Below are 55597 nucleotides of genomic sequence, written 5' to 3'. Positions count from 1 at the left end.
ACTCTACGAAGCCGGGAAGGCATCGCCGCTAGAAGCGACCCGCGCGGCGCTGGAACGTATCGAACGCTTTAACGACACCGTCAAAGCCTATGTGTATGTCGATCGCGAAGGCGCCGAGAAGGCGGCCCGCGCGTCCGCTCGGCGCTGGGGGCAGGGCAAGCCGCTGAGCCCCATCGATGGGGTGCCGGTCTCGCTCAAGGATCTGACCGAGGTTGCCGGGATGCCGGCCCGCGAAGGTTCGCTGACCGCATCCGGGGCCCTGTGCGAGGATGACGCGCCGCCGGCGCGCATGCTGCGTGAAGCGGGCGCCGTAATACTGGGCAAGACCAATACGCCGGAATTCGGCTGGAAGGGAGTGACCGACAACCGGGTCTTCGGCGCCACCTGCAACCCATGGGACACCCGGCTGACGTCGGGTGGTTCGTCCGGGGGCGCCGCGGTGGCCGCGGCACTCAATATGGGCGTCCTGCACCAGGGGGGCGATTCCGGTGGGTCGATCCGCATCCCGGCGGGGTTCTGCGGTGTCTTCGGCTTCAAGCCGACCTTCGGCTGGACCCCGCAGTGGCCGCCGGCCAAGGAGCCGACGTTGTCGCATATCGGCCCGCTGACGCGCACGGTCCGCGATGCGGCGAGCATGCTCAACGTGATCGGTCGCTACGATTACCGAGACCCTTATGCGGTGCGCGGCCAGCCCGAGGACTGGGCCGTGGATCTGGACTGCGACCTGCGCGGGCTGCGCATCGCCTACTCGCCGGATCTCGGTTATGCCGAAGTCGCCCCCGAGATTGCTGCACGGGTCCGCGAGGCGGCACAAAAGCTGGAATCGCTGGGTGCCGAGGTCGAGGAGGTCCATCCCGGTTTCACCTCGCCCATCGACACTTATCGGAAGCACTGGTTTACCGCATCGCTGGAAGTCTGGTCGCAGTGTGACGAGCGTCAGCGTCAGTTGCTTGACCCCGGGCTGGTGGCCAACGCGCGTCATGCCGAGAACTGGAGTGCGCTGGCGTTGTTTCGCGCCCAGGCCGACCGGGCGCGTCTTGCCGAACGCCTCGAGCACTTCAACCAGAGCTACCATCTGCTGATGACCCCGACGCTGCCCATCGAGCCCTTCGAGATCAACCATGAGGTGCCGCCGGGCAGTGGCATGAGGGACTGGGAAGAGTGGGCGCCGTTTTCCTATCCATTCAATCTCAGTCAGCAGCCGGCGGCTTCGGTGCCCTGCGGCTTCACCGATTCGGGCTTGCCCGTGGGCTTCCAACTGGCGGGAGGCAAGTACGATGACATCCGCGTACTGCGTGCCTGCCATGCTTTCCTGGAGGCGTATCCGGCACGCTTTCCGACGGTGCCCGATCCGGCTCAGTACAGTTGAGCCCTTCATCGCGGGTTGGCGCACTCGTTCCCGGGACGCGGGGTGCCACCGTAACGTCATCGTCCCGGTCACCCACGCAAGGAGCACAGTATGATTGTTCGCGATCACCAGGATGCCGAGAACAGCCAGGTCGATGAAGAGAAGTTCATCAGCCGGCGGTACACGCTGCGGGCCGACGGCATGGGGCACTCGGTGCACGAAACCGTCATCAAGCCCGGCCAGTCGCTGCACATGTGGTACAAGAACCACCGGGAGTCGGTGATCTGCATCGAGGGTGAAGGCGAGATCGAGGACCTGACCGAGGGCGGCAAGTGGCAGCTCAAGCCGGGTGTTCTGTATGCGCTGGACAAGCACCAGAAGCATATCCTGAGCAGTGAGAAGGGCATGACGGTGCTGTGCGTCTTTACCCCGTCCTTGGTGGGGCCCGAGGATCACGACGAGCAGGGCAGTTACCCGCTCTACGACGATGACGGCACGCTGCTCAAGCACTGACGAGGCACGCCGGCTTGAAATGCGCCCTACGGCGACTACGCTGAAAACGTGATCAGGGATCAGGACGATTCCGCAGCACGGAAGCTGAAGGCCATGGAGGCTCACCGATCGGCAGGGATGGCGAGCGACGAAGCTTTGTCGCGAAAGTGCCGCAAGCCGATGATCGATATCTTCCAGCGCCCCGCTTCCATGCGGGGCGCTTTTCGTCGCCGCTTCCGTTTTCGGCGGCCTGATCTGCCTGGACAGACCTATCTGGCATCGACCCTCCGGGCATGGCACCCGCATGTCGTGATCAGGGAATCGCCGGAAGGTAGCTTCGGCTGCCGAGTCTGACGATCATCCCTGCTTGTTTGCCCCGTACCCCCTACGGGGCGCTTTTTTGCCTGGATAATGCCGTTTTTTCATTTCTCATAACCTGAGTTAAATACGTGTCCCGCCCTCTTTGAGACCGTAGGCGGCGTCGAGCCAGGAAGGCTCGCACCAGGGAAGGCCGAGCGACGGATAGCTCAAGTGCCAAGGATGTGCGAGCAGGATGCTCGCTGTAGCGGCAAGGAAATGCAGCGCTAGGAAAGCCCGACCACTCGGTCGGGCTTTTTTTGTGAACGCAGGAAGGAGGGAAGCCGGCTCGACGGTCGAGCCGTCATCCTGGGGCGATATGCATTTGTTCTGGAGCGCTGGTGGAACTACGCTTTTCGGAACTCTGCCGTGGGCGGAAAGCCGACGAGGACGCTGCCGCGCTATTTCCTCGCCAAGCGTGGAGTGGCCGATTGCGTGAAAGCCGCTTTGGAGAGGCTCGGCAGGTTACCTGTATCTTTCCGCAAACCTATATTTCAACCTCAAGAGTGCGGCCAGGAAGGCCCCTCGATGTGGTTCGCAGCTATGGTGTGAACGCTCACACAAGGATGTTTCCATGGATACGGAAGAGGGCTGCATCAAGAGAAACCTTCGCCAGCACATCGAGCTTGGCGAGGACGATCTACAACTGCTGGAAGAGCTCGAGCAAGCGCCCAGGGAGGTCGCCCGGCGCAGTCAGTTGTGGAAGGCGGGCGATGTACCTGAGGTCTTGTACACCCTGAAACGAGGCTGGGCCTACTCCTTTCACTGCAGCAAGGGAGGGGGCCGCCAGGTTCTCGAAATATTCCTGCCCGGCGACCTGGTCGGCATTCGTGAGGTGACGTTCAACGCCCATTACACCGGGGTCGAGATGCTCACGGACGGCATCGTCTGTCCGTTTCCCGCGCAAGGTCTACGCGAGGCGTGCCAGCGCTCCAGCACGCTGGGGCTGGCGATGCACGCCTCGGCGTCGCATCAGCAGGCGGTCATCACCGAGCGCCTGGTCAATGTGCTGAGTCACGACGCCAAGTCGCGCATTGCGCACTTCGCGCTGGAGATCTATTACCGGCTGGAGCGTATCCACGCGACCGATGGGAGCAGTTTCACGCTCCCCCTGACACAACGCCTGTTCAGCCTGATGCTCGGGCTCACCGAGGTGCATGTCAGCCGTACATTGACCGACCTGGCCGAGGATGGATTGATTCACAAGCGGCGCAACGCTATCCGGATACTCGATTTCGAGCGACTCTCGGCGCTGGCGGGTTTCGTCCCCGAGCACTGCAGTGAAGCGATCAATCCGCTGTTGCGTGGCTAATTTCAGTGCGGCCAGCTGTAACAGGCAGATGACGCTCGTGACCACCCGGCGGGGCTCGTCTCGCGCTGCTATAGTGTCGTTCGTCCACACTTGGGCATCATCGGCGTGCTAATGTAGCGCGCCGTCGGCCATTTGAGGCGAGACAAAATTATGGCATCTTTTGCACGCGCGTTGCCGAACAGCGCACTTTCGACAGGGCCGCACAAGGAGACCGCAAGCGTGACGACAGAGCTTGAAACCGAGGAGGCGCGGCTCGCCCTCAATGATGCCGAGGCCTATCTCCGTCTGGCCAAGGCCATGAAGGAAGCGGGGATGTCGAGTGTCTCGGCCGACTATCTGCGTAACCTTGCCAGGCAGTTGCGTCAGGAAAACGAGTAATCGCCCGGCCGGCTACGAGAACGATTGTGAAACCCGGGCCAAGGCATCTTCCTGGCCCGGCTCGCAGTCACGCCAGTCAGCGGGCTCAACCGCCGCTGTAGCCATCGGGCTGCATCATGGCGTCGGAGCCACTCTCCTGGTCGAGGCTCCCCTCGTCGGTATCGTGGCTCAATGAAGAATCCTGGCCTTTCTGCGCCTCCTGCGGCTTGACCTTGCCTTCGGGCCGCTTTTGTTGCTCTTCGGCCTGGGAGGCATGCTGCCGGGCCTCGCCCGGGCTCTGGCCGGCTTCGTCGGACGCCTGCCGGGCGGCCTCTTCTTCAGCAAATGCCGGTGCAGCCAGGCCGATCATCAGTACGGCCAGAAAAGGACGGATCCGTTGGGCTGTCGTCATTGACATGGTCTTGCTCCCTTGTCGTTTCGGATGGCATGTCTAAAGCTTTAGAAGCTGGCGGCAGACTTGACAAGCATCAACCGAGGAGCTTGCCTGGCCTATCGGCTAATGGGTAAGATTTTCCATGAGCCGGCGTAGCTCAGTTGGCAGAGCAACGCATTCGTAATGCGTAGGTCGGTGGTTCGAATCCACTCGCCGGCACCAATATAAAATCCTTTATAATCAGTATCTTGAAAGGGATAGAGGCCGCTATTGAGGGCGGCTTTTTTGTGCCTGTAAATCGCTGGGTATATGCCGGGTATAGGAAATGGCCCAACCAAAAAGTAAGGAAGCCATAGCGTTTTCACAGCTGCACGAATTCCGCGGTTCTGCGACCCCGTATTCCGGGTGGGCCTGCCAGGAGGACCCAAGCGAATCCGTGGTCGAGAGTTGCATGGTCTAGTCTGGCCAGCAGAGTCGTATCCTCGGCCAGGATCTCCATGAAGCTGCAGGCCGACACTGAGCGATCAGCAGCCCCTATATACCCATTACCGTTGGAGAGCCTCATAGCGGCTGAACCTCTGTCGGTAGCTCGTGGAATTGCAGCATGCCCCAGCGCGATTTGGGTGGCCCACCTTCAGGGCCTGGGCGAGGTGAAGTCGGGTTGCTGTGGTTTCGTCGTGTCCTTCGTGTCTTTGTGTCCTAGTTATCGTAAGCAACTGATTTATTGGTAATTTTATATTTGACACAAAAAGCTATCGCGCTTGACACGATTGACGAAGACACAAGTTGTGTCCGAGAAAACGGCATGGTCTATCGAACGCCAAGCTATTGAGAAAAATCGCGACACGACACGAAATTGAGCACCAGTGTTTTACAGCCCTCACGCTGTGACTCGGCTTTATATCGCTGGGCGCTGGGGTTATTCCTTGAGCAGCGGTTCGTATCTGGCCTTCCATCGTCCGAGATGCTAATTTGATCTCGTAGCCCGCTAGAAGCGGCGGGGGTACCAGCCCCGTTACCAACGTGGTCCTTGCAGTTCCGCCTAGCGGCGAGGTAACTGGCCTCGAAACCAAAACAGTATTCAACGGCCCCCGTGCCCGCTCCGTCTCACCCTTCTCAGGGATCGCGGATGACCTGACTGCCGTTGCTGCCCTTGAGCAGGCGACAGCACTATGTCCGACGTTTGCCCGCGACCTGCGGCCACAACCCGGTGCATTCCTCCCCTCCGCCCTGGGCGGATACTCCAGTTCCACGCCTCACGGCGATGAACCGATGCCATTGCGTGCACTGCCTCCGCATGCCTGGGCGCTTTTGCGCTTCCGGCACGTCACCGTCAGATCACCGCCAATGCCGGGCGCAGTTGCGTCCAGTCCATGCCACCCAGTGCATGCGATGGCATCCCCCACCCGCGTCTCCTCGTTCCGAGGAGACGCGGGGTCCCACTGGCCAGCCAGCCGCTAAACCACGCGGATTTCTGGCCATCCATCGTCGGACGAAAACCGACGAATGCTCTACCACGGCGCAATGCCGCTCCTCGAAACGACGCCCTGGGCGTCGATACGTGACAGCGACTCGGGCAGCCCCTCGCTAGGGCTGGGCCTTGGCCTAAGCCGGAGCTGGCAGCGATCGCTGCCGGCGTGCGTGAGCCCCACGCCATAGCACCCGCATGAGTCACCGTCACATCACAAGCGATCCAGTCCGCAGTAGGGAAATGTCTGCGATAAAACAACGCCTCCTCCAGGTCTGCGCGCACCTCAGATGCGCGTATCACTTACCGCCAAGACAGGGGCAACGGGGGATCACCAGCAACACATCGAGGAAAGAACATGGCCAAGGCGAACAACTACGGGTTACGCACGCGGGATCTCGGCAAGGCAGGCAGGTTCGCCGTCAACGCCGTGGCCCGGGAGGGACAGATGGGATATGCCACGGCGGCAGCCGTGGGGCAGCGCTGGCAGGCGTTCGCAGCATTTGCCAAGGCAGAGGGCGTCAAGCGTCTGGAGTACGTCACGGCGCAGCTGGTGGCCAGCTATGGCCAGGCGATCGCCACCAGGGTGGCCGCCGGGGAACTGTCCGCGGCTTACGGTCAGAACCTGGTCAGTGCCATCAATACCGTCATGGGCCACGCCACGCGAGGGGAATGGCAGTCCGTGAGCCCGACAAAGGATGCCGGCATCGCCCATCGGGTAAACGTGCGGACAGCCATCCCCGATGGGCTCGACCGGCAGGCTGTGACCGTGGTGAGTGATGATCTGCGCAGTGCCGGGATGGCCAACGGGGCGGCAATCGTTGAACTGGCCCGGGATCTGGGGCTCAGGGCAAAGGAAGCCTCCCTGCTCAATGCCCATAAGGCCCTCCAGGAGGCACGCGATACCGGGCGCGTGACGATCGCTCACGGCACCAAGGGCGGCAGAATCCGGACACTGCCCATCACATCAGAGCGTCAGTTGGCGACCCTTGCCTATGCGAGCCGCGTCCAAGGCAGTGCCCGCAGTCTGGTACCGACCGGGCAGACCTGGGCGAAGTGGGAGGACGGCGGCTTACGGCAGACAAGGGAAATGCTCCAGGAGCATGGCATCAGCCGGATTCATGAACTCCGCTCGGCTTATGCCATGGAGCGTTACCAAGCTATCACCGGGCACCTACCCCCAATGATGGGCGGGGCCGCTTCGCGGTCCGCCGATCGGGCTGCTCGGCTGGCCGTGGCGCAGGAACTGGGCCATTCCCGCATTGCCATCGTTGTGAACTATATCGGTGGTGCTAGATGATTCCGCCGGACATTCGCCATGCCCTCCATCTCCATAGCGCTAAAGGCGGGAAGACCCATCGCCGGCGACAGCTGCGCAGAATCGAAGAGTTCGTTCGGTGGTGCGGCTGCCCACCAGCTCAGATTGGCAAGCGTCACGTCTACCAGTTCCTAGAAGCGAAGCGATATAGCCCTATCACTGCTAGAGATTACTGGTATGCAATCAGCCTTCTGTGGCGATTTTCAGGGCGGCAAGGGAAACCGCCCAAGCCTGACTATATACTGTAACTTGCTTTTAGGCTTGGCACTTAGGCGAGAGCTCTTTGGAGTTGGCCATCTCCAGGTCGCATATGGTATAGGCAGGAAAATGTTTTCTATTCTTAAAAGAGCGGTTTATTTTATTTGGGAGGCATGATGTTTTCTAGTGATAGGCTTGATAGGGGTGAGGCTATAAGTGGTGACTTCGGGTTCTATCCAAGGCTACTTGATGTTAGGGGTGACAGGTTTGAAATTGAAACATTAGATGATCATGCTTCTGTTGTGTCTCAAGTCGTTAACAGTTCAAATGTTTATAACGGATGGTATTATCCGGAGGCTGAACAACAGTTCGATATTGCAACTGGGAGTGTTCGCGATCTTCCTTATGCGCCACGGGTTTTTGGTCTACCAAAAACTCACATGATGACTGTTTTTGGTGATAAAGATAAAAGTGCAATTGAGTTTGCAGTTTGGAGTTTTTCGTTCTTTTCAGGCATGAGGATGACGACTACAGAAGCCGGCTACTTAGATGCTACTCCAGTTAAGCCTGGAACGATGGTTGATTTTGTGCTTACTCAGCATGATTTAGCTAAAGCCATTGATCTTTCATTAGCTTATCTGGATCGTAAGCGTAGTAATCCGCGCTCGCTTAAAAGAGTGGCGTCTGTGATCCATGCGCTATTCTTAGCCCAATATCCGAGGAGTCTCCCTTTTGAAAGATTTAATTATCTTTATATAGCCTTAGATACTTGCTATAGAATTTTTATTAGCGAAGGGGCAAAAAATCCTGCTCGTTCTCATGCTAGTCGTGTGCAGTGGATGTGTGAAACGGTTGGCATAGAGACCCCTGAGTGGGCTAAATATGATAATGGCTCTAATCCCGAGCTAGCTGAAGTTAGAAACAATACTTTTCATGAAGGACTGTTTTTTGATGAGCCCCTGGGGTTCTCAATCTATGGGGGAAATAATAGGGGGGTTGATGCGCCTCATGTGGAGTTACAGATGGAAGGTCTGGTTTGTCGTCTACTTGTAGCCATTCTGGGTGCTAGTGAGGCTGAGTACGTAAGAACACCTATTGATACACGCCATAAGTTTGGGCTTGATTTCTAAGGCTGACTGAGGGGTAAATATTTGGCGTTATTTGTTGCGGAAAAGAAAGCCCTGCAGCGATGCAGGGCTTGTTATGTGTAAGTGTTGCGCTCATTGGACTAAGCGTAGGTCCGGCTTTTTATGGGGTGACGGAATTTCGAAGCCGGTTAATTCTTGGATAAATTTAGGCTTTACAAAAAGCTCGGAAGCAATGCCGTTGAGGTCAATTCCTTTATATTCCAAAAGGACACTTAGAGATTTGTCAAGGATCTCTGGAGGCTCTTTGGAGATAAGATAGTCATCTTTTTCTCCGTGAGCCTCTCCGTGCTTCCTTAATGTAATTACGCCTCTTTTATATTGTGCTTCTGTAATAAGGTCAAGCTGCTTGGCTCTGTATAATATAGCCGCCTTGCTTACCTTCCATGTTTGCTTGAATTCTCTCATGCCTTTCCAATCCAGCCTTTCCCCGTTTGGTCTGGGGAATAGCTTGACCATCATGGTTCTTGGCAGCAGTAGTGCACTTGCAAACCGGTTAGCTTGGCTTTCTGTTACACGGTCCCCAGTTATAACACCTTCATGCATGACCAAATGGCCAAGCTCGTGGGCAATGTCAAACCGTTGCCTGCAAACACTTTCTTTTGCTGTGTTTCTTACGATGAAAGGTCTTTCAACAGCTACAGAAAGTGCGTCGATCTCTTTTGAGATGCCATTGAAATTAGTGACAACTGTGCCGAGACTCTCAGCGAGACGAGTCATGTTACCAATAGGTGAAGATCCTAGTCCCCATTCTTTCCGGCAGGCCTCAGCGACACGTTCAATGCTGTCATAGCTTTGGATGTCGGAGATGCTTGGTATATTGACCCTTGGCAGCTTAAGTTTTCTATCTAACAGACAGATTAAAGCGTTAACCATCTCGCCGCGAGCAATGGCAACCTGTCTTATGGTAGCTTTTGTGGTAAAAAGCTTCCTAAAATGGAATTGATCTTCGTTGAGTCGGCCACTTTTGGGTTTAAAAAATTCTACCTCCACATTTAATGAGTCGGCCAGATTAACCATTAATTGCTCTGTGGGCTTGCTCTGGCCCGATTCAAGCTTATGTAAATACTGGCGAGTTTTTCCTACTCGCGCTGAAACTTCTTCGAGAGAAAGCCCGCTATATACGCGGGCTAGCCTCATAGATGATCCATCGAAAACGAATTCCATTTTTGGTTCACTCGTTCTGAGTATCGCTGAGCTTTGGAGAATCGCGATCTTGGAAGTTCTCTTCCTGCTCCTCATCCTCTCGAACTCCGACTTCTGGTGACGGTAGTTCTGCAGTAGGCGGAATTTCATTGTCAACAGAGTGGAGGATGGGCCCAGAAGGACCATATGACCACTGACAAACTTTCTCTTGGTAGACATTGTGACCTATAAAGAAAGCGCGATCCTCATCTTCTTCAGTCATCGCTTTCTCAATAACGAACCTCCACATGACTGGTTCGCTATCTTCTTCTGAAAAAAGGTCATCGACTTGGTTCCTGCGAAAGAAGCCCCGCTTTTCGGGAGATTCAGGATCGTCTCTGAAAAAACGGCAGGGCACATTGCCAATACGGAAAGTGACATCCATCCCAGGAGAGGCTAACTTTAGCCAGTCATGCTTATCGCTTTGACAGAGCTCAACTAGAGCATTCCTTGTCCGGCCAAATACTGTGCATTCCCGCGTATATGAGTCATCGTGCGGGGAATTCATTTCTTGCATCGTATTGAAGCGAACGTCAAGCAATAGCTCAGCAACAGTTGCCAACCGTTTTTCGCTAAGCTCTGAGAAAAAATCTGATGGATGCTTTGTTTTCATGAGGCTTCCTGGCAGATACGAGGATTTGTCAACCATAAAATATGGCTTATCCGTGTATCTGTCAACCAGCATCGGCATTATCGAGTCGCCATCCGCCCCTGGCTTCCTCAAGCCTCTCAACCACCTGCATAAGGATATCGTGCGCCGCCTCCAGCTGAGCCTGCTCATGCAGGCTCAGCCCACCTGTTGTCTGTCGGTATCGGATGGGCTCCAACAGGAGCGTGGCGCGCTCGACGTTGTCGAGGGACTCGCACATGATCAGCTGGTCATCGTTCTGGGGTTTCATGCGGCTTCCTCCTGCTCGTCGTTGGCGGCGTTCCGCGCTTGGTACAGCGATTCGTCGGTGAACACGTAATAGCGGGCAGACCCGCCCTTAATACCGGGCACCTTGATTGACGTCTTGCCCTCGTGATCGAGCTTCAGCACGTCCCGAGCCTTGAGTACCTTGTTGGCCTGACGGACTGAGGGCATACCCGGTTTCCCCCAGACCTCTTTGCTCCAGGTAGCAGGGGGGATGAAGTAGGTAGTGACGACTCGGAGGCTCGCACCGCTGCCGAAAGTCTCCGTGCGACGGTAACCCAGCTTGTTGAGGGTGCGGGGCGCGTGCTGGTCAAACTGGTAGTCCGCGTTCAACCGGGTGAAGCGTGCCTCTCCGTGTGTTTCGATCAGATGGCTCAGCGCTTCGAGTACTTTGCTCTCTTCCTGGTCGCCGGCACCGCCACGCTCGGAAAGCCATGCCACGAAGCAGGCCTTAGCGGCGCTCCATGCGGTATAGGGCTGCCAGCCGGTGACCCCCCAACTCGTCGCCATCTCGCCAGCCATGGCCACCAGGGTGAAGCGAGCGGCGGCCCGGTGGGCCTGGCCGCTGGCGTTGGGTGGCAGGGTCTCCTTCTCGAAGTTGGCCAAGGCGCTCGGGTAACCCTTCACCAGACGCGCTAAGTTGTCGCGTTGGGTGAGCTGTTCCAGTAGGTGGACCAGGGGCGTGCCGTAGTATTTGGCGACACTGGCCTTGAGATGATCGGAGAGGTCGGCGGGGCCAGCGAAACCATGAAGCTCCTGGAACAATCCCATGCCTCCCCCGGCATCCGCTGGAACTCCCAGCATGCGCACATCCATGCCGGCGCGATGCATCTGGCCAGCCTCGTCCATGTGCTGCTCCAGCGTCTTCTCACCGGTGGAAACGAACAGCAGGCGCCAGCGCCGAACCGGCTTGCCGTTGCCTCGGTCGTTGGCGCGGGCCTTGCCGGCGCCATTGCCCAGCATGTACACGGTTTCGCCGATGATGCGGGGACTGCACATGCCGATTTCGTCTAGTGCCAGCAGGCCGTCCGAGTGGGCGGCGGCGATGGACTCCAGGGCATTGTCCGTCGAGCGCCAGCTACGCACGAGCTTGGGGGAGCCGTAGACCGAAACAGCGGCTTGCAGGTGTGTCGTTTTGCCGCCGGAACTCTCGCCATACAGGTGGAAGCCTCCCGACTCCAAGCCCAGCAATTGGAGCAGCGGGCCGGCCAAGGCTACGCAGACACACAGCGTGAGCCGATCATTGCCGGGGCACAGGGCGCCGATATGAGTTTGCCAGTCCTTGAGGGTGCCGGCTTCCTCGATGCTCGGCAGCTCCGCCCCATGGTTGGTGAACTCCAGCACCTCGGGAGTCTTGCCGATCGCGCCGGCCGGCAGCAGATAGGCGTCACCGTGCCAGCCAAGGCGATCCACCAGGCGGGCGCGTTCCTTTCCGGCGAAGCCCTGCAAGTAGCTGATCAAGTCGTTTTTCGTGTTGCGGGCCGGGCGCTTGGGGTCCAGCTTCAGCCCCATGGATAGCAACGGTGAAATGGCGTCCTTGGCTCCCTCGCTGATCAGCGTCTCGGCAGGAATGTTCCAGCGCTTCGCCACACCATCAGGGTCCTTGAACTCCAACAGCAGGCCCCAGTTGTGGCCGCGTTCGTCGCGAGTCTGAGCGATGATATCGAGGCGATCGCAAACCCGGCGCGGATCGCCATCTTCGGGAATGGCGTAAACGCCACCGTCCTTCACCGTGAAACCGGGTGTGTGCTGGGCGCCTGGCTGTCGCTTCCCGGCCTTGCTGCCCTTATCAGCCTTTCCCTTTGGTGGAGCCGGTGGGTCGCGAAACAGCCCACCCTCACTGGCCAGGGCAGTCAGGTGCAGTGGCGTCCAGGCTCGCCCCAGAAGATCGGCGGCATCATCCTTCTCGTGCCACTCGCCACCCTCGCGGAAGGCGGGCTTATCACCATCCCAGTCGGCCACGCGGTCGAAGGGCGAAAGATTCACCAGACGGACGGAGGCCACCCCAAGGGCGTGCAGATCCCCGGCGAGCTTCTCCATGCACTGAATGCCAGCCGCGTCGTTATCAGGCCACAGCACTACATGGCGTCCCTTAAGGGGTGACCAGTCGGCTTTGCTGGCGGAGTTGGTGCCGTTGGGCCAGCAGGTAGCCACATGCTCGGGCATCAACTCGGCGGCAGCATCAGCGCTCTTCTCACCTTCACAGACCACTACGGGCGCTTTAGGGTCGGCGGCCAGCTTGTCCAGGTTCAGCAAGGGGCGTGGCTCGGGTAGCCCCTTGCGCTGCCATTTGCCATCGCCGCTGCCGGCATGACGCCACCAGGTCAGCGGTGAGAACACCTTGCGCTGTTTTGTTTCTCCCGGCTGTTTGGGAAGGTTGTAGCGCTCCACGGCCATCATCAGGTGCCCATCGGCATCGCGATAGTTCCAACGCTTCCAGGGCTGGCCATGCTTGGGGTGCGCCGCCGGCATTGCAGCCAGAGCATTCTCCGGGATCGGCGTTACTGGAGCCCAGTTATCCACTTTGGCTGGCTTGATGGAACGAGTCGGTGGCGGGGCGACGTGCGCTGCACCGGGGCCGGCACGCTCGGGGTCGATCCCTAGGAAGCTCTCCAGGTGCTTCAACGCTTCCAACTGCTCGCAGCCCTCCAAGTAAGCGATCAGAGCCACCAGATCGCCACCCTTATCGCCGGTGGCGAAGTCATACCAGCCACCGCGATCCAGGTTCACGGAGAATGATCCCGCATGTGCGTCCTGGCGGGTGGGGTTCTTGACTACATATTCGCGCTTTTGTGTCTTGCCGCCGGGTAGCCAGTGCGCCAACACCCGATCGATGGCGGCAAGCGCGGCACGGTTGCCCTCTTCGAAGCGAGTGGTGAGGTCGGCATAGGTGCGTTCGTTACGACTCATGTGGCGCTCCCTTGGGCTGGGCGTACCGCCTGTACGGTTCGCATTGAGGGACGGCGAGCTTCGCCGAGTTGCACCATCTCATCGGTCAGGCTGGACACGCGGTCGCTCAGCTCGCGAATCGCTGTCATCAACTGGCAGGTGCTGCCGGGGGTGAGGAAGGGTGTTTCGTCGTCGCTATCGCGGCGCCACAGGTCCTCTTCCACGAGCTTGGCGATTGTCTCGATCGAGTTGGAGGATTCCCGCACGTGGCGGCCAAGGAGCTCGAAACCTGAAACGGCGTGGTTCATGACGCCACCTCCTGCCCATTGCAGCGGGCTTCCAGGCGGCGAGCCTTGGTCATATGGGCGTTGTAGCGCTTCAGACGAACGGCGGTGCTTGAGTTGGAGAACAGCGCGGCACGGGCCATGGCCCGATGAGCGGCGGCACGAGCAGACGGATCGCGGGTAGGGAACAGGCGTAGTGATGCCATGGGTATGACTCCTTGGATATTGGAGTCGCCCGCATCGCTGTCAATCAATGGGGGCGACTGTACGCGGGTTGACAGACCGGTATCCAAGGAACCCGGCAGGCCGAAGCCTCCCACGCACAGCCGCCATAACGGCATGAAAAAAGCGCCGTGCTGAATGGCGGCGCTTGTGCGCCTCGGATAGTTCGGGCTGTCAATCCCGGCCGCTGAATTGGCAGCGGCAGAGCTACGATAGCCGCCCAACAGCCGGACTGCAAGAGGCAGCACTTGCGAGAGAGCGGGGGTTGGCATAAGGTAAATTCCGAAGTTAGCGCAAGTTTGTCTAAACCCCTTCGGCGTTGCCCCGCCGAAGGGGTTTTGTGTTTCTGAATAGAGGCGCCTTAATACTTGATACCGGTCTGGCTCAGTGCCCGGTGTTCGGGATGCTTCAACAGGTGCTTGAGCTCGATCGTGATGCTTAAGGGCTCAAAAGGAGAGTTGGCAGGCTGTCGGCTTTCTCCGAAATGAACGGCTTGGTTGTACTGCTTGCGTATCGAGTTAATTGCTTCCACCAACTCTCGGATGTCCCTGCTAGCTAGAATCGCCACCAGTCGCTGTTCCTGGCTTTCCAAGTCGGCGGAAAACACCTCCCGAGCGATGTCGGCATGCATTTGACCCAGTTCTTCGAGGCGCTCGGCGAGTGAAGCACGCTTACGCTGCAACCCTCTTCGGGCGGCCTCCTGCCGGCCGGCTTGTGCCTTGGCCTTTTCAACCTGAGCTTGGGCTTTCTTCAGTGCGGTACTAGCTGCCGCCTGTTCATTGTCGTCCGTATCGCCAAGCGCGGCGGCGGCTTCCAGCTCATCGACTCGTGTCTGTGCGTTTTGAACGTCGGTCCGGGCGCTCTCCAGAAGGCTCGACTCGTCGCCCATGGTTTCCAAGGCTTGGTCCACACGCTCTAGGGATGTTTCAAGCGCTTGGATTTCTCCGTCGAAGGCTTCTAGGGCACCGTGCCCAGCCTTGGGTGGGGCCTGCTCCAGCTCGTCCAGCGCTTCCTGAAGCTGCTCTTTCCGTTCCAGTAGCTTGGTATATCGATCGTTGGCAGCATCGACGTCCTTGACGAGCACCTTTAACTCGTCCAAAGCGCGCCGGACCTCAGAAATATTCCAAGAGAAGCGACGGCCCTCTCTGCGAAAGGTCTCGTTTTGGCGAAGGCCATGCTCGACTCTGGCGATGGTTGCTGTCGGCGATGGGATTTCCGTTGGCTGGGTGCTGTCGACGGGAAAATCAGTAAGCCTTAGTACCGGGAATTTTCCCCAGTGGGCGTGACCTTTGGCCTTGTCGAGATCCTGTTTGGCAGCCTGCCTTTTCACCACGACATCTGTTAGCGCCTCTCGCTGCTTCTGGCGTTTGGCTATCCAGTCCTGCCAATCCTTTTCAGCCTTGCTCTTTCCAAATCCCAGCATGTTGGCTCTCTCCTCGTTATCGAAACAATTAGTCGCTATCAGCGGCGACGGAAGTGATCGGTGATAGCAGTCACCGTGGCGGGTTGGCGGGGTGACTCACTCGCGTCGTGTTGGGTGGTGCGACTGGCTTCACTCTGCCAGCGCCCGCTGATGGCACAGACAGCGCTATCGCGCTGTTCCTTCTCTTGCCGGGCCTGGAATAATTCGAGCCCGAGCGCTTCCACGCTCATGCCGCTATCGATCGCCTGAATGGCAATGTCACGGTGGTCTTTTCCTGCCAAGTTCCAGATTTCATGGCAGCGTCGACGTTCTTGAAGGACCGCGGCTTGGCTAGCCTGGCTGTAGGCTTGGGCACGTTCGGTATCCACATCCACTTGTGTAGCTACCTTAATTTTTCGAGGGTCGACGCCAGCAGCAATGGCGGCTTGAAACTCATCAGTCGTGCGAACGGTGGTCATGCTAATAGTCCTATGCTGAGTGTTTGTTGATGAGGAATTGCCGGCTAGTTCGGCAATGAGAGATTCCAAAGAGCCCAGGCGATCGGCCATGCCGGCTTTCACTGCCAGCGCACCGGTGGCGATACCGCCTTGGCGGAACCGATCATTGACCTGGTCGCGTGGAATGCCGCGATTGCGAGCCACCTTGTCGAGAAATACGCTGGCCAGTTCGTCGGTACGTGCCTGCAACTGGGCGCGGCCGGCTTCGGTCTCGGGATCGGGCCGCTTGTTCGGCGCGTTGCTGGAGACAATCTCGAAGGTCTTTTCGCCGGGCATGTCATCGCGCTTGCGCAGGCTAAGCACAACTCCGACGCTGCCCAGCTGTGCGGTGTCGTCGGCGATCACCTCGTCTGCGGCACTACCGATCCAGTACAGGGCGCTGGCCATCTGGCCACCGACATAGGCTTTGATGGGCTTACGGCCGCGAGCGTTATAGATCAGGTCGCTCAGCTCATTGATGCCGGTGGCTTCGCCGCCAGGGCTGTCGATGTTAAGCACGATCGACGAGATGCTCGGGTCGTCGAGCGCAGCTTGAATGTCCTTGACCAGCATCTCGGTGCTGACCGCACCGCTGATCTCGGTGAACAGGTTCGCGTAGCGAAAGATCGGCCCGGTAATCGGCACCACGGCCACGCCGTCTCGCACGCTGACGCTACGCGTATTGTCCAAGGGGCGGCCCAACCGTGCTTCGAGTGCCTTCACGTCGCCTTGGCGATCGGCTACGGCCATTATGGTGTCGAGGCCATCGGTGGTGATTAGCCAGTTACGGCTCGCCAGCAAGTTAAGCGCTGATTGCGGCATGCAGTTCTCCCTTACTGATTCGGCTGGGTAGGGCATCCAACCAGGCCATGCCGGCATGACACTCCCGGATGAAGGTCGCGACGGCGGGTAGTCGCTGGAGCGTGGTTGTCGTATGCATACGGTTCGTGGCCAGCAGCGCACCCATCAGGTGGCTGGCGGGGGCCAATACACGCCAACGGGTATGGCCTGCTTCGCTGATCAATTCAGACCCGGAGGGGAGGATCAGTTGGCCAGAGTCGGCAATATCAGCAGCTGCCAAGCTATTCAGCAGGCGCAGCAGGTGGGGCGGGCCACTGGGATCCACTGGGAGGAGGTGGCGCTGGTATCCACCAAGCTCTGGACGATAATCGCCAGCCATAAGGCGCAGTAGTTCTTCCAACCACGCATCGAAAACAGTCAGCTCCTGCCAGACCAGCCCGAGTAAGTCGGCGTCTTGCTCTAGTACCCTAACGCCGCGAGGGGTGGTGTCCTCCACCAGGTGGCAGAGCGCATGGATGGCGCCGCTAACGATGGGGCGCAACGCATCCCGAGCGTCTCGAAATTCCAGCAGGGTATCCACGTCATGGCAGGCCAGCGCGAGGGCTGGAGAGGGCTCGTTGGAAGCCAGTGACTCGAACAGGCCCGCCAAGGCGCTCACGGGCGAGAGGCCCATCATTGCCCCCCAACCGGGCACCCGGTGTGCTCGTGCATGCGTGAATACAACCAGCTATTAAGATCTTGGCGGCGATAGCGCACACGGCTACCGACCTTGACGTAAGGGAGGGCATGTCGGCCGGTGCTGCGCCAAGTGGCGAGTGTGCGAGAGGAGACCCCGAGTTGCAGAGCCGCTTCTTCAGGGGTCAGCAGATCAGCCAGGGAGGGGAGTGCTTGAGTGCTAGTAAGGTTCATTCCGGTTCTCTCCAAATGTCCTTGGGACACCTAGAGGTTCGCCGGAAATCGCTAATTTACGTTACCCACCATGTGACTTGGTGGGTCATGAGGATCGGGCATCTTTGGTTTCTGGTAGCTCGTCGTAACCGAGCTGCTTTAGCCATCCTGGCTTCTTGGCGCCATTGCCGGAGAGTGTCTTTTCAGCGGGTATTGTTGGAGCGCCTTTAGGATTCGGTCGCTTCAGTTGCTTTTCGAGCTCCTTGGGGAGGATCTCTTCAATCAGCAAGATTACCAGGCTGCGCTTAGAACGTTTTACGCCGCATTCATCGTAAGCGAGATGGCTCAAGCTGTCGGCTAAAAAGTGGAATGCCCATTCGTGCCCTCGGAGAAGCTTCTTTCCTCCTTTTGCGGAGGCTTCACGCTTCGACTCTTGGAGTAACTGAAAAGACTCTTTCTGACGCCGTGCCTCATCGAGCGAAGGATAGACGGAGGCGAGAAGCCTTGAATTATTTGCCTCGCTCAAGAATATTGATGATTGAATTGCAGTATCAATCTCGCCGCGTAAATTTTCACTCCTGAGTTCATTGATGAGAGTGGAGTAAACTTCGCGGTAATTTTCTCGTGTATCGGCTAATCGCTCACCCGCGCCTTCTAGGGTCCCGGCACCCTGCCTTTCAAATAGATCCGCCTCTACATCATGCATCCAATTTCCGAGCTCCATAAGCGTCTGTGACGCCTTAACCGCGGAGAAAAGATAGACGAGAATGTCATCAGCTAGATGGTCAATGCCTCCGATCTGGCTTCGTATGGCAGAGTGAATTGCATACCCACGCGCTTCAACCAAAAGACGGATATGGCTATTTCTGTGAATGGCGAAAAGCAGCTTTTCCAGCTCAGCGTCACTCTGCTTTGTCGTTTCTAGGGTGAGTCCTTGTTCCTCCGTTTTTACAGTGAGTCTATTTATACCTGTCAGATCTTGGAGAGGACTGACAGGAGTTTCCGGGAGCACTTCATCCCGAATCCTTGCTAATAGAGACAGCGCTTGATCGACAAGGTAGGCGTAGTCTTCATAAAGGAAGAATTCCGATAAGTGGTCCTGCACCTCCTCTAAATCATGAGTCAGAGGATAGAAGGGAGTCCCATGTATACGCATCGAGCTTGGGTAGGTCATAGTCACTTCAGGGCAATGCCCACTCTCTTATTCGACAGGCGGCCACTGTTGCGCACCGTGAAGCACACGTAGCACGTCCACAGTGCTGGTCGTGACTCGATAGATCACCAGGTAGGGCGTGCCGGTTACCACCAGCTCTCGGGTTCCATCGACCCTGCCGGCCCGTCCCCGATGGGGAGAGTCCGCCAGTCCCTCAGTACATGACTCCACTCGATCGACCATGCGCAACGCGGCACCGGGATTATCCTCGGCGATGTAGTCGGCGATTGCCTCAAGATCTCGTAGGGCGCGAGCCAGCCATCTAACGCGCATTCTTGCCCCGCTGCCCGTGGTTGCTCCTTATCCGCTGACGCACTCGCTCCATAACCGTGGCGCTGTCCACCCACTCGGCATCGGGCTGGTCGGCTTCCCCGGTCGCCTCTTCCACCCGCTGGCGAAACCAGGCGTCATGTTCGGCAGCTTCGTGGGTGCGGGCCATGCGGCTGGCAGCATCGGGACGTTTGCGGGCAGGGGCCGGCTCATAGTGTTCGGTGTCGACACTGAAATGCTCGATACCGACTCGCTTGAGATACCCTGCCAGCGTCTCGAATCGCCCGAATATTCGAGGGCTGCCGCGCTTCGATACCAGACGACCACGAGTTCCGTTCAAGTCGACTTCGACGGACCAGCCCCCAGGCTGCCCGATGATGATGGTGTTCTGCATGGACTGTTCGTCAGCGAGCCGTGCCAGAGTCCTGTGGTCTATATCGATCATGGTGCCCATCATGGCTCCCATTTAATAGATAACTGGATAACAGATAACAAGTGTAGGTGTTCTCCCCGGCCCTTGCTAGGTCACCAAAGGCAGCGGGGCAGGGCGCGGCAACTCGTAGGCTTGTGCTGGGTATCCCACCGCGTCGGAGAGAGCCGATCAACCCAGTGGAGCCGGACACGAGTTGTGTCTTGGCGATTTGTGTCAGCTCTTATTGAATTTTGTGTCCTGATGATTTTTTAATAAAATTCAGTTGGTTGTGGATGTTAAGGACACAAGACACAATGGACACGATGTTTTGCACGGGACCCGGAAAACAGCTCATCGAGTCACGATCTACTACGGTCGAAGGGGACCACTTCGCCCAGCTCTGAAAGCCCACCTGCTGCCAATAGATTATCCACCGCTCTCGTCACGCTATCTCGTACTGGGTCGATATCCAGACGAGCGTATATGGCTGTGGACTGGACGCTCTTGTGGTTGAGCGACTTCCCGATGATCGCCAGGGACGCCCCATGCCTGGCTTGCCAACTGCCCAGTGTGCGGCGGAGGTCATGGATTCTCAGGTTGGCAAGGGCGAATGACTCAGGATCGAGGCCATGGCGTTCGATCTCGACGGTGTAGCGCTGCTGAACATGGTGGGGACGGGTCAAGGCTAGTTCTGCCGCTTCATTGACCAAGCTGTCCTCCCAAGCTTCGGCGGTAGCCAGTGCCTTTACGATTCCCAGTGCCTGTGCCCTTGCCAGGATGCGCTCCCACCCTTTTCGAGGTTCCTGGTAGTGCCCGGTCTTGCCGGAACCGGGGAAGACCCAAGGGCTACTGGCAGATTGCCACCGCCCTTCGAGAACGCTCACCAACTGGCTGGCCAGGGTAACCAGCTGAGGCTCTCCGTTCTTTGTGTCAGGAATTCGCCAGACTCCTTCGCCCAGGTCGAGCTGGTCCCAGCGCATGGCCAGCACATTGGCGCGCCGGGCGCCGGTCAGCAGACAGGCCAAGAAGAAATCCCGCGCGGTGTCGGATGGTTCGGCCGCCAGAGATTGGAAGAACCGGGGGAGTTCATGATGCTGAAGAAACCGGTCCCGGCTCCTCACTTGGTTTTTCTTGATACTGGCTGCCGGATTCTGCCCGTCCCACACCCCCGCGCCGATCGCCCAGCTGAAAACGACAGAACATAGAGCGAGAACCTTGTTGGCATGCGCCGGGGCCGTTTTGCTGATCGCGCTATGCACTTGGGCAAAATCCTTCCGGGCCAGGCTGGATAGCTTCCGGCGACCCAGAGTAGGCGCCAGGTGACGGTCATAGTTGCGTTGGTCCTCTCTCCATGTCCGCTTCCTGGGTATCGAGTGTCGCTTCATGTAGTCGGCGAACAAGTCCTCGAAAGTGGGTTCCCCTCTGAGCTGCCGTTGTACCTCGGCGGGATTATTTCCATCAGCGATAGCACTGCTCACCTGGAGGGCGTGCTTTCGTGCCTGCTCTATGGTCATCCCGGGGTAGCGACCCAAGGTCACTCGCTCCGGTCGACCAGTGGCCTTGATCCATCGTTGGCAGCTGAACGTCTTGGTGCCCTTGGAGGTCACCCGCAACTCAAGCCCCTGGACCTTGTTGTCGGTGTAGGTTGCTCGCCTGCCATCGGGCGGAATAGGAAGGCTATCAATAGCCTTCTTCGTGAAGTTGATACGTGGCATGGCGGAGCCTCCGGGGCAGGGAAAGAGTGAGTGGTTCCGCTTGGGTATATGCCGGGTATAGGAATGGCAGCAAATTCGATTTATTCGCGTGGATGCCCAGCAAACTCAAGAGTCGGGAAATCCCTGAAATAATAGACGGTTATAGACCTCTAGCAAAGCCCATGGGCTAGTGTAAAATTACGGAACAAAAAATTCGTAATGCGTAGGTCGGTGGTTCGAATCCACTCGCCGGCACCAGTTAGACCTTCCCCCTGAAATCACTTCTCGTAAGCCAGGCCCGAGGGTCGTCATTCAGAGGCGTCCTGCACGGACGAGTGCGTCCCTGTAGCACCTTTTCGAGGATCCGCCAGTAACCTCAACTGGCATCCGGCTGGGCGGCGGGGGCGGCGCGCTGGAAGGCATCCAGCGTGTCGCAGTGCGCGGCGATGCGCCGGAGCGTGGGGTAGGCGCTCAGGTCGCACTCGAAGCGCCGGGCGTTGAAGACCTGCGGCACCAGGCAGGCATCGGCCAGGGTTGGCGTGTCGCCGTGGCAGAACGCGCCGGTGGCCGGGGAGTCCGCGAGCAGTGCCTCCAGCGCCTCGAAGCCCTCGCTAATCCAGTGCCGGTACCAGCCATGCTTGGCGGTCTCGTCGAGACCCAGCTCACCGGTCAGGTACTCGAGCACCCTGAGGTTGTTGAGCGGGTGGATCTCGCAGGCGATCGCCTGGGCCAGTGCGCGTACCCGGGCGCGCGCCTCGGTGTCCGCGGGCAGCAGCGGTGGCTCGGGGTGATGCTCGTCGAGGTACTCGCAGATCGCCAGCGACTGGGCCAACAGCGTGCCATTATCGGTCTCGAGCGTCGGCACCAGGCCCTGGGGGTTGCGGGCGAGGTTGTCCCCGCCGTGCTGTTCGCCGTCGACCAGGTTGACCGCGACCAGGGCGTAGTCGAGCCCCTTGAGATTGAGCGCGATGCGTACCCGGTAGGCCGCCGAGGAGCGAAAGTAACCGTAGAGTTTCATCGGGCCCTCCGCTCACTGCGCCGGGCGCTGGACGACCCGCTGGTCGATGGCGCCGAAGATGCTGTCGCCCTGGCGGTCGAACATCTCGATACGCACCCGGTCGCCGAAGCGCAGGAAGGGCGTCTTGATCTCACCATGCAGGATCTTTTCGACCATGCGTACCTCGGCCAGGCAGCTGTAGCCGACCCCGCCATCGGCGACGGGCTTGCCGGGGCCGCCGTCGGCGCCGGGATTGGAGACGGTGCCCGAGCCGATGATCGCCCCGGCGCCCAGCTGGCGCGTCCTGGCGGCGTGGGCGACCAGTTGCGGAAAGCCGAAGATCATGTCGGGGCCGGCCTCGGGCTCGCCGAATTTCTCGCCGTTGAGATGCACGGTCAGCGGCAGGTGGACCCGGCCGTCGCGCCAGGCGTCGCCCAGCTCGTCGGGGGTCACGGCGATCGGCGAGAAGCTTGATGCCGGCTTGGACTGGAAGAAGCCGAAGCCCTTGGCCAGCTCGCCGGGAATCAGCCCGCGCAGGCTGACGTCGTTGACCAGCATGACGAGCTTGATGTGCTCGGCGGCCCGCTCGGGCGAGACCGCCATCGGCACGTCGTCGACGATCACCGCGAGCTCACCCTCCAGATCGATGCCGTGCTCCTCGCTGACCGCCTCGATATCCGCGGTCGGCGCCAGGAAACGGTCGCCGCCGCCCTGGTACATCAGCGGGTCGCTCCAGAACGTCTCGGGCATCTCGGCGCCGCGCGCCTGGCGTACCAGCTGGACGTGATTCAGGTAGGCCGAACCGTCGGCCCATTGGTAGGTCCGCGGCAGCGGCGAGTGCAGCGCCGCCATGTCGAGGGCGACGGCGTCGGTGGCCTGGCCGTCGTTGAGTTCGGCATAGACCGTCTCGAGGCGCGGGGCGAGGGTTTCCCATGCCTCGATGGCCTGCTGCAGGGTGGCGGCGATCTGCGGCACGCGCACGGCGCGGGTCAGGTCGCGGGAGACCACGATCAGCTGGCCGTCGCGACCCTGGTTGAGTGTGGCGAGTTTCATTGATTCGTCCTTGTTGTAATCGGAAGATCGGTCATCAGCGCTGGTCGGGGGTGAAGTGCGAGCGCAGCCCCGCCCAGACATCGACGTAGTCGCGCTGGCGGAAGTCGGCGTCCAGGGCGGCCGGGGTCGGCTGGTACACGTAGCGGCTTTCGAACATGAAGGCCAGGGTGTCGCTCAGGCGCTGCGGGGCCAGCTCGGCGGTCGTCGCCTTCTCGAAGGTCTCCGCGTCGGGGCCGTGGGGCGACATGCTGTTGTGCAGGCTGGCCCCGCCGGGCAGGAAGCCTTCCGCCTTGGCGTCGTACTCGCCGTGGATCAGGCCCATGAACTCGCTCATCAAATTGCGATGGAAATAGGGCGGACGGAAGGTGTGCTCGGCGACCATCCAGCGCGGCGGGAAGATCACGAAGTCGATGTTGGCCATTCCCGGCGTGTCGGAGGCCGAGGTCAGCACGGTGAAGATCGACGGATCGGGATGGTCGAAGCTGACCGTGTTGATGGTGTTGAAGCGCGCCAGGTCGTACTTGTAGGGCGCGTAATTGCCGTGCCAGGCCACCACGTCCAGCGGCGAATGGTCGAGCCGGGTTGCCCACAGCCGGCCCGAGAACTTGGCGATGAGCTCGAACTCGCCGGTCACGTCCTCGTAGCGGGCCACCGGGCTCAGGAAGTCACGCGGGTTGGCCAGCCCGTTGGCGCCGATCGGCCCCAGGCCGGGCAGCTCGAAGGGGCTGGCGTAGTTCTCGCAGACATAACCGCGGGCCGCATCGGCACCGCCGGCGAGCCGGACCTGGAACTTGATCCCGCGCGGGATGACGGCGATCTCACCCGAATCCACCTCCAGCACGCCCAGCTCGGTCCGCAGGGAGAGGGTGCCCTGCTGGGGCACGATCAGCAGCTCGCCGTCGGCGTCGTAGCAGAAGCGCTCGGTCATGTCGCGGTTGAAGGCGTAGACGTGCACGCCGCAGCCGGCCTGTGCCGTGGCGTCGCCATTGACGGCGATCGTCATCAGCCCGTCGATGAAGTCGGTGGGCGCATCGGGCAACGGGCGTGGATCCCAGCGCATCTGGTTGGGATCGGCGGCCGGCTCGCGCGGTGGTGCCGTGTCCCATTGACCCGCCTCGAGCGGACGATAGGCGCTCTGCGCCACCGAGGGGCGGATGCGATACAACCAGCTGCGCAGGTTGTGACTGCGCGGTGCGGTGAACGCCGAGCCGGTGAGTTGTTCGGCATACAGCCCGTAGGGGCAGCGCTGGGGCGAGTTCTGGCCCTCCGGCAGCGCCCCGGGCAGGGCCTCGCTGGCATGATGGTTGCGGAACCCGCTTAAGTATTCCGGTTTGTTGTTCATGAGCATTCCTCGTCATCGACACGGGCAAGACACGACCACGCCATCATTTAGTTTCATTTGAAACTTCATAGTGATGCTAGGAGCTTGCCAATGACGGCGTCAAGCGTGACGCGGTGGGTCGTCGTCAGCGGCGCTGACGGCTCATACCAACAGGTCGGCGAGTTGGTGCGCGCATGCCTTCACCGCGCTGGCGGCCGCTTGTGCATCCAGGTCGTCCAGCGCGACCACGCCGATGCTGCCCTCGAAACCCGAGCGCGAGGCGCTGCCCGAGAGCGGGCAGGCCACGCTCCGGACTCTGCTACTCGTTACCCGGACACGGCCCTTTCAGCGTCGGCAGTGCGGGCCGTTCGTTTGCTAAATTCCCAGTTCGATAACGTGCGTTAAGTTTTGCGCCGCCAAGACGTGACACTGTGGTGTCGATGCAGAGCAAGGATCGCTTGCAAGGAAGAACGAGCATGGAAAGCTCGGCGGGTACCATGGATGTGCGGATAGGATATCCGCTTGGCGCGATAAGGATACCCATCGCTGGTTGAAGCCCGGCCTGCTTTTGCAGGCCGGGCTTTTACTTTTCCAGCGCAGGCGCAGTCATGGGTTCAGTCTCGCAACTCGCCGCCATCGGGCGGCGGATCGATCCAGGGGTAGATGATGATCGAGATCCTCAATATGGCCACGGCATTGGCCACCAACGTTGTCCTGCTGTTCCTGGGCGTCCAGGCGTTCCGGGTCTTTCGCCGCCAGCGGCGGCCACGGTTGATCATCAACCGGGCTTACAGCGCCGACATCGAGGCACCCTGTCTGATCAGCAACATGAGCTACGAGGCGGTCTATCTCTCGGCGGTGTTCTGCGCGCTGGAGAAAGACGGGCGGTGGCTGTCCAGTGAAGTCACCGATCTCGCTCCCGAACAACAGGGCGACGAGGAGAGCCACTTCAGTTTCCAGGGGCCGGTCCCGCCGAGGCACTTCTATCGGTTCTCGGGTTTTGACGCGCTGATCCGTCATACCCTCGCGGAGCACGGTCACTCATTCGATAGCTGGCGCAGCGTCGAGTCGGTGGAAATCCGGGCCGTGGCGATTTACGGCAATGAGAAATACCCGCTGGGCGTGTATCGGCGCTTCGCTATCGTGCCACGACAACAAAGTGCCGTGTTGATACCCGCCAGTGTGAATACCGGCCGCTTTTCGCGGCGCTGGCATCAACACCGGATCCGGAACTGGTTTGGTGAACTGGCCTGAGAACGGGGGCTTTGCCTGGCGTGCAATGCGCTAGCTGGAGGCCGTCGGTTCGTCGCCTTCTGCAACGTGGGGGCCTTTGGGCACGTAATCCGTTGAAGGCAGCCATTCGGCGGCAGATGGTTCGGTGAAGGGGACTGGCTTGTTCGTGGCCAGGATCCGTTTGTCGCAATTCAGGTAGTGGTCGTCGAAGTCGGCCATCTCGGCCAGGCGCTGCGGATCGAGGATCACCATGTGGAAATGGTGGCGTCGCACCAGCCCCTGGCAGGCCAGCGCCGAAAAGGTGCGACTGATGTGCACGGTACTCATGCCGAGTGCATCGGCGAGGTCCTGTTGCGAGAGCGGCAACTGAAAGCCGTCGACATCGTCGGGAAGGAATTCCAGCAGGCGCTCGCGGCATTCGCAGAGAAAGTGCGCCAGACTCTCGCGGGCATTGCGGCGTGCCACGCTGACCAGGCGCTCGGCGAGTATCGCCTGCTGCTGGTTGGCGATCACGAACAGCGCCGACCTAACGCGGTTCGAAGCGGCCAGCAGGGTGAATACGCTCGAATGGGGATACTCGCAGACCCGGCCATCGGTAAGCATCGACACGTCGTTGCGGCGGACGCCACTCAACAGTTCGAAGATGCCCAGAATGTCGCCGGGCAGGTAGGTGGCCAGCAACTGCCGGCTGCCGTCGCTCAGATAGCGTGCCGAGCACCCCCAGCCCTCGCTGACGACCAGCAGCGAGTCGGCGCTGTCGCCTTCATGCCACAGCCACTCGCCAGCGCTGACTTCGCGCATCTCGAAAGCCAGGCCTTCGAGCAACTCGACATCCACATCGGTCAGCGAAACCAGGGCGCTCAAGCGCTTCAACATGGGGTTGGTTGCGTTCCGCACGCATGTCTCCAACGGCAAGATCTTGAAAAGACAAAGAAACCATGGCTGGTAGAATGGTGCGATAACGTAGGTTTATTTTTATCAGAATGTCGTCATTTAATAGCTTCATCCAGGCAGGGACGACGCTGCACGAGGAGAGGGCGATATGCAGAGACGGTTCCGCAAAATGGTCGGAGTGGCCGCTGCGATAGGCGTGGCGATGGGGGCCCGGCCGGTGATGGCCGAAAGCGTCTATGGCTGGGTAGAAAAGGCCGAGATCGAGCCTTGGGGCGTCGAAGTCAAGGCCAAGCTGGATAGCGGGGCCCTGACGTCGTCGATGCACGCCGAGCACCTCGAGCGCTATCAGCAGGATGGCGAAGAGTGGGTGCGCTTCACCCTCGACGTGGTGGGCGAGGACAGTGGCGAGCGGTTTTCCCGCGAGATCGAGCGCCCGGTGTTCCGCAACCTGATCGTTCGTGGTGCCGGCGGCGAGGAGCGTCGTGCCGTGGTGCTGATGAAGCTATGCCTGGGCGATACCATCCATGAGGAGCAAGTCAGCCTCAACGACCGCAGCGACATGCTCTATCCCCTGCTGCTGGGGCGACGCACCATCCAGCACCTGGGCATGCTCGACGTTACGCGTACCTTCATCCATCAGCCGGGCTGTGGCGACGACGCCCCCTTCAAGGCCCATGACGAGCAGCGCAGTGACGAGGACATCGGCGCCTGAAGCCACTTGATCGCTAGCGAGTCGGCGTCTCGCCGGCATCGTAATCCTGGTCGTCATCCCTGGCAGAGCCGGGCTCGCGGGCCGTTTGCCGCTCGAAGTCGCGTGCCGCCTCGATGGCCTCGGGCTCGTTGTCGTGGCGCGATACCTCGACCGGGGCGTCGGGGTCGGTAACGTCGACGACACGCCAGCCGGCCAGCATCGTGGCGTCTTCCCGGTGCCGGGTGATGGGCTCTACGCGTGCGGTATGGGTCATGCTACCTCCTTGTGGCGTGTTCCTTCCCCCTGTATAGCTCAACATGCCAATAGCTCAACCCGTCGGGCCCGGGTCGGTCGGGATGAGGCATCGTGCCAGAAGGCGTATGCCTATGCCCGGGGCGGTCAATAGTGCTCAGCCCCATAATGCCCCGCCCGATCCGGCGACCAGCACGACTGCCCATACCGGCAATGGCGTCAGTTTCAGCAGGCCCCACAGCGCCACCACGGCTGCCATGTCGGCGGGGCCGGCGACGCTGGAGCTGAATACCGGGTCGTAGAGTGCCGCCAGCAGCAAACCGACGGTCGCCGCGGTCACCCAGGCCATGGCGTTGGCCAGGCGTGGTCTGTCGCGCAGGCGTGACCACAGCGGCAATACCGCCAGCAGCAGCAACCAGCCGGGCAGAAAGATCGCCGCCAGGGCCACCAGCCCATCGAGCAACGAGCCATCGAGCGCGCTGCCCAGGTAACCGGCGAAGCTGAACATCGGCCCCGGCACCGCTTGCGCCAGGCTGTAGCCGGCCAGGAAGGTCGCTTCGTCCATGCCCGTGCGGATCAGCGGTTCGGCGCCGAGCAGCGGCAGCACCACATGGCCGCCGCCGAAGACCAGCGAGCCGACCCGGTAGAAGGTGTCGAAGACCGCCATGCCGGGCGCCAGCCATACTCCCAGCCAAAGCGCTGCAAACGCGATCCAGGCCCAGCGGTGATGGCGCTGGTCGCCGGCCGGCGCCGTGCCGGTTCGCCGCCCGCCATCAGCCGACAGGGCGCCCAGCAGCGCCGCACCGAGTAGCGCCACGACCTGGGTCGCGGTGCCCGGCATCAGCCACACGGCGATCGCCGCCAGCAGCGCCAGCACCCGGCGCGCGGTATCCGGGCAGCAGCGCGACTGCAGGGTCAGCACGGCCTCGGCGACCACCGCCACGGCGAGCAGCTTCAGCCCGTGCAATGCGCTGGCCAGCATGGCGTTGTCCGGTGCATCGGTCAGCCACAACCCGGCGGCCAGCATCAACAGCGCCGAGGGCAGGGTGAAGCCGGCGAAGGCCGCCAGGCTGCCGGCCACGCCGTGCTGCCGATAGCCGATCGCCATGCTCATCTGCGAGCTGGCCGGGCCCGGCAGGAACTGGCACAGCGCCAGCAATTCGGCATAGTCGCGTTCGTCGAGCGTCGCGCGCTCGATGACATGGCGGCGGTGGAAATACCCCAGGTGGGCGATCGGCCCGCCGAAGCTGACACAGCCCAGCTTCAGGAAATCGAGAAAGATGGCAAGCGGCATGCTATTCCCCCGGTCGGACGTCTTTCCAGCCTAGTCGGTGCTTCTGTCGATCATGTTACGGTCGGCGATCGAGGTGGTTGCAAGTTATGTTAAATCTTCTAGGATACGTCTCGCCTAGCTGCATCGAAGGAGCCAGGAGACACCCCCATCGATGATGTCTCTGGACTGGACCTGAACCTGATCACGGACGTATTGGAGGTGATTGGATGTCAGTACAGACCGCATCCCGACCCAGCGCCGCCCCGGCGTCTACCCGCGACAACTACCCCACACGGCTGGCCACGCTGCCGTCCGAACCGTGGATCCGGCGCCAGGAAGCGGTGGTCAAGGGTCGCGCCGACGACGGCCCGCTGAGCGAGGCGCAGCTCGAGCGTTTCGAGCGTGACGGCTTCGTCTTCCTACCGGGGTTCATCGCCGCCGACGAGGTCGCCGAGCTGCGCGAAGAGCTCAAGGCACTGCTCGACAACGATGCCTACCGCGGCAAGGACTTCAGCATCACCGAACCCGACAGCCAGGAAATCCGCTCGCTGTTCGCGGTGCACTTTCTCTCGCGACGCTTCGCCCGGCTCGCCGACGACGAGCGCCTGACCGGCTGCGTGCGGCAGATCCTCGGCGGCGACGCCTACGTCCACCAGTCTCGGATCAACTACAAGCCGGGCTTCCACGGCAAGGGCTTCAACTGGCATTCGGATTTCGAGACTTGGCACGCCGAGGACGGCATGCCGGCGATGCACGCGGTAAGCGCCTCGCTGGTGCTTACCGACAACCATCACTTCAACGGCCCGCTGATGCTGATCCCCGGCTCGCACAAGGTGTTCGTGCCGTGTCTCGGCGAGACCCCGGATGACCATCACAAGCAATCGTTGAAGAGTCAGGCGTTCGGCGTGCCCGGTCACGACGCGCTCGAGCGGCTGGTCGAGGCCAATGGCATCGAGGCGCCCACCGGCGCGGCCGGCGGCCTGCTGCTGTTCGACTGCAACACCCTGCACGGCTCCAACGCCAACATGTCTCCCGATCCGCGCAGCAACGCGTTCTTCGTCTACAACCGCCGTGACAACGCCTGTGTCGAGCCGTACGCTGCGCGTCGTCCGCGCCCGGCATTCCTGGCCCATCGCCCGGGCGAGCATTGGCTTCCTGATTGAGGCGCGGCCTCGCGGACGCTGCGTTCGCCTGCACGGCCCCTGATTCAGGGGCCGGCTGACTGTCGGCGCTTGTTTAGTGTGCCGGCGTGGCTGGGGTAGACTCGGCGTTCCCTCAGCGAATTCACGGAGTCGCCATGTCGTTCGTCCCCCGCTTCACCAATGGCCAGGCCTTCAGCCAGGCGCTGGGCAAGATCGTCTGCGTCGGCCGCAACTACGCCGAACATGCCCGCGAGCTCGACAACCCGGTGCCCGGCGCGCCGCTTCTGTTCATCAAGCCGGCGAGTAGCGCCGTGGATATCGACGAGCCGCTAAAAGCGCAGTTCGAGCGCGGCGAGGTGCACTTCGAGGCGGAGCTGGCGCTGCTGATCGGCATGCCGCTGACCGGTGCCACGCCGCAGGCGGCGCAGCGGGCCGTCGCCGGGCTGGGGCTGGCGCTGGATCTGACCCTGCGCGACGTGCAGGCCACGCTCAAGGACAAGGGCCACCCCTGGGAGATCGCCAAGGCCTTCGACGGTGCCTGTCCGCTGACGCCGTTCGCCCCGCTCGAGGGCGAGCCCGACTGGCAGGCGCTGCACTTCACGCTGGACATCGACGACGAGCGGCGCCAGACCGGCAACAGCGCCGACATGCTGTTCGCGATCCCGGAACTGCTGGCCGAAATGAGCCGTCACTTCACGCTGATGCCCGGCGATGTGGTGCTCACCGGCACGCCGGCGGGCGTGGGCGTCCTGCCCCGGGGGGCCGAAATCAGCCTGGTGCTGGCCGCCGGTGCCAGCCACGGCGCGGTCGAGGCGATCACCCGCACCGCCGATTAGCAAACATTGCACGAAGGCCCGCGCGGACTCGGCGTCCCCGACGAATCGCTGCGTTGCGCGGTGCCGAAGCGTTAGATCGTCGGCGTCCTCGTCTATGACCCCACAGGTTGCGGCCCCTGTGCTCCGGGCGCCTTGCGGCGTGGCGACGCCCGCGTCATCCCGCTCGGCCATTCGTTCAGCGCTTCCCGGCCAGGCGGTGGGTCGAGGTCGCGTTCTCTCGGCGCTTACTCGAGATAGGTATAGCCCTCGAGTCCGGCGGCCAGATCGTCCATGAAGTGCGCCCGTTCGTCGGCGTCGAGTTGGCTGGCGGCGAGCTGGGCATCGAGTCGCTCGCGCAGCACCTCGGCATCGAAGTTGACGTAGCGCAGCACATCGGCGACACGGTCGCCGTGCTGCAGGCTCGACAGCCGCCACCGGCCGTCGGCGTCGAGCGCGGCATCGACGGAGTCGGTGTCGCCGAACAGGTTGTGCAGATCGCCGAGGATCTCCTGGTAGGCGCCGACCAGGAACAGTCCCAGCAGCTTGTCGTCGTGATCGTCCCATTCGGGCAGCGGCAGGGTGCTCTCCAGGCCCTGGCCATCGACGTAGCGATCGATGCGCCCGTCGCTGTCGCAGGTGATGTCCTGAATCACTCCGCGGCGGGTCGGCTCGCGGTCGAGCCCGGTCAGCGGCAGCACCGGAAAGACCTGCTTGATGCCCCATACGTCGGGCAGCGACTGGAACAGCGAGAAGTTGACGAACAGCTTGTCGGCGAGCTTTTCGCCCAGTTCGTCGGCGATCTCGCGGTGGGCACGGTTGCGGGTGTCGAGGCGCGAGCGCAGGCGCTGGCAGGCGGCAAAATACACCGCCTCGCCCTCGGCGCGGGCGTCGAGATCGGCCATGCCCATCACGAAACGCTCCTGCAACTCGCCGATGGCCTGGACCAGGTCGTGATACGCCTCGACCTGGCCGCGCGGCTCGCGCATGCCTGCGAGCCGGTCGTAGACGCGCCACAGTTCGTCGACCTGCGGGTCGTCCTCGGCGCGGCGACGGGCGGGCGCGCTCTCGCCGATGCGCTCCTCGTCGATGACGTTGGTGATCAGCACCGCATGATGCGCCGTCAGTGCACGGCCGGATTCCGAGATCAGGTGCGGATGGGGCAGCTCGGCGGCCTCGCAGGCCTGGCGGAACGCCCACACCACGTTGCTGGCGTACTCGCGCATCGAATAGTTGATCGAACAGAAGCTGCGCGAGCGGGTGCCCTCGTAATCGATCCCCAGGCCGCCGCCGACATCGACGGTATCCACCGGCGCGCCCATCTCGCGCAGGCTCTGGTAGAAGCGCGCGCACTCGCGCAGGCCGCGCTGGATATCGCGGATGTTGGCGATCTGCGAACCGAGGTGGAAATGCACCAGTTGCAGGCTGGCCAGGGCATCGGCGTCGCGCAGGCGCTCGACCACGCCGAGGATCTGCGTTGCGGTGAGGCCGAATTTGGACTTCTCGCCGCCTGAGTCCTGCCACTTGCCCTTGCCCACCGAGGCCAGTCGCGCGCGCAGGCCGATGCGCGGGGTCACGCCGAGGCGCTCGGCCTCCTCGAGGATCAGGTTGAGTTCGGAGAATTTCTCCACCACCAGATAGACCCGGTGGCCGAGCTTCTCGCCCATCAGCGCCAGGCGCACGTACTCGCGGTCCTTGTAGCCGTTGCAGACGATCAGCGACGAGCTGTCGGTGGACAGCGCCAGCACCGCCAGAAGCTCGGGCTTGCTGCCGGCCTCGAGGCCGACGCGACCGTGGCCGCGTTCCTGGGTGGCGAGGATCTCCTCGACCACCCGGCGCTGCTGGTTGACCTTGATCGGGTAGACCGCGGTGTAGCCGCCCTGGAAGGATTCCTCGCGCATCGCCGTGTCGAAGGCCGCGCAGAGCTGCTCCACGCGGTCGTGGAGAATATCGGTAAAGCGCACCAGCACCGGCAGGCGCAGGCCGGCCTCGCGCAGTTGGTCGACCAGCGCGTCGAGCGGCAGCGCTGGGCCTTCGACCTCGTTGCCCAGAGGCCGGACCATGGCGTGGCCATGGTCATCGACGTCGAAATAGCCGCTGCCCCACTGGTCGATATTGTAGGTGCGGCGTGCCTGTGCGGCGGATGCGGTCATGTAGCGGTCTCCCTGAAGAGCCTGAACGGGTCGCCGTGGATAGAGGCGGCGCTGGTGCGCCTGGCCCGGCGGTGGCGCATTATGCCGATACCGGGCGGGGCTGTCAGCGTGGCGAGTGGGCGTCCGACGATGTGCCGTGGAGCATAGCAGCGCTCACGACGGCAGGGGCAAGGCGCCCGCGGCGATGCGTGCCTTGAGGATGGTCCGAAAGCGCTCCGGATCGTGGGGCGTCAGTTCATGGGCCGGCGGATCGACGTAGACCACCAGCAGCCGCGACAGCCAGTAGCGAAGCGCGGTCATGCGCAGCATCATCGGCCATAGCGTGCGCTCCGCATCGCTCAGCGGACGGCGCTCCAGGTAGGCCCCGAGCAGGGCATCGTGGCGATCACGGTTGAGGCTGCCATCGGCATCGCTGGCCCAGTCGTTGACGACGATCGCCAGGTCGAACAGCAACTCGCCGCTGCAGCCGTTGTAGAAATCGATGATCCCGCCCAGGGTGTCGCCGTCGAACAGCGTGTTGTCGCGGAACAGATCGCCATGGATGGCGCCCCGGGGCAGCGCATCGGGATCCGCGAAGGCACTCTGGTAGCTGTCGATCTCGTCGCCCATCAGTGTCTGGTCCTCCGGCGTGATGTAGCCGTACACCTGATGATGACTGCTCAGCAACCAGTTCAGGTCGCGCGGGTTGGGGCGGTGGCCGTCGAAGTGCTGGCCGACCTTGTGCATGCGCCCCAGGGCATCGCCAAGCGCGCGGCACTGGGCGAGGTTGGGCGACTCGGGGTGCCGGCCGGGCAACCGCGGGAACAGCAGCGCCGGCTTGCCGGCGAGGCTCTGCAGCGCCACGCCGTGGCGGTCGTGCAGCGGCCCGGGGACCGGCAGGCGGTGCTCGTCGAGGTAGTCGAGCAGATCGACGAAGAACGGCAACTCGTCGTGCTCGCCCTGCTCGAACAGCGTCAGCACCAGCTCGCGCCGGTCGGTGGTGACGAAGAAGGTGGAATTCTCGGTGCCGCTGGCGACGCCCTCGCAGGCGATCAGCCGGCCGGCGTCGAAGCGCTCGAGAAAGCTCGCGACCTGGGCGTCGTCGAGCGGGGTGAATACGGCCATGGTGTTCTCGCCCTGGTGTCCAAGCGGGCTATTGTAGCGAGTCGATGGCCGATCTTGCAGTGGCAACCATCGGATAACGACCGGCGGCGCTGGCTCTGCCTGGCCTGTCGCGGCAGGCGTCTACCAGGCGATCAGTACCCACTGCGGCGGTACCACCCGCTCGTTGTCGCTGCGCCGGAAGTCGCCATCACCGTTGTCGTCGACCAGGTAATAGGACGGCCCTGCCTCGGGCTGGACCTCGATGGCGTAGAGCTGGCCGTTGACGCGGTACTCGCGGATCGTGCGGTCCTCCTCCTCGCGCACGGTGATGTCCGGCGACACCGATTCGTCCGGGCTCTGCTGGGCCAGCGCCGACGCCGCCAGGCCGGCCAGCAGGCCGAGCGCAAGCAGTGTGGCGGGGATCAGGCGGGACAGTTTCATGACAACCTCCAAGCTTGGGAAACGCCTCTAAGCGATACCCCTAGTGTATGCACAAGGCCCCCCGGCATGCACTGACTTTAGGGTTGCGGCGTCCATTGGCGGGGTGCCCCGGGCCGGCGCGCACCCGATTCCACCCGGATGCCTGACGCCCCGGGGCGGCTTGCGTATCATGGGCGCATCGATCGCTTTCCGCTGAGGTGCCCCACCCATGGCCGACATGCCGCCCATCGTCCTCGTCGACGGCTCCTCCTACCTGTACCGCGCCTTTCACGCGCTGCCGCCGCTGACCACCTCCATCGGCCAGCCGACCGGCGCGGTGAAGGGCGTGATCAGCATGATCAAGAGCCTGGTTCGGCAGTACCCGGACAGCCCCATGGCGGTAGTCTTCGACGCCAAGGGCAAGACCTTCCGCGACGAACTGTTCGAGCAGTACAAGGCGCAGCGCCCGCCGATGCCCGACGACCTGAAGAGCCAGGTCGAGCCGCTGCACGCCTGCATCCGCGCCCTCGGCCTGCCGCTGCTGTGCATCGAGGGGGTCGAGGCCGACGACGTGATCGGCACCCTGGCGCGCCACGCCACCGAGGCCGGCCGCGATGCGGTGATCTCGACCGGCGACAAGGACATGGCGCAGCTGGTCAACGCCCACATCACGCTGGTCAACACCATGAAGAACGAGACACTGGACGTTGCCGGCGTCGAGGCCAAGTTCGGCCTGCCGCCGGCGCGGATCATCGACTTCCTGGCGTTGATGGGCGACAAGGTCGACAACATCCCCGGTGTCCCCGGGGTCGGCGAGAAGACCGCGCTGGGCCTGCTGCAGGGTATCGAGGGTGGTCTCGACGGCGTCTATGCCAACCTCGAGGCGGTCAGGACGCTGAGCTTCCGCGGCGCCAAGACGCTGGACAAGAAGCTCGAGGCCAATCGCGAGCAGGCATTTCTGTCGTACCAGCTGGCAACCATCAAGACCGACTGCGAATTGCCGGTGGGTCTCGACGATCTGGACATCGCCCACCCCGACCGCGAGGCGCTGACCCGGCTGTATCGCGAGCTGGAGTTCAAGGCCTGGCTCGGCGAATTGCTGGAAGGCCGCGACGAGGGCGTCGACGACGTTGCGGGCGGCGTTCCGTCGGGCGGCGCTCCGTCGGGCGGCAGCGAACTCGACGAGGATGTCACCCTGGCCAAGCCGGCCCGCGAGGATTACACGCTGTTCGAGCGGGCCGATCTGGACGCCTGGCTCGAGCGTCTCGCCGCCGTCGAGGCGTTCTGCTTCGATCTCGAGACCGACAGCCTCAACTACATGGATGCCGAGATCGTCGGCATCGGCCTGGCGCTCGAGCCCGGCGAGGCGGCCTACATCCCGGTCGGCCACGACTATATCGACGCGCCCGCACAGCTCGACCGGGACACTGTGCTCGCCGCGCTCAAGCCGCTGCTCGAAGACCCCGCCAAGGGCAAGATCGGCCAGAACCTCAAGTACGACATCTCGGTGCTGGCACGTTACGGCATCCGCGTGGCCGGCACGCTGACCGACACCATGCTCGAGTCCTACGTGCTCAACTCCACCGCGACACGCCACGACATGGACTCGCTGGCGCTCAAGTACCTGGGCGAAAAGACCATCAGCTTCGAGGAGGTCGCCGGCAAGGGCGCCAAGCAGCTGACCTTCAACCAGGTCGCCCTCGAACAGGCGGTGCCCTACGCCTGCGAGGACGTCGACGTCACCCTGCGGCTGCACCATGAGCTGCGCCCGCGCATCGAGGCCGAAGGGCGCCTCGCCGAGGTGCTGGATGACCTCGAGCGGCCGATGATCCCGGTGCTCTCGCGCATGGAGCGTACCGGCGTGGCGCTCGACGTGAACCTGCTGCACGCCCAGAGCCAGACCCTCGAGACGCGTATCCGCGAGATCGAGAAGGATGCCTTCGAGATCGCCGGTCGCGAATTCAACCTTGGCTCGCCCAAGCAGCTCAGCGAGATTCTGTTCGACGAGCAGCAGATCCCGGTGCGCAAGAAGACCCCCAAGGGGGCCCCGTCCACCGCCGAGGCGGTGCTCGAGGAGCTGGCGCTGGACTACCCGCTGCCCAAGGTGATCATGCAGCATCGCGGGCTGACCAAGCTCAAGTCGACCTACACCGACAAGCTGCCGCAGCTGATCAACAAGGCCACCGGGCGCATCCATACCAGCTACCATCAGGCGGTGACCGCCACCGGGCGACTGTCGTCGTCCGATCCCAACCTGCAGAACATTCCCATCCGTACCGAGGAGGGGCGCAAGATCCGCCAGGCGTTCATCGCCCGGCCGGGCTATCGCATCGTCGCCGCCGACTACTCGCAGATCGAGCTGCGCATCATGGCGCACCTCTCCGAGGACAAGGGGCTGCTCGAGGCCTTCGCCGAGGAGCGCGACATTCATACCGCCACCGCCGCCGAGGTCTTCGGCGTGGCGCTGGACAAGGTCAGCGGCGAGCAGCGGCGCAGCGCCAAGGCGATCAACTTCGGGCTTATCTACGGCATGAGCGCCTGGGGGCTCTCCAAGCAGCTGCACATCGAGGCCAAGCAGGCCAAGGTGTACATCGAGCGCTACTTCGAGCGCTACCCCGGGGTCGCGCGCTTCATGGACGACATCCGCGCCCAGGCCGCCGACGACGGCTTCGTCGAGACGGTGTTCGGCCGCCGGCTCTACCTGCCCGAGATCAACTCGCGCCAGCATGCGCGTCGCCAGGCCGCCGAGCGCACCGCCATCAACGCGCCGATGCAGGGCACCGCCGCCGACATCATCAAGCGCGCGATGATCGACGTCGACGGCTGGCTGTCGCCGGTCGACGGCGAGAGCGCCTTCGACGCCTGGATGGTCATGCAGGTCCACGACGAACTGGTCTTCGAGGTCGAGGAGTCCCAAGTCGACGACTTCATCGGCGTCGTCAAGCAACGCATGCGCAGTGCCGCCGAGCTCAGGGTGCCGCTGATCGTCGAGGCCGAGTCCGGCGCCAACTGGGACGAGGCGCATTGAGGACTGCATGCATTCGTGGGGCCGGGCAACGGCCCCGTCCAGCAAGCCGGGCGATTGGCAATCCCGCGCCCGATGGGCAATCATGCCTCACTCCTTTGAACGACCACAGCCGCGAACCGTCCATGAATTCTCCACACGCTTCCCGCCGCCCCCTGGCCGAGCCCGAGAGCCAGGTGCAGGGGTTTCGCAAGGCCCGCGACGCGCGCCGCACGGAGTTGATCGAGGATTACGTCGAGTTGATCTCCGATCTGCTGCGCGACGGCGGCGAGGCCCGCCAGGTCGATATCGCCCGCCATCTCGGCGTGGCCCAGCCGACGGTCGCCAAGATGCTCAACCGCCTGGTCGATGAGGGGCTGATCGTCAAGCGCCGCTACCGGGGCCTGTTCCTCACCGAGTCGGGGGAGCGCCTGGCCAGCGCCAGTCGCCGTCGACACCTGATCGTCGAAGCGCTGCTGCGTCGTCTGGGGGTCACCGACGATACCGCACGCCTCGATGCCGAAGGCATCGAGCACCATGTCAGCGCCGAGACGCTGGATGCCTTCGAACGCTTCCTGGAGCGCGACGAAGACGCCAATCGCTGAGCCGGCATCCTCCGCTAGTCTGGCCCTTCCCATCTTGACTCGGGGAGGACTTTCGCTTATTGGTATAGCAAATGCTATACAAGTTAACGTTCGTAGGAAGGAGGCGTCCGATGCACGGCAGGCGGGGAATCGGCATGGCGGCACTGACGCTGGCCTGGTGTGGCGTCACGCTGGCGCAGGAGGCACCGTTGAAGGTGACGGCCACCACCGGCATGGTCGCCGATGTGGTCGAGAATGTCGGTGGCGAGTGTGTCGACGTCGCCACGCTCATGGGCCCGGGCGTCGACCCGCACCTCTATCAGGCCAGCGCCCGCGACGTGCGCACCTTTCAGGGCGCCGAGGCGATTTTCTATTCGGGCTATTCGCTGGAAGGGCGGCTGGGCGACGTGCTGGAGCGCTTCGGCGAGACCCGGCCGACCGTCGCCCTGGCGCCGGCATCGATCGACAGCGGCGATTTGATCACCGTGCAGGACGTCTACGGCATCGATCCCCACGTGTGGATGGCGGTCGATCTCTGGGCGCGGACCGTGCCCACCGTCGCCGAGGCGTTGAGCGAGCAGCGCCCCGGCTGCGCGAGCGCCGTGCATGACAACGCCGAGCGCTATGCGGCCCAGCTTGCCGCGCTGCACGATTGGATCGCCGCGAGCATCGCCAGTATTCCCGAGGATCAGCGCATCCTGGTCACCGCGCACGACGCCTTCAACTACTATGGCCGTGCCTACGCCATCGAGGTGGCGGGTGTTCAGGGGATCAGCACCGAGACCGAGACCGGCGTCGCCGATATTCGCCACATGACCGACGTGGTGGTCGAGCGCCGGGTGCCGGCGGTGTTCATCGAGAGCACCATCAATCCGCGCACCGTGCAGGCGGTGATCGATGCCGCTCGCCAGCGCGGCCAGGACGTCGCTCTCGGTGCGCAGCTCTATGCCGACGCCATGGGGGAGGCGGGTACCGCCGAAGGGACCTACATCGGCATGCTCCACGCCAACACCCGCCACATCGTCGAGGCGCTGGGCGGCGAGCCGGCGCCCCTGCCCGAGGCGCTCGCCGACTGGGCCGAGCGCTGGCGACCCGACGAAGACGCGGCGTGAGGAGAGACCCATGACGACCGCCCTGCACGAACCCGATCTGGCGCTGCACGTCGAGGACCTGACGGTCAGCTACCAGAGCAAGCCGGTGCTGTGGGACATCGACTTCGACGTTCCGCCGGGCGTGATGGCGGCGATCGTCGGCCCCAACGGCGCCGGCAAGAGCACCCTGATCAAGAGCATCCTGGGACTGGTGCCCAAGGTGGCCGGCCACGTCACCCTGCACGGCCGCACCTACCGTGCCCAGCGAAGCCGGGTCGGCTATGTGCCGCAGCGTTCCAGCGTCGACTGGGATTTTCCCACCACCGCCCTGGATGTCGTCACCATGGGGCTGTACGGCCGCCTGGGGTGGTTGCGACGCCCCGGCCGCAGCGAACGGCGCGAGGCGTTCGAGGCGCTCGAACGCGTAGGCATGGAGACCTTCGCCGATCGCCAGATCAGCCAGTTGTCGGGGGGGCAGCAGCAGCGGGTGTTCCTGGCCCGGGCGCTGGTCCAGCAGGCCGACGTCTATTTCCTCGATGAGCCGATGGCCGGGGTCGACGCCACCACCGAGCGCGCGATCGTCGATATCCTCCATCGCCTGCGCGATGCCGGCAAGACGGTGATCGTGGTCCACCACGACCTGCAGACGGTGCGCAACTACTTCGATTGGCTGCTGCTGCTCAACGTGCGAGTGATCGCCCAGGGCGCGGTGGGCGAGGTGTATACCGCCGACAACCTGCGCAAGGCCTATGGCGGGCAGATCGCGCTGCTCGACGAGCACGCCTTGCTGACCCGGGAGTCGGCCGGCGAGCCGGCCGGAGCGCGACGGTGACGTTCGTCGACTGGCTGCAGGACTATACCCTTCAGAACGTGGTGGCCGGTGCCGCGCTGCTGGGCCTGATCAGCGGCGTGCTGGGCAGTTTCGCCGTGCTGCGCAAGCAGAGCCTGCTTGGCGATACCCTCTCGCACGCGGCGCTGCCCGGCATCTGTCTGGGCTTTATCATCAGCGGTGGGCGGCATTTCGGCAGCCTGCTCGCGGGCGCGCTGGTCAGTGGCGCCCTGGCGGCCCTCACCATGCTGTTGCTGACCCGCAACAGCCGGCTCAAGACAGACGCCGCCCTGGGCATCACCCTGAGCACCTTCTTTGCCCTCGGCGTGGTGCTGCTGACCTATATACAGGGCACCGGCAACGCCGCCCAGGGCGGCCTCGATTCGTTCCTTTTCGGCCAGGCGGCGGCCACCCTGCGCAGCGACCTGTGGGTCATGGCCGGCATCACCGCCGTGGCCCTGGCGCTGGTCGGCGCGCTGTGGAAGGAGTTCAAGCTGATCGCCTTCGATCCCGGCTACGCCGCCTCGCTGGGGCTGCCGGTAGCATGGCTCGAGGCGCTGCTGACGGTGATGATCGCGTTGGCCGTGGTGGTCGGGCTGCAGATGGTCGGGGTGGTACTGATGGCGGCAATGGTGATCGCCCCGGCGGTGGCGGCCCGTCAGTGGTGCAACCGGCTGGAGACCATGGTCGCCCTGGCAGCGGCGATCGGCATCGGCGGCGGGATAGGCGGCGCCCTGCTGAGCGCGCTGGCGCGTGGCCTGGCGACCGGGCCGCTGATCATTCTCAGCGTCTCGGTGGTCGTTCTGGTGTCGCTGCTGTTCGCCCCCGGTCGCGGCTTCGTCTGGGAACTCATCAGGCTGTGGCGTGGGCGTCGCCGACTGCGCTATCAACAGGTGCTGACCACGCTCTACCGGCTCGCCGTCCACCACGAGGACCCCGCCTATCGTTCCGAGCAAGGCATGGTGGACAGCTATCACGGTGTGGGGTCACGCAAGGCCTTGCACCTGCTCGAACGGCGCGGGATGGTCGAGCGTCACGCGGCAAGGGACGGCGAGCCGAGCGCCGCCGCACAGTGGGTGCTCACGCGGGCGGGCATCGCCGAAGCCGAGCGGATCCTGTCCGCCCTGGGCGAGGATGGAGAGAACGGCGATGCTGAACGCGCTGCTGGATAACGTGCCGTTGATGATCATGCTGGTCGGCATGCTGGTGGGCATCGCCTCGACGCTGGTCGGTACCTTCCTGGTGCTGCGTGGCAGCAGCATGCTTTCGGATGCCATCGGTCACTCGATCGTCTTCGGCATCGTCATCGTCTGGCTGCTCACCCACCAGCAGAGCGGACCGCTGCAGATCATCGGCGCCGCCCTCACCGGGATTCTGACGGTGTTCCTGACCGAACTGCTGGTCAACACCCAGCGCGTCAAGAAGGATGCGGCCATCGGCCTGGTCTTTCCGGTGCTGTTCTCGATCGGGGTGCTGCTGCTCAACCTGTATGCCAGCGACGTGCACATCGACACCCATACCGTATTGCTCGGCGAGATCGGCTTCGTGTGGCTGGATACCGTCGACGTCGGCGGCTATCGGGTTCCGCAGTCGCTGCTCTCGGTGGGCGCGATGACGCTCGTCAACGCCGCCTTCGTGCTGCTGTTCTACAAGGAGCTCAAGCTCGCCACCTTCGACGCCGCGCTGGCCAAGGCGCTGGGCTTCGCGCCAGGCATACTGTTCTACGCGCTGCTGCTGCTGACCAGCGGCACCGCGGTGGCGGCATTCGACGCGGTGGGCGCGGTGCTGTTCGTGGCGTTCGTCATCGTCCCGCCCGCGGCGGCCTATCTGCTCACCGACCGCCTGTGGCTGATGTTCGTCTACGGCATGGCGATCTCGGTATTGTCGAGCGTCAGCGGTTACTACCTGGCCATCGCCTGGAACGTCTCGATCGGAGGCATGATGGCGGTAATGACCGGCGTATTCCTGTTCGTCGCCTTCCTCGCCGGGCCCCACTACGGCTTGATCGCGCAGCGCATGCGCCGCCTCGGCCAGCGACGCTTCAACGAAAGCCGCACGCTCGCCGTGCACCTCTACAATCACGAGGGCAGCCCCGAGCAGGCCACCGAGAATGTCGTCAGGGCATTGCAGGAACACCTCCTCTGGGACGCCGCCAAGGCGCATCGGGTGACCCGGCGCAGCTGCGCTCAGGGACATATCGTGCAGGACGGCGAGCGCCTCCATCTCACTTCGCTGGGACGCGCCCTGGCGCAAGAGATCCTCGAGCCCGGGTCGCGGGGGGCCCGGCACTGACGCGAAGCCGGGCGCCAACCGGGCGAGGCGCATCGGCAACCCGCCCGGCTGTCGAAGGCGGGGGGCGCGGGTCGCTTGCATGACGCACCTTGAGGAGCCACCTCAAAAGCGTCTGGTTTCATCGGAAGGTACCTGCCTTGCGCATGGATATTCCTGTGCCATGCTTGAGAAATGAATGAGTTAGCGTGAGCGGTGGCGCATAGTTTCCAAGCAGGCGGCAGGCAGATGTGCAGCGATATCGCCCGATCCATGCAGCAAGGTACAGACCGTGCGACCACCGTGCGGACACTGCGCATCATGACGCTGAACGTCCACAAGGGGTTTACCCTTTTCAATCGCCGCCATATCTTGCCGGAGTTGCGCGATGCCGTTAATACCTTGTCCGTCGAGGTGGTATTCCTTCAGGAAGTGATCGGCGAGCACAAGAAGCATGCCATGCGCTATCACGACTGGCCGGCCATGACTCAGTACGAATACCTGGCCGAAACCCTGTGGTCGGACGTTGCCTACGGGCGCAACGCCGTATACCCCGATGGTGATCACGGCAATGCCCTGTTGTCGAAATTTCCGATCCGGCACTTTGAAAACAGAGACGTGTCGATCCTGGGTACCGAAGAGCGGGGGATGCTGCACTGCATCCTGGATATCCCCGGTCAGCCGGAAGTCCATGCCATCTGCGTTCACCTAGGATTGCGCGAAGCACATCGCCTGAAGCAGCTGAAGCTGTTATGTGACCTGCTCGATTCGATCCCCCCCAATGAACCGGTGATGGTCGCGGGGGATTTCAACGACTGGCGGTTGCAGGCCGACAAGGTGCTGGCCGAATGTGGCCTCAGGGAAGCCTTCGCCGACCGTCATGGTCGCCCGGCGAGAAGCTTCCCGGCGCGCTGGCCCTTGCTGCACCTGGACCGGATTTACACGCGCAATGTCACTGCGCGGGAGCCCCAGGCGCTTTACCGAAAACCCTGGTCACACCTTTCCGATCATGCTCCGTTGATTGCAGCCGCTTCACTGTTCTATCTGGCTGCCTGTCGCTTTTCCAGACGCCGCGCCTGGACGTGGCGAGGCCATGAAATCCTGCTTCCGTCGCTTCGGTTGGCGCTGATGCAGGCCATCCTGGGCGCCGTGAACTGGTCGTTGATGGCCATGCTGATCTACCTTCTATTACCTGACGGCGTTGCTTTCCCGAGCATTCTCGGCATCCTGCTGGTCAGCAGCATTGCCGGTGTGGTTACGCATATCCCCGCGGGCCTGGGGGTCCTCGAGGCAGTGTTCATCGCCTTTCTGCAACATCAGATCGCCACGAGCGAGCTGCTCGCGGCATTGATCGGTTATCGCGCCATCTATTTCTTGCTGCCTTTGGCGGTGGCTTGCATCGTTTATCTGAAATTGGAAAGGCGGACCAGGAAACGGCGAGGCACTGGCGACCCACCGCGCGAGCGTTCCCGGCAGAAGGGTTAGCGGATGGCGGTTTTCGCGTCAGGGTCGAGGTCGAGGGGCACCGGGGCGACGACTTCACCGGCATCGTCAAGCAGCGTATGCCGAACGCCGCCGAGCGGCGGTAGGGGGCTCTACGCTCGGCCGAAAAAGCCTGTCATCGAGGCAATCGGCGTCGGCGCTTGGCCGGGAAGGCGCTGCACGCGCCGCAGTGAATATCGAATGACTTACAAGAGGACAGATACATGAGCTACACCCCTGTGGACTCCCGTTACGAACGGATGATCTACAACCGCTGCGGGCGCAGCGGCCTGAAGCTGCCCGCGCTGTCGCTGGGACTGTGGCACAACTTCGGCGAGAATGCCCACGACGACAACGCCCGCGAGATATGTCGCACCGCATTCGATCACGGCATCACCCACTTCGACCTGGCCAACAACTACGGCCCGCCGCCGGGCAGCGCCGAGGAACTGTTCGGACGCATCCTCAAGAGGGATTTCGCCGGCCATCGCGACGAACTGCTGATCTCCACCAAGGCGGGCTACACCATGTGGCCGGGACCCTACGGCGACTGGGGAAGTCGCAAGTACCTGACGGCCAGCCTCGATCAGAGCCTCGCGCGTCTGGGCGTCGACTATGTCGACATCTTCTATTCGCACCGTTTCGATCCCGAGACGCCGCTCGAGGAGACCATGGGCGCACTGGACAGCGCGGTGCGTCAGGGCAAGGCGCTCTACGTGGGTATCTCCTCCTACAACGCCCGGCGCACCCGCGAGGCGGTGGCGATCCTGCGCGAGCTGGGAACGCCGTGCCTGATCCATCAGCCGAGCTATTCGATGATCAATCGCTGGGTCGAGGACGATGGCCTGCTCGCCACCCTCGATGAGCTGGACATGGGCGCGATCGCCTTTTCGCCGCTGGCTCAGGGCATCCTGACCGGCAAGTATCTCCAGGGCGTGCCCGACGACAGCCGGCTGGCCCGGGGCGGTGCGCTGCGCGAGGGGCACCTTTCGGCGGACAACCTGGAGCGGGTGCGTGCGCTGAACGCGATCGCCGAGCGGCGCGGGCAGAATCTGGCCCAGATGGCGCTGGCCTGGGTGCTGCGCAAGCCCCAGGTTGCCTCGGCGCTGATCGGCGCGAGTCGTCCGCAGCAGGTCGTCGATTGCGTGGGCGCGCTCGAGCGCCTCGACTTCAGCGACGACGAGCTGGCCGAGATCGATCGCTACGCCGTGGAAGGCGGCGTCAACCTGTGGGCGGCCTCGGCGGAGCGCTAAGGGGCGTCTGCCCGGCCGGCATGGCCATGTCGGCCTTCCGGCTGGCGGGTGCGTCGCGTGCTAGTGTCATCGGGCGATTGGGTCTTTGCATCGCCGCCATAGTTCAACCGCCCCGCGCAATGCTCGTATGCTGAAGCCCTGAATGCGTTTAACGGAGATAACCCCATGGCCGACCAAGCCCAGACGTCGCCTGACGACAACGGCCCGGACGAGGAGACGATCCGCCTGGCCACGCAGATCTTCAATGCCGCGCGGGAAGGCGAGACCGAGAACTTCCGTCACTGGCTCGAGCAGGGCCTGCCGCCCAACATGCGCAACCAGAAGGGCGATAGCCTGCTGATGCTGGCCAGCTACCATGGTCACGTCGAAACCACCCGCGTGCTGCTCGAACAGGGCGCCGATCCCGAACTGCGCAACGACAACGGCCAGAATCCGCTGGCGGGTGCCGCCTTCAAGGGCAACCTGGCGATGGTCAGGCTGCTGCTGGAAAACGGTGCCGAGGTCGACGGCTCATCGCCGGACGGCAAGACCGCGCTGATGTACGCGGCGATGTTCAACCATGCCGAGATCGTCGATTACCTGTTGGCCAACGGCGCCGACCGGCACGCCCGCGAGAGCAGGGGGATGACCGCGTTCGACCTGGCCACGGCGATGGGCGCCGACGCCACCCCGGCGCGGTTGGCCGAATGACCCCGGAGCACGCCGCGTGGCCTAGGTGGGCTCGAGCGCGTCTGGCTCGTCGACATCCTTGAGCACGCCCGGGTCGGCGGTGGCGATCTCGATGCAGGCCGCGGGATTGTCGAGCAGCAGGTGACGCGCGCCGCCGTCGCCGTCCAGCCGGCACAGTGCCGGCCAGAATTGACGGCCGAAGACCACCGGGTGGCCGCCTTCGCCCTGAAAGGTCGGGCGTACGATCAACGCCTCGCCGGCTCGCTGGGCCACCGCCATGAAGGTGGCGTCGCGAATCCATGGCATGTCGCCGAGCATTATCGCCACCGCGCGGGCCCGGCTGGCTTGGCTCAAGGCGTGCATGCCGACGGCCAGGCTGGTGCCCATGCCGCGCTGCGCATCGGGATTGGCCAGCGTGACGATATCCGCGGGGATGCCCAGCGTGGCGGCATCGTCGTCGCTGCCGATCACCACGCGGATGTCGCGAAAGTGCGGGCGCAGCGTGGCCAGGGTGGCGGCGAGCAGTGTGCCGCGGCCGGGCAGTTCGGCGAGTCGCTTGTCGCTGCCGAAGCGCCGCGACTGCCCGGCTGCCAGTACCAGGACGGTGATGGTTTCAAAGGGCATCGCGAGCGCGGCCATTATGTGTCCTCATTATGTCGGCGACGACCGCCAGGGCGATCTCGGCGGGGGTCTTGCTGCCCAGGTCGAGGCCGATCGGCATATGGATGCGGGCCAGGTCGGCCTCGGTCAGCCCGCCGGAACGCATCAGCCGTGTCGCCCGGTCGTCCGAGGTCTTGCGCGAGCCCATCACGCCGATATAGAAGGCCGGCGTGCGTACCGCCTCGATCATTGCCAGGTCGTCGATGCGCGGGTCATGGGTCAGCGCGACGACCGCGGTGGCGTCGTGGCAGGCCCCCGACGCGATATACAGCGACGGTAGCGTCGGCTCGAGGGGCACGCCCTCGACGGCGAACGTTCGGCACAGCTCCCGGCGGGGGTCGCAGACGATCACCTCGTACCCCAGCGTGCGAGCGAACTGGGCGCACGCCTCGGCCACTGGAGAGATGCCGGCGAGGATCAGCCGCACCGCCGGCCCCACGCGGATCGACACGCTATCGGCCCGCCGCGCAACGCGATGGCCGCTGCCCGTCGTCTCGTCGTCAGCCAGGTGATAGTCGCCGCTCGCCGGCGTGACGTGGCGAACCTGCCTGCGCTGGCCGAGCAGGGCCTCCTGCAGCGCCTGCAGGTGGGTGCGCCACTCGGCGGTCGCCTCGCGCCGCTCGATCAGCACCTCGAGCACGCCGCCGCAGGGCAGGGCGAGCCGTGCGCTCTCCTCGGCGCTATCGCCATAGCGGCGAACCTCGACGGGGGCGGGGAAGGCGCCTGCCCGCAGCTCGTCGATGAAGGCTTCCTCGACGCAGCCGCCGGACAGCGAGCCCAGGTAGTCGCCGTCGCCGCAGGCGACCAGCATGGAGCCCGGCGCGCGCGGCGAGGAGCCGTAGGTCGAGACGACCGTACACAGCCAGAGAGTATGGCCATCGCTTGCCCAGTCGAGGGCTCGCGACAGCACGCGAACATCCATATCGAGCATCGCAGTGTCCGTAGCTTGGCCGCTCGCAGGCGGCTGTCCAGCTTCATACTATGTCCCGCGGGACATATCGCGCCAATCCGTGCTACACCAAGGTCGTCTTGTTGCCCCGGCCGGCAACGACGACGCTGAGTCGACATCAATGATAACGCCGAGGCTCGCATGGCCAACCAGTCGCTCGCCGGGAACCAGCCCGAGCAGTGGGATGCCGCCCTGCTGCTGCACGGCCTCGATGCCATGACCGAATGGGTGGTGGTGGTCGACGCCGAGGGCCGCATCAGTTATCTCAACGCCCCCTATGCCGATTTCCTCGAGGTCGACCCGGTCGCGGCGATCGGCCGCCCGGTGAGCGAGATCATCGAGAACACGCGCATGCCCGAGGTGCTGGCCTCGGGCAAGGCCGAACTCGCCCAGTTGCAGCTGGTGCGCGGTCATCACATGATCGCCCATCGCTACCCGATCCGCGTGGGTGGCCGGGTGGTCGGGGCAATCGGCACGGTGATCTATCACGACACCTGGGAGTGGCGGCAGATGAACGCCCAGGTCGAGGCGCTGGAAGCCGAGGTCGACTATTACCGTCAGGCACTCGATGCCCGCGCCGGGGCACGCTGGCAGTTGACCGACGTGGTCGGCGAGAGCGAGTCGATGCGTGCGCTCAACGCCAAGGTGCGCAAGATCGCCCCGGGCGATGCCTCGGTGCTGATCCGCGGCGAGTCGGGCACCGGCAAGGAGCTTTACGCGCATGCCCTGCACCGCCTGTCGGAGCGCGCCACGGGGCCGTTCATCAAGCTCAACTGCGCGGCGATTCCCGAGCAGTTGTTCGAGGCCGAGCTGTTCGGCTACGAGGAGGGGGCTTTCACCGGCGCGCGCAAGGGGGGCAAGCCGGGCAAGTTCCAGCTCGCCCATGGCGGCACGCTGTTTCTCGACGAGATCGGCGACATGCCGCTGGCGATGCAGGTCAAGCTGCTGCGGGTGTTGCAGGACCGCGAGGTCGAGGCGGTCGGTGCGACCCGCCTGGTGCCGGTCGACGTGCGGGTCATCGCCGCCACGCACCGGCCGCTCGAAAGCCTGGTGACGCGCGGCGAGTTCCGCGAAGACCTGTTCTACCGGGTCAATGTCGTGCCGCTGACGATACCTGCGCTGCGCGAACGCCGCGAGGACGTGCCGGGGCTGGCTCGGCACCTGCTCAAGCGGCTGGCCGAGCGCCGCGGCCGGCGCTGCCCGACGCTGTCCGATGCGGCGCTGGCGTGCCTGTGCCGGCACGGCTGGCCGGGCAATGTCCGCGAATTGGAAAACGTCCTCGAGGCGGCGTTCTACCTGGGCGGCTCGCGGCTCGAGGTGGACGACCTTCCGGAGGCGCTGCGCGGTGCCCCGTCCGCGGCGGCGGGCGGTGATGGCTCGTTGCGCGCCACCCTGGAAGCCGCCGAGCGCGAGGCGCTGGAACGCGCGTTGAGCGAAAGCGGCGGCAACCGCACCCGGGCCGCCAAGCGGTTGGGCATCGCCAAGTCCTCCTTCTACGAGAAGCTTACCCGCCACCGTCTGTGTGGTGCTTCGGTGGCCTCCTGAGCATCCGGAAATCCGGACGCCGTCCGCTTTTCCGGAGGGCTTGAAAGCGCCCTGGCGACGCGCCTTTTCATCGTCGAGGCCGACGATCGTCCGGAATTCCGGACGATCGTCGCCGTCCTGCCCGCCGATCCGGCGTCATCCGCCCCCCGGATTCTTCGGTTGACATTAGGGTCAACCTGTAACGCCTTGATATCGAAGGGCCGAACCCGGGCTGGCCGTTGATTTGCTGCGTCAGGTCAACCCCGCCCCGCGGGGACAACAATAAACGTCAAGGAGACTCATCATGCCAAGCGCTGTTCTCTCTCGTTCGCTGCTCGCCTCGGCGATCGGCCTGGCCATCGCCGCCAGCCTCAACGCCCCGGCCCGGGCCGAGGGGCCCAAGCGGCTCGACGTGGCGAGCACCTTCTCGACCCAGAACTTCCTCGGCGCCGGCGCCGAGCACCTGTCCCAGGAGCTCGAGACCGCCACCGGCGGCGAGGTGTCGCTGCGGGTCCACGAGCCGGGCGACCTGGTGCCGCCCTTCGAGGTCTTCAACTCGGTGTCCTCGGGGGCGGTGCAGGCCGGCTGGGACTGGATCGGCTACTGGGCCGGCACGGTGCCCATCACCAACCTCTACGGCGCGCTGCCGTTCGGTCCGTCGCCGGAAGCCTTCATGTCGTGGATGTGGTCGGGCGAGGGTACCGAGCTGCTGCAGAAGGCCTACGATCCCTACGGCGTGAAGGTGCTGCCGTGCTTCATCTCGCCGCAGGAAACCGGTGGCTGGTACAACAAGGAGATCAACACCCCGGCCGACTTCGACGGCCTGTCGATGCGCATCTCGGGGCTCGGCGCCAAGGTGCTCAACAAGCTCGGCGCCTCGACCCAGTTGGTGCCGGGCAACGAGATCTACCTGGCGCTGGAGCGCGGACGGGTCGACGCCACCGAGTTCTCGGTGCCCCAGGTCGACGCGGCGATGGGCTTCGACGAGGTCGCCGAGTATTACTACTTCCCGGGTTGGCACCAGAGCGCCAGCTGGTTCTCGCTGCTGGTCAATCAGAGCACCTGGGACGAATACAGCGACGAGCGCAAGGCGCAGTTCGAGACCGCCTGCCGCGCGACCCTGCAGTGGTCGATGGCCGTGGCGCCGCCCGAGCAGGTGCGCACCATTCACCAGCTCGAGGAGAAGGGCGTGCAGGTCAAGCGCTTCCCCGACGAAGTGATCGGTGCGCTGCAGGATGCCTGGGTCGAGGTGCGTCAGGAGGAGATGGCCAACAACCCGGACTTCAAGCAGGCCTACGAATCGCTGATGAAGCATGTCGCGCTGTTCGACGAGTGGTACGAGCTGCAGGCGTTGCCGGCGCCCAAGCCGATCCAGGCTAGCGGCGAAGGAGACAGCTGATGCCGAACGCCTCCCTTGCGCCCTGGCGCGAGCGTGGCGGTGCGGTGTGTGACGGTCTGGCCCGGCCATTGGTCGGGCTCGGGCTGTGGGTCGGGCGCATTTCCAGCTATCTGGTGTTGCTGGTGATGCTGGCCGTGCTCACCACCGTGACGCTCAACGCGCTGGGCATCAACGAGATCGTCGCCTGGCAGGGTGACGTGCTGCTGTTCGGCAACGCGCTGACCATCAACAGCGTCACCGAGCTGCAGTGGCACCTGTTCGGCATCCTGACCCTGCTCGGCGGTACCTACGCGCTGCATCACGACAGCCACGTGCGCGTCGATCTGGTCTACCAGAAGCTCTCGCCGCGTGGCCGCGCGATCGTCGATATTCTCGGCCACCTGTTCATGCTGATCCCGTTCTGCCTGCTGGTGGCCTGGCTCTCCCAGCACTTCGTGTCGATGTCCTACGTCTCCGGCGAGAAGTCCAACTACGGCGGGCTAACCGACCGCTACCTGATCAAGGCGATGCTGCCGATCGGCCTGGTGTTCCTGGCGCTCGGCGCGCTGGGCCAGGTCCTGCACAACCTGGCCGGGCTGTTCGATCCGGCCCGCCTGGCGCCCGCCGCCGATGCCAAGGAGGCGCTGCATGGCTGAGTTCCTGTCGGAATACGCGCTGGCCCTGGCGATGATCGTCACCCTGCTGGTGGGGATCTTCAGCGGCTACCCGGTGGCCTTCCTGCTCGGCGGGCTGGGTATCGCCTTCGCCTTCATCGGCGGCATCCCGGTGCCGTTTCTGGGCACGGTGGGCTCGCGGATCTTCGGCGGGGTGATCGAGAACTGGCTGATGATCGCCATTCCGCTGTTCGTGTTCATGGGACTGATGCTCGAGCGCTCGGGGGTCGCCAAGCGCCTGCTTCTGACCCTGCAGCGTCTGTTCGGCCGCACCCACGGGGGGCTGGCGGTGTCGGTGGCGCTGCTCGGCGTGGTGATGGCGGCGAGTACCGGGATCATCGGCGCCTCGGTGGTGATGTTGGGCCTGCTGGCGCTGCCGGTGATGCTCAAGCAGGGCTATCGCGCCGAGATGGCCTGTGGAGTGATCGCCGCCTCGGGCACGCTGGGTATCCTGATCCCGCCGTCGATCATGCTGGTGCTGATGGGCTCGATCCTGCAGGTCTCGGTAGGGGCGCTGTTCAAGGCCGCGCTGCTGCCCGGGCTGCTGCTCGGCGCGCTGTACATCGGCTATCTGCTGATCACCGCGCGGCTCAGGCCCGAGTGGGCGCCGCTGGCCGACCCCGATGCCTTCGACGCCGACACCACGCCGCTGCCGATCGCCCTGGTGCGTGACCTGCTGGGGCCGGTGGCGCTGATCGTCGCGGTGCTCGGTTCGATCATGGCGGGCATCGCCACGCCCACCGAGGCCGCGGCGATCGGTGCCGCCGGCAGCCTGCTGCTGGCGCTGGTGATGCGCAGCCTGGATTTCGCGACACTGCGCGAGGCGTTGCGCGACACGTCGCGGACCTCGGCGATGATCCTGTTCGTGGTGATCGGCGCGACCTGCTTCTCGGTGGTCTTCAAGCGTCTGGGCGGCGATTACATGATCGAGGAGTTGATCACCGGCACCGGCTTCGGCCCCTACGGCCTGCTGTTGCTGATCATGGCGCTGATCTTCGTGCTGGGGTTCTTCCTCGAATGGATCGAGATCAGTTTCGTGGTGCTGCCGCTGGTGGCCCCGGTGGTCGAGGTCCTCGACTTCGGCTATGGGCTGTCCGGCCAGGCGCTGCTGATCTGGTTCGCCATCCTGGTGGCGATCAACCTGCAGACCAGTTTCCTGACCCCGCCGTTCGGCTACGCGCTGTTCTACCTCAAGGGCATCACCGAAGGCCGGATCGGTATCGGCACCATCTACCGCTCGATCATCCCCTTCGTGCTGCTGCAACTGACCGGGTTGATTCTGTGCATGGTGTTTCCGGCGCTGGTGCTGTGGCTGCCGGGCTTGCTGTAAGAGGGCCGGTCCTTGCGTAAACGGGTATTGATCGCCGGCGGCGGCGAGCTGGTCGAGGCGCTCGCCCGGGCGTTTCTCGAGGAGGGCGCGAGCGTCGCGCTGCTGACGCCGGATGCCGCCAGCCTCGAGCATGTGCTCGACGGCCTGGGCGGCGAGCGCCACGACCGCTTCGGCAAAGTCGCCGGCGACGGCGCGCTGGATGCGCTACTGGGCCGGCTCGAGCGGCTCGACGTGCTGGTCTGCGCGCCGCCGGTATTGCCACGCAACGTGGCGCTGGCGCAGCGCCTCAGCGAACAGGTGGTCGGGCCGTCGAGCCTGTTGCAGGTGGCGCGTGCCTGGATGCACAGTCGCGGTGGCGGGCGCCTGGTGGCGGTCGCTCCGGAGGGCGACAGCCAGGCGGCTAGCATGGTGCGCGAGGCGCTGGGCGCGCTGGTGCGTCGGCTGGCCGAGGCCAGCGGGCCGGGCATCCGCATCAACCTGCTCTGCCCCCGGGGCGCGTCGAGCGCGTCGGTGGCCGATTGCGCGCGCTTTCTCGCCGGCGGCGCCGGGCGGGCGCTCAACGGTCAGGTGCTGACCCTGACCCTGCCGCCCTGATAGCGCGTTAACCCGGCGCCCTCACCCCCTGCAGGAAGAGCGTCACGCAGTGGCGCGCCCGCTCGTCGCACTCCTCGGCGGTGGGCGCGATCTTGCGTCCGAGCAGGGCGTCGATGTGCCACTCGCCAAGCAGCATGCCCATGAACATGCCGGCCGTCTCGCGCGGGTCGTCGATGGCCAGCCGCCCGTGATCGACCTGCTCGGCGAGGTAGGTGGCGAGTTCCTGGCGGATGCGATCGGGGCCCCGTTTCAGGAACATCTCGCCGAGTTCGGGCACGCGCTCGGCCTCGAAGGCCAGCCCGCGCTTGAGACGGATGACGCCGGGATCGAAGATCAGCTTCAGCATCCGCCGCCCCAGTTCGTAGAGCACCTGCTCGGGCGCCGTGGCCTCGCGCCGGCCCTCCTCGAGCACCGCCCAGGCGGTGGCGATATGGCGCTCCATGGCGGCGACGAACAGCCCCTCCTTGTTGCCGAACTGCTTGTACAGCGTGGCCAGCGAGCCACCGGCGCGGGTCACCACGTCGTTGACGCTGGCGCCGGCGTAGCCCTGTTCGAGAAACACGTCGCGGGCCGCATCGAGCAGCCGTTCACGACGGGCGACGCCGCGTGGCGTCAGCGCCGTATCGCTCTTGTCGGACGGGACTGGCCGGGTCATGGCACTCCTTGGTCGTCTTGGGTCTTCGAACGGGGCAGGCGTTCGCTGCGCGATTGGCCCCATTGTAGAGGGTGCGACCGCAAAAATGATCTTTGCTGGTCATGTAGTGTAGCCTTCATTACACTACGAGGCCCTGGCCTTGTCCAGCTCGCCAGAGCGGCAGCGCCGGGCCTGACGACAGTTCAAGGAGAGAGACATGAAGGCGGGCGGCAAACTGAGCGGCAAGACGCTCGTTGCGGTGCTGGTGGCGGTCGTCGCGCTGGTGGCGCTGGCCTGGTGGGGCGTGGGCTGGTGGCAGACCGGGCGCTTCATGGAGGAGACCGACAACGCCTACGTGCGCACCGACAGCGTCGCGCTGCGCGCCGAACTCTCGGCGCGGGTCGCCGAGGTGGCGGTGGACGACAACCAGCGGGTCCACAAGGGCGACCTGCTGGTGCGGCTCGACGACGCCAGCTACCGCGACCGACTCGCCCAGGCCGAGGCCCAGCAGGCGGTCGCGATGGCCTCGGTCACCCAGGCGACGCGTCGGGTCGAGCTGCAGAAGGCTTCCATCGACCAGGCGCGGGCGCAGGTGCGGGCCGCGGAATCCGACGTCGAACAGGCCCGCCAGCACCTGTCCCGCTCGTCAAAGCTGGCCTCGCGCAACTACGCTTCGCGCCAGCAGCACGAGGACGACCAGGCCACGCTGCGGGTCGCCGAGGCGACGCTGGCGGCGCGGCGTGCGGCGGTGGTCTCGGCCAGGCGCCAGCTGGCGGTGGCCGAGTCCGACGTCGAGAGCGCCCGAGCCAATCGCGACGCCGCGGCGGCCGATCTCGCCTACGCTCGCCATCAGCTCGACAAGACCCGCATCGTCGCCCCGCGCGACGGCGTGGTCGGCAACATCACCGCCGAGGCCGGCAGCCTGGCGCAGCCCTCGCTGACGCTGATGCAGCTGGTGCCGATCGAGTCGGCCTATGTCGCCGCCAACTACAAGGAGACCCAGTTGACGCGGATGCGTATCGGCCAGCCGGTCGATCTGCACGTCGATGCCTACCCGGATGTCACCTATCACGGCGTGGTCGACAGCCTGTCGCCGGCTACCGGCACCGAGTTCAGCCTGCTGCCGCAGGACAACGCCACCGGCAACTTCAACAAGATCGTCCAGCGCGTACCGGTCAAGATCCGCGTCACCGGCCCCGCGGAGGCGCTGGGACGGCTGCGCGCCGGCCTTTCGGTGGTGCCCGAGGTCGATACCCGCGACCTCGAGCCGCGTGATGAGGCACGGCTCGCCCACGCGACCGGGCAGGATGCCACTCAGCCACAACCCGGCTCATGAGCGAGACGGTCGCCAGCCCGGCGGCGGGCGTCAGCGACATGCCGCCCTGGCCGCAGCGAATCGGCTTCATCGCCGCGGTGTTCGGCATGTTCATGGCGATCCTCGACATCCAGATCGTCGCCAGCTCGCTCAACGAGATCCAGTCGGGGCTGTCGGCCAGCGAGGATCAGATCTCCTGGGTGCAGACCGCCTACCTGATCGCCGAGATCGTGATGATCCCGCTGTCGGGGATGCTGATGCGCATCCTCTCGACGCGGGTGGCGTTCACCCTGTCCTGCGCCGGCTTCACCCTGGCCAGCCTGGGCTGCGCGCTGGCCACCTCGATCGAGCAGCTGATCGTGCTGCGCGCCATCCAGGGCTTCATGGGCGGGGCGATGATCCCCATCACCCAGGCGGTAAGCTTCTCGATCTTCCCGCGCCGGGTGATGGGCAGCGTGCAGGCGGTGATCGGCATGGTGGTGACCATGGCGCCGTCGGTCGGCCCCACTGTGGGCGGCTACATCACCGAGGCGCTGAGCTGGCACTGGCTGTTCCTGGCCAACGTGATCCCCGGGGTACTGGTGTGCTGGGCGGCGTGGACCTTCCTCGACATCGACAAGCCCAACCATGCCGTGGCCAGGCGCCTGGACATCATCGGCCTGGTGCTGATCGCGGTGTTCCTCGGCTCGCTGGAATTCGTCCTCGAGGAGGGTCCGGGCGATGACTGGTTCGCCAGCGATCGCATCGTGCTGTTCAGCGCGGCCTGCGTGCTGGCCGGGGTGTGGTTCTTCACCCGCACGTTGCGCAGCGACCACCCGATCGTCGACCTGCATGCCTTCGCCAACCGCAACTTCGCGCTGGGCGCCGGGCTGGGCTTCGTCATCGGCATCGCGCTCTATGGTCTGGTCTACATCATGCCGCTGTTCTTCGGCTACGTACGTGGTTACTCGAGCCTGCAGATCGGCCAGGTGATGTT

54 protein-coding genes and 1 tRNA gene (2 of these 55 running past the window's edge) are annotated in these 55597 nt (G+C 63.6%); 27 read left to right on the top strand and 28 right to left on the bottom strand.

Features of this window, described 5'->3' with window-relative positions:
- The 4 genes from HR9077_RS07450 to HR9077_RS21895 form a co-directional block, all read left to right on the top strand.
- On the top strand, window positions 1-1369 hold the 3' portion of the coding sequence (locus HR9077_RS07450) for an amidase (RefSeq protein WP_136066382.1). It extends 47 nt beyond the left edge of the window; only the last 1369 of its 1416 coding nucleotides appear in the window; its start codon lies off the left edge, out of view; its stop codon occupies window positions 1367-1369.
- Between the two features lie 90 nt (window positions 1370-1459).
- Window positions 1460-1861 (top strand): ectoine synthase, encoded by a 402-nt coding sequence (locus HR9077_RS07445; RefSeq protein ID WP_136066381.1) that lies wholly within the window; start codon window positions 1460-1462, stop codon window positions 1859-1861.
- Window positions 1862-2771: 910 nt separating this feature from the next.
- Complete coding sequence (locus HR9077_RS07440; RefSeq protein ID WP_136066380.1) at window positions 2772-3509, top strand: Crp/Fnr family transcriptional regulator; 738 nt, start codon at window positions 2772-2774, stop codon at window positions 3507-3509.
- A 219-nt stretch (window positions 3510-3728) separates the two neighbouring features.
- Window positions 3729-3887, top strand: a complete 159-nt coding sequence (locus HR9077_RS21895; protein ID WP_168380910.1) for a hypothetical protein — start codon at window positions 3729-3731, stop codon at window positions 3885-3887.
- A gap of 85 nt (window positions 3888-3972) precedes the next feature.
- Here HR9077_RS21895 and HR9077_RS07435 read toward each other — a convergent pair whose 3' ends face one another.
- Window positions 3973-4284, bottom strand: a complete 312-nt coding sequence (locus tag HR9077_RS07435) for a hypothetical protein (RefSeq protein WP_136066379.1) — start codon at window positions 4282-4284, stop codon at window positions 3973-3975.
- 122 nt (window positions 4285-4406) lie between these two features.
- Here HR9077_RS07435 and HR9077_RS07430 point away from each other — a divergent pair.
- From HR9077_RS07430 to HR9077_RS07420, 3 genes are all read left to right on the top strand, one after another.
- Window positions 4407-4482: transfer RNA gene (locus HR9077_RS07430), tRNA-Thr, on the top strand.
- A gap of 1604 nt (window positions 4483-6086) precedes the next feature.
- Window positions 6087-7028 carry an integrase domain-containing protein gene (locus HR9077_RS07425; protein WP_136066378.1) on the top strand — a complete coding sequence of 314 codons (942 nt, stop codon included), beginning with the start codon at window positions 6087-6089 and terminating at the stop codon, window positions 7026-7028.
- A gap of 392 nt (window positions 7029-7420) precedes the next feature.
- Window positions 7421-8374 carry a hypothetical protein gene (locus tag HR9077_RS07420; protein WP_136066377.1) on the top strand — a complete coding sequence of 318 codons (954 nt, stop codon included), beginning with the start codon at window positions 7421-7423 and terminating at the stop codon, window positions 8372-8374.
- A 90-nt stretch (window positions 8375-8464) separates the two neighbouring features.
- Here the strand turns inward: HR9077_RS07420 and HR9077_RS07415 are convergent, their stop codons facing one another.
- The 18 genes from HR9077_RS07415 to HR9077_RS21890 form a co-directional block, all read right to left on the bottom strand.
- On the bottom strand, window positions 8465-9556 hold the full coding sequence (locus HR9077_RS07415) for a helix-turn-helix domain-containing protein (protein WP_136066376.1): 1092 nt from the start codon (window positions 9554-9556) through the stop codon (window positions 8465-8467).
- 7 nt (window positions 9557-9563) lie between these two features.
- Window positions 9564-10187, bottom strand: coding sequence for a hypothetical protein (locus HR9077_RS07410; RefSeq protein WP_136066375.1), 624 nt, complete (start codon window positions 10185-10187; stop codon window positions 9564-9566).
- Window positions 10188-10248: 61 nt separating this feature from the next.
- A complete protein-coding gene (locus tag HR9077_RS07405; RefSeq protein ID WP_136066374.1) occupies window positions 10249-10473 on the bottom strand; it encodes a hypothetical protein in 225 nt (74 codons plus the stop codon).
- A complete protein-coding gene (locus tag HR9077_RS07400; protein ID WP_136066373.1) occupies window positions 10470-13397 on the bottom strand; it encodes a DUF927 domain-containing protein in 2928 nt (975 codons plus the stop codon). The genes HR9077_RS07405 and HR9077_RS07400 overlap by 4 nt, the downstream gene beginning before the upstream one ends.
- A complete protein-coding gene (locus tag HR9077_RS07395) occupies window positions 13394-13684 on the bottom strand; it encodes a hypothetical protein (protein WP_136066372.1) in 291 nt (96 codons plus the stop codon). The genes HR9077_RS07400 and HR9077_RS07395 overlap by 4 nt, the downstream gene beginning before the upstream one ends.
- The gene (locus HR9077_RS07390) at window positions 13681-13866 is read right to left on the bottom strand and encodes a hypothetical protein (RefSeq protein WP_136066371.1); all 186 of its coding nucleotides are present in this window, start codon (window positions 13864-13866) and stop codon (window positions 13681-13683) included. Before HR9077_RS07390 ends, HR9077_RS07395 begins: the two co-directional genes overlap by 4 nt.
- A 377-nt stretch (window positions 13867-14243) precedes the next feature.
- Complete coding sequence (locus HR9077_RS07385) at window positions 14244-15305, bottom strand: DNA repair protein RecN (protein WP_136066370.1); 1062 nt, start codon at window positions 15303-15305, stop codon at window positions 14244-14246.
- Between the two features lie 38 nt (window positions 15306-15343).
- Complete coding sequence (locus HR9077_RS07380; protein ID WP_136066369.1) at window positions 15344-16603, bottom strand: S49 family peptidase; 1260 nt, start codon at window positions 16601-16603, stop codon at window positions 15344-15346.
- Window positions 16584-17258 carry a hypothetical protein gene (locus HR9077_RS07375; protein ID WP_136066368.1) on the bottom strand — a complete coding sequence of 225 codons (675 nt, stop codon included), beginning with the start codon at window positions 17256-17258 and terminating at the stop codon, window positions 16584-16586. The genes HR9077_RS07380 and HR9077_RS07375 overlap by 20 nt, the downstream gene beginning before the upstream one ends.
- Window positions 17255-17491, bottom strand: coding sequence for a helix-turn-helix domain-containing protein (locus tag HR9077_RS22455; protein ID WP_136066367.1), 237 nt, complete (start codon window positions 17489-17491; stop codon window positions 17255-17257). The genes HR9077_RS07375 and HR9077_RS22455 overlap by 4 nt, the downstream gene beginning before the upstream one ends.
- 85 nt (window positions 17492-17576) lie before the next feature.
- The gene (locus HR9077_RS07365; protein WP_136066366.1) at window positions 17577-18644 is read right to left on the bottom strand and encodes a hypothetical protein; all 1068 of its coding nucleotides are present in this window, start codon (window positions 18642-18644) and stop codon (window positions 17577-17579) included.
- A 27-nt stretch (window positions 18645-18671) separates the two neighbouring features.
- Complete coding sequence (locus tag HR9077_RS07360) at window positions 18672-18956, bottom strand: type II toxin-antitoxin system RelE/ParE family toxin (protein ID WP_136066365.1); 285 nt, start codon at window positions 18954-18956, stop codon at window positions 18672-18674.
- The gene (locus tag HR9077_RS07355; RefSeq protein WP_136066364.1) at window positions 18946-19347 is read right to left on the bottom strand and encodes a hypothetical protein; all 402 of its coding nucleotides are present in this window, start codon (window positions 19345-19347) and stop codon (window positions 18946-18948) included. The genes HR9077_RS07360 and HR9077_RS07355 overlap by 11 nt, the downstream gene beginning before the upstream one ends.
- 377 nt (window positions 19348-19724) lie before the next feature.
- The gene (locus HR9077_RS07350; protein WP_136066363.1) at window positions 19725-21080 is read right to left on the bottom strand and encodes a tyrosine-type recombinase/integrase; all 1356 of its coding nucleotides are present in this window, start codon (window positions 21078-21080) and stop codon (window positions 19725-19727) included.
- A gap of 355 nt (window positions 21081-21435) precedes the next feature.
- Complete coding sequence (maiA, locus tag HR9077_RS07345; RefSeq protein WP_136066362.1) at window positions 21436-22077, bottom strand: maleylacetoacetate isomerase; 642 nt, start codon at window positions 22075-22077, stop codon at window positions 21436-21438.
- A 12-nt stretch (window positions 22078-22089) separates the two neighbouring features.
- Window positions 22090-23109 carry a fumarylacetoacetate hydrolase family protein gene (locus HR9077_RS07340; RefSeq protein ID WP_136066361.1) on the bottom strand — a complete coding sequence of 340 codons (1020 nt, stop codon included), beginning with the start codon at window positions 23107-23109 and terminating at the stop codon, window positions 22090-22092.
- Window positions 23110-23143: 34 nt separating this feature from the next.
- Entirely contained in the window at window positions 23144-24451 is a 1308-nt protein-coding gene (hmgA, locus tag HR9077_RS07335; protein ID WP_136066360.1) for a homogentisate 1,2-dioxygenase, read from the bottom strand.
- A gap of 141 nt (window positions 24452-24592) precedes the next feature.
- Complete coding sequence (locus HR9077_RS21890; protein ID WP_168380909.1) at window positions 24593-24736, bottom strand: hypothetical protein; 144 nt, start codon at window positions 24734-24736, stop codon at window positions 24593-24595.
- 360 nt (window positions 24737-25096) lie between these two features.
- Between HR9077_RS21890 and HR9077_RS07330 the strand changes: the two genes are divergently transcribed.
- Window positions 25097-25684 carry a hypothetical protein gene (locus HR9077_RS07330; protein ID WP_136066359.1) on the top strand — a complete coding sequence of 196 codons (588 nt, stop codon included), beginning with the start codon at window positions 25097-25099 and terminating at the stop codon, window positions 25682-25684.
- 30 nt (window positions 25685-25714) lie between these two features.
- Here the strand turns inward: HR9077_RS07330 and HR9077_RS07325 are convergent, their stop codons facing one another.
- Complete coding sequence (locus HR9077_RS07325) at window positions 25715-26560, bottom strand: Crp/Fnr family transcriptional regulator (protein WP_168380908.1); 846 nt, start codon at window positions 26558-26560, stop codon at window positions 25715-25717.
- 145 nt (window positions 26561-26705) lie between these two features.
- On the opposite strand from HR9077_RS07325, the gene rloA3 reads away from it, so the two are divergent.
- Window positions 26706-27269, top strand: a complete 564-nt coding sequence (rloA3, locus tag HR9077_RS07320; protein ID WP_136066357.1) for a retropepsin-like aspartic peptidase RloA3 — start codon at window positions 26706-26708, stop codon at window positions 27267-27269.
- A gap of 13 nt (window positions 27270-27282) precedes the next feature.
- Here the strand turns inward: rloA3 and HR9077_RS07315 are convergent, their stop codons facing one another.
- Together HR9077_RS07315 and chrA are read right to left on the bottom strand one after the other, a co-directional pair.
- Window positions 27283-27522, bottom strand: a complete 240-nt coding sequence (locus HR9077_RS07315; RefSeq protein WP_136066356.1) for a hypothetical protein — start codon at window positions 27520-27522, stop codon at window positions 27283-27285.
- A gap of 135 nt (window positions 27523-27657) precedes the next feature.
- Entirely contained in the window at window positions 27658-28794 is a 1137-nt protein-coding gene (chrA, locus tag HR9077_RS07310; protein ID WP_136066355.1) for a chromate efflux transporter, read from the bottom strand.
- A 206-nt stretch (window positions 28795-29000) separates the two neighbouring features.
- Between chrA and thpD the strand changes: the two genes are divergently transcribed.
- Complete coding sequence (gene thpD / locus HR9077_RS07305; RefSeq protein ID WP_136066354.1) at window positions 29001-29936, top strand: ectoine hydroxylase; 936 nt, start codon at window positions 29001-29003, stop codon at window positions 29934-29936.
- Window positions 29937-30070: 134 nt separating this feature from the next.
- Entirely contained in the window at window positions 30071-30751 is a 681-nt protein-coding gene (locus HR9077_RS07300) for a fumarylacetoacetate hydrolase family protein (RefSeq protein WP_136066353.1), read from the top strand.
- A 224-nt stretch (window positions 30752-30975) separates the two neighbouring features.
- Here the strand turns inward: HR9077_RS07300 and speA are convergent, their stop codons facing one another.
- From speA to HR9077_RS07285, 3 genes are all read right to left on the bottom strand, one after another.
- Window positions 30976-32880: a biosynthetic arginine decarboxylase gene (gene speA, locus HR9077_RS07295; protein ID WP_136066352.1), complete on the bottom strand. Its 1905-nt coding sequence runs from the start codon at window positions 32878-32880 to the stop codon at window positions 30976-30978.
- Window positions 32881-33033: 153 nt separating this feature from the next.
- Window positions 33034-33984, bottom strand: a complete 951-nt coding sequence (locus tag HR9077_RS07290; RefSeq protein ID WP_136066351.1) for a homoserine kinase — start codon at window positions 33982-33984, stop codon at window positions 33034-33036.
- A gap of 120 nt (window positions 33985-34104) precedes the next feature.
- On the bottom strand, window positions 34105-34404 hold the full coding sequence (locus HR9077_RS07285; RefSeq protein ID WP_136066350.1) for a DUF2782 domain-containing protein: 300 nt from the start codon (window positions 34402-34404) through the stop codon (window positions 34105-34107).
- Between the two features lie 208 nt (window positions 34405-34612).
- On the opposite strand from HR9077_RS07285, the gene polA reads away from it, so the two are divergent.
- The 9 genes from polA (at window position 34613) to HR9077_RS07240 (ending at window position 45584) form a co-directional block, all read left to right on the top strand.
- On the top strand, window positions 34613-37411 hold the full coding sequence (polA, locus tag HR9077_RS07280; RefSeq protein WP_136066349.1) for a DNA polymerase I: 2799 nt from the start codon (window positions 34613-34615) through the stop codon (window positions 37409-37411).
- A 122-nt stretch (window positions 37412-37533) separates the two neighbouring features.
- Window positions 37534-37992: a manganese-binding transcriptional regulator MntR gene (gene mntR / locus HR9077_RS07275; RefSeq protein WP_136066348.1), complete on the top strand. Its 459-nt coding sequence runs from the start codon at window positions 37534-37536 to the stop codon at window positions 37990-37992.
- Between the two features lie 110 nt (window positions 37993-38102).
- Window positions 38103-39083, top strand: a complete 981-nt coding sequence (locus tag HR9077_RS07270; RefSeq protein ID WP_136066347.1) for a metal ABC transporter solute-binding protein, Zn/Mn family — start codon at window positions 38103-38105, stop codon at window positions 39081-39083.
- Between the two features lie 10 nt (window positions 39084-39093).
- On the top strand, window positions 39094-39894 hold the full coding sequence (locus HR9077_RS07265) for a metal ABC transporter ATP-binding protein (RefSeq protein ID WP_136066346.1): 801 nt from the start codon (window positions 39094-39096) through the stop codon (window positions 39892-39894).
- Complete coding sequence (locus HR9077_RS07260; RefSeq protein WP_136066345.1) at window positions 39891-41063, top strand: metal ABC transporter permease; 1173 nt, start codon at window positions 39891-39893, stop codon at window positions 41061-41063. Before HR9077_RS07265 ends, HR9077_RS07260 begins: the two co-directional genes overlap by 4 nt.
- Window positions 41041-42183 (top strand): metal ABC transporter permease, encoded by a 1143-nt coding sequence (locus tag HR9077_RS07255; protein WP_136066344.1) that lies wholly within the window; start codon window positions 41041-41043, stop codon window positions 42181-42183. Before HR9077_RS07260 ends, HR9077_RS07255 begins: the two co-directional genes overlap by 23 nt.
- A gap of 225 nt (window positions 42184-42408) precedes the next feature.
- Entirely contained in the window at window positions 42409-43644 is a 1236-nt protein-coding gene (locus HR9077_RS07250) for an endonuclease/exonuclease/phosphatase family protein (protein WP_136066343.1), read from the top strand.
- 221 nt (window positions 43645-43865) lie between these two features.
- Window positions 43866-44894: an L-glyceraldehyde 3-phosphate reductase gene (gene mgrA / locus HR9077_RS07245; RefSeq protein ID WP_136066342.1), complete on the top strand. Its 1029-nt coding sequence runs from the start codon at window positions 43866-43868 to the stop codon at window positions 44892-44894.
- A 165-nt stretch (window positions 44895-45059) separates the two neighbouring features.
- The gene (locus HR9077_RS07240; protein ID WP_136066341.1) at window positions 45060-45584 is read left to right on the top strand and encodes an ankyrin repeat domain-containing protein; all 525 of its coding nucleotides are present in this window, start codon (window positions 45060-45062) and stop codon (window positions 45582-45584) included.
- Window positions 45585-45605: 21 nt separating this feature from the next.
- Here HR9077_RS07240 and HR9077_RS07235 read toward each other — a convergent pair whose 3' ends face one another.
- Window positions 45606-46202, bottom strand: a complete 597-nt coding sequence (locus tag HR9077_RS07235) for a nucleotidyltransferase family protein (RefSeq protein ID WP_210725877.1) — start codon at window positions 46200-46202, stop codon at window positions 45606-45608.
- Window positions 46177-47154, bottom strand: a complete 978-nt coding sequence (locus HR9077_RS07230; protein ID WP_136066340.1) for an XdhC family protein — start codon at window positions 47152-47154, stop codon at window positions 46177-46179. Before HR9077_RS07230 ends, HR9077_RS07235 begins: the two co-directional genes overlap by 26 nt.
- Window positions 47155-47313: 159 nt before the next feature.
- Between HR9077_RS07230 and HR9077_RS07225 the strand changes: the two genes are divergently transcribed.
- The 5 genes from HR9077_RS07225 (at window position 47314) to HR9077_RS07205 (ending at window position 52672) form a co-directional block, all read left to right on the top strand.
- Window positions 47314-48717: a sigma-54 interaction domain-containing protein gene (locus HR9077_RS07225; protein WP_136066339.1), complete on the top strand. Its 1404-nt coding sequence runs from the start codon at window positions 47314-47316 to the stop codon at window positions 48715-48717.
- Window positions 48718-49000: 283 nt separating this feature from the next.
- Window positions 49001-50095: a TRAP transporter substrate-binding protein gene (locus tag HR9077_RS07220; protein ID WP_136066338.1), complete on the top strand. Its 1095-nt coding sequence runs from the start codon at window positions 49001-49003 to the stop codon at window positions 50093-50095.
- A complete protein-coding gene (locus HR9077_RS07215) occupies window positions 50095-50730 on the top strand; it encodes a TRAP transporter small permease subunit (protein ID WP_136066337.1) in 636 nt (211 codons plus the stop codon). The genes HR9077_RS07220 and HR9077_RS07215 overlap by 1 nt, the downstream gene beginning before the upstream one ends.
- Window positions 50723-52078, top strand: coding sequence for a TRAP transporter large permease (locus tag HR9077_RS07210; protein ID WP_136066336.1), 1356 nt, complete (start codon window positions 50723-50725; stop codon window positions 52076-52078). The genes HR9077_RS07215 and HR9077_RS07210 overlap by 8 nt, the downstream gene beginning before the upstream one ends.
- Window positions 52079-52090: 12 nt before the next feature.
- Complete coding sequence (locus HR9077_RS07205; RefSeq protein WP_136066335.1) at window positions 52091-52672, top strand: hypothetical protein; 582 nt, start codon at window positions 52091-52093, stop codon at window positions 52670-52672.
- Between the two features lie 7 nt (window positions 52673-52679).
- Here HR9077_RS07205 and HR9077_RS07200 read toward each other — a convergent pair whose 3' ends face one another.
- Entirely contained in the window at window positions 52680-53327 is a 648-nt protein-coding gene (locus HR9077_RS07200; RefSeq protein WP_136066334.1) for a TetR/AcrR family transcriptional regulator, read from the bottom strand.
- A gap of 196 nt (window positions 53328-53523) precedes the next feature.
- Here HR9077_RS07200 and HR9077_RS07195 point away from each other — a divergent pair, with 196 nt between their 5' ends.
- Together HR9077_RS07195 and HR9077_RS07190 are read left to right on the top strand one after the other, a co-directional pair.
- Window positions 53524-54642 (top strand): HlyD family secretion protein, encoded by a 1119-nt coding sequence (locus HR9077_RS07195; RefSeq protein ID WP_136066333.1) that lies wholly within the window; start codon window positions 53524-53526, stop codon window positions 54640-54642.
- Window positions 54639-55597, top strand: the 5' portion of a protein-coding gene (locus HR9077_RS07190) for a DHA2 family efflux MFS transporter permease subunit (RefSeq protein WP_136066332.1). It continues 592 nt past the right edge of the window; 959 of the gene's 1551 nt are visible here — the first part of the coding sequence; the start codon lies at window positions 54639-54641; the stop codon falls past the right edge of the window. The genes HR9077_RS07195 and HR9077_RS07190 overlap by 4 nt, the downstream gene beginning before the upstream one ends.

This window comes from Modicisalibacter radicis (assembly GCF_900961225.1).
GTDB lineage: Bacteria > Pseudomonadota > Gammaproteobacteria > Pseudomonadales > Halomonadaceae > Modicisalibacter.
This window is presented reverse-complemented; position numbering and strand designations above follow the sequence as displayed.

What these genes read in the sequence shown, in the direction of transcription:
- HR9077_RS07285 (WP_136066350.1), bottom strand. Translation starts at nt 34,404, where the DNA reads ATGAAACTGTCCCGCCTGATCCCCGCCACACTGCTTGCGCTCGGCCTG.
- HR9077_RS07300 (WP_136066353.1), top strand. Translation starts at nt 30,071, where the DNA reads ATGTCGTTCGTCCCCCGCTTCACCAATGGCCAGGCCTTCAGCCAGGCG.
- HR9077_RS07240 (WP_136066341.1), top strand. Translation starts at nt 45,060, where the DNA reads ATGGCCGACCAAGCCCAGACGTCGCCTGACGACAACGGCCCGGACGAG.
- HR9077_RS07390 (WP_136066371.1), bottom strand. Translation starts at nt 13,866, where the DNA reads ATGGCATCACTACGCCTGTTCCCTACCCGCGATCCGTCTGCTCGTGCC.
- HR9077_RS07235 (WP_210725877.1), bottom strand. Translation starts at nt 46,202, where the DNA reads ATGGCCGCGCTCGCGATGCCCTTTGAAACCATCACCGTCCTGGTACTG.
- HR9077_RS07420 (WP_136066377.1), top strand. Translation starts at nt 7,421, where the DNA reads ATGTTTTCTAGTGATAGGCTTGATAGGGGTGAGGCTATAAGTGGTGAC.
- HR9077_RS22455 (WP_136066367.1), bottom strand. Translation starts at nt 17,491, where the DNA reads ATGAACCTTACTAGCACTCAAGCACTCCCCTCCCTGGCTGATCTGCTG.
- HR9077_RS07380 (WP_136066369.1), bottom strand. Translation starts at nt 16,603, where the DNA reads ATGCCGCAATCAGCGCTTAACTTGCTGGCGAGCCGTAACTGGCTAATC.
- HR9077_RS07350 (WP_136066363.1), bottom strand. Translation starts at nt 21,080, where the DNA reads ATGCCACGTATCAACTTCACGAAGAAGGCTATTGATAGCCTTCCTATT.
- HR9077_RS07375 (WP_136066368.1), bottom strand. Translation starts at nt 17,258, where the DNA reads ATGATGGGCCTCTCGCCCGTGAGCGCCTTGGCGGGCCTGTTCGAGTCA.
- mgrA (WP_136066342.1), top strand. Translation starts at nt 43,866, where the DNA reads ATGAGCTACACCCCTGTGGACTCCCGTTACGAACGGATGATCTACAAC.
- HR9077_RS07395 (WP_136066372.1), bottom strand. Translation starts at nt 13,684, where the DNA reads ATGAACCACGCCGTTTCAGGTTTCGAGCTCCTTGGCCGCCACGTGCGG.
- rloA3 (WP_136066357.1), top strand. Translation starts at nt 26,706, where the DNA reads ATGCAGAGACGGTTCCGCAAAATGGTCGGAGTGGCCGCTGCGATAGGC.
- HR9077_RS07195 (WP_136066333.1), top strand. Translation starts at nt 53,524, where the DNA reads ATGAAGGCGGGCGGCAAACTGAGCGGCAAGACGCTCGTTGCGGTGCTG.
- HR9077_RS07360 (WP_136066365.1), bottom strand. Translation starts at nt 18,956, where the DNA reads ATGCGCGTTAGATGGCTGGCTCGCGCCCTACGAGATCTTGAGGCAATC.
- maiA (WP_136066362.1), bottom strand. Translation starts at nt 22,077, where the DNA reads ATGAAACTCTACGGTTACTTTCGCTCCTCGGCGGCCTACCGGGTACGC.
- HR9077_RS07355 (WP_136066364.1), bottom strand. Translation starts at nt 19,347, where the DNA reads ATGCAGAACACCATCATCATCGGGCAGCCTGGGGGCTGGTCCGTCGAA.
- HR9077_RS07270 (WP_136066347.1), top strand. Translation starts at nt 38,103, where the DNA reads ATGCACGGCAGGCGGGGAATCGGCATGGCGGCACTGACGCTGGCCTGG.
- HR9077_RS07445 (WP_136066381.1), top strand. Translation starts at nt 1,460, where the DNA reads ATGATTGTTCGCGATCACCAGGATGCCGAGAACAGCCAGGTCGATGAA.
- speA (WP_136066352.1), bottom strand. Translation starts at nt 32,880, where the DNA reads ATGACCGCATCCGCCGCACAGGCACGCCGCACCTACAATATCGACCAG.
- HR9077_RS07330 (WP_136066359.1), top strand. Translation starts at nt 25,097, where the DNA reads ATGATCGAGATCCTCAATATGGCCACGGCATTGGCCACCAACGTTGTC.
- HR9077_RS07220 (WP_136066338.1), top strand. Translation starts at nt 49,001, where the DNA reads ATGCCAAGCGCTGTTCTCTCTCGTTCGCTGCTCGCCTCGGCGATCGGC.
- HR9077_RS07340 (WP_136066361.1), bottom strand. Translation starts at nt 23,109, where the DNA reads ATGAAACTCGCCACACTCAACCAGGGTCGCGACGGCCAGCTGATCGTG.
- HR9077_RS07365 (WP_136066366.1), bottom strand. Translation starts at nt 18,644, where the DNA reads ATGACCTACCCAAGCTCGATGCGTATACATGGGACTCCCTTCTATCCT.
- thpD (WP_136066354.1), top strand. Translation starts at nt 29,001, where the DNA reads ATGTCAGTACAGACCGCATCCCGACCCAGCGCCGCCCCGGCGTCTACC.
- HR9077_RS07210 (WP_136066336.1), top strand. Translation starts at nt 50,723, where the DNA reads ATGGCTGAGTTCCTGTCGGAATACGCGCTGGCCCTGGCGATGATCGTC.
- HR9077_RS07230 (WP_136066340.1), bottom strand. Translation starts at nt 47,154, where the DNA reads ATGCTCGATATGGATGTTCGCGTGCTGTCGCGAGCCCTCGACTGGGCA.
- HR9077_RS07215 (WP_136066337.1), top strand. Translation starts at nt 50,095, where the DNA reads ATGCCGAACGCCTCCCTTGCGCCCTGGCGCGAGCGTGGCGGTGCGGTG.
- mntR (WP_136066348.1), top strand. Translation starts at nt 37,534, where the DNA reads ATGAATTCTCCACACGCTTCCCGCCGCCCCCTGGCCGAGCCCGAGAGC.
- HR9077_RS07425 (WP_136066378.1), top strand. Translation starts at nt 6,087, where the DNA reads ATGGCCAAGGCGAACAACTACGGGTTACGCACGCGGGATCTCGGCAAG.
- HR9077_RS07250 (WP_136066343.1), top strand. Translation starts at nt 42,409, where the DNA reads ATGTGCAGCGATATCGCCCGATCCATGCAGCAAGGTACAGACCGTGCG.
- HR9077_RS07225 (WP_136066339.1), top strand. Translation starts at nt 47,314, where the DNA reads ATGGCCAACCAGTCGCTCGCCGGGAACCAGCCCGAGCAGTGGGATGCC.
- chrA (WP_136066355.1), bottom strand. Translation starts at nt 28,794, where the DNA reads ATGCCGCTTGCCATCTTTCTCGATTTCCTGAAGCTGGGCTGTGTCAGC.
- HR9077_RS07400 (WP_136066373.1), bottom strand. Translation starts at nt 13,397, where the DNA reads ATGAGTCGTAACGAACGCACCTATGCCGACCTCACCACTCGCTTCGAA.
- HR9077_RS07405 (WP_136066374.1), bottom strand. Translation starts at nt 10,473, where the DNA reads ATGAAACCCCAGAACGATGACCAGCTGATCATGTGCGAGTCCCTCGAC.
- HR9077_RS07290 (WP_136066351.1), bottom strand. Translation starts at nt 33,984, where the DNA reads ATGGCCGTATTCACCCCGCTCGACGACGCCCAGGTCGCGAGCTTTCTC.
- HR9077_RS07315 (WP_136066356.1), bottom strand. Translation starts at nt 27,522, where the DNA reads ATGACCCATACCGCACGCGTAGAGCCCATCACCCGGCACCGGGAAGAC.
- HR9077_RS07265 (WP_136066346.1), top strand. Translation starts at nt 39,094, where the DNA reads ATGACGACCGCCCTGCACGAACCCGATCTGGCGCTGCACGTCGAGGAC.
- HR9077_RS07385 (WP_136066370.1), bottom strand. Translation starts at nt 15,305, where the DNA reads ATGCTGGGATTTGGAAAGAGCAAGGCTGAAAAGGATTGGCAGGACTGG.
- HR9077_RS07440 (WP_136066380.1), top strand. Translation starts at nt 2,772, where the DNA reads ATGGATACGGAAGAGGGCTGCATCAAGAGAAACCTTCGCCAGCACATC.
- HR9077_RS07415 (WP_136066376.1), bottom strand. Translation starts at nt 9,556, where the DNA reads ATGGAATTCGTTTTCGATGGATCATCTATGAGGCTAGCCCGCGTATAT.
- HR9077_RS07410 (WP_136066375.1), bottom strand. Translation starts at nt 10,187, where the DNA reads ATGAAAACAAAGCATCCATCAGATTTTTTCTCAGAGCTTAGCGAAAAA.
- polA (WP_136066349.1), top strand. Translation starts at nt 34,613, where the DNA reads ATGGCCGACATGCCGCCCATCGTCCTCGTCGACGGCTCCTCCTACCTG.
- HR9077_RS07255 (WP_136066344.1), top strand. Translation starts at nt 41,041, where the DNA reads ATGCTGAACGCGCTGCTGGATAACGTGCCGTTGATGATCATGCTGGTC.
- hmgA (WP_136066360.1), bottom strand. Translation starts at nt 24,451, where the DNA reads ATGAACAACAAACCGGAATACTTAAGCGGGTTCCGCAACCATCATGCC.
- HR9077_RS07200 (WP_136066334.1), bottom strand. Translation starts at nt 53,327, where the DNA reads ATGACCCGGCCAGTCCCGTCCGACAAGAGCGATACGGCGCTGACGCCA.
- HR9077_RS07435 (WP_136066379.1), bottom strand. Translation starts at nt 4,284, where the DNA reads ATGTCAATGACGACAGCCCAACGGATCCGTCCTTTTCTGGCCGTACTG.